General features: G+C 64.9%; 60 protein-coding genes (1 of these 60 only partly in view). 35 read left to right on the top strand and 25 right to left on the bottom strand.

All coding sequences use genetic code 11. From position 1 onward, the window contains the following. Nucleotides 1–81: 81 nt before the first annotated feature. Entirely contained in the window at nt 82–291 is a 210-nt protein-coding gene (locus AB1281_RS11665; RefSeq protein WP_430345989.1) for a hypothetical protein, read from the top strand. 38 nt (nt 292–329) lie between these two features. On the opposite strand, the gene AB1281_RS11660 is transcribed toward AB1281_RS11665, so the two are convergent. Further along, on the bottom strand, nt 330–650 hold the full coding sequence (locus AB1281_RS11660; RefSeq protein WP_049444348.1) for a hypothetical protein: 321 nt from the start codon (nt 648–650) through the stop codon (nt 330–332). Between the two features lie 168 nt (nt 651–818). After that, nucleotides 819–1,808, bottom strand: coding sequence for an MDR family oxidoreductase (locus AB1281_RS11655; protein ID WP_430345988.1), 990 nt, complete (start codon nt 1,806–1,808; stop codon nt 819–821). Nucleotides 1,809–1,909: 101 nt separating this feature from the next. Here AB1281_RS11655 and AB1281_RS11650 point away from each other — a divergent pair, with 101 nt between their 5' ends. The 5 genes from AB1281_RS11650 to AB1281_RS11630 all read left to right on the top strand — a co-directional run bounded on the left by AB1281_RS11650 (nt 1,910) and on the right by AB1281_RS11630 (nt 5,991). Next, nucleotides 1,910–2,257 carry a winged helix-turn-helix transcriptional regulator gene (locus AB1281_RS11650; protein WP_014037677.1) on the top strand — a complete coding sequence of 116 codons (348 nt, stop codon included), beginning with the start codon at nt 1,910–1,912 and terminating at the stop codon, nt 2,255–2,257. A gap of 486 nt (nt 2,258–2,743) precedes the next feature. Beyond that, the gene (locus AB1281_RS11645) at nt 2,744–3,151 is read left to right on the top strand and encodes a hypothetical protein (RefSeq protein ID WP_430345987.1); all 408 of its coding nucleotides are present in this window, start codon (nt 2,744–2,746) and stop codon (nt 3,149–3,151) included. Between the two features lie 76 nt (nt 3,152–3,227). Beyond that, entirely contained in the window at nt 3,228–4,091 is an 864-nt protein-coding gene (locus AB1281_RS11640) for a Smlt3025 familytype IV secretion system inhibitor (protein WP_430345986.1), read from the top strand. A 22-nt stretch (nt 4,092–4,113) separates the two neighbouring features. After that, entirely contained in the window at nt 4,114–5,439 is a 1,326-nt protein-coding gene (locus tag AB1281_RS11635) for a Smlt3024 family type IV secretion system effector (protein WP_430345985.1), read from the top strand. Between the two features lie 96 nt (nt 5,440–5,535). Beyond that, nucleotides 5,536–5,991 carry a hypothetical protein gene (locus tag AB1281_RS11630; protein WP_075677543.1) on the top strand — a complete coding sequence of 152 codons (456 nt, stop codon included), beginning with the start codon at nt 5,536–5,538 and terminating at the stop codon, nt 5,989–5,991. A 128-nt stretch (nt 5,992–6,119) separates the two neighbouring features. Here AB1281_RS11630 and AB1281_RS11625 read toward each other — a convergent pair whose 3' ends face one another. The 7 genes from AB1281_RS11625 to AB1281_RS11595 form a co-directional block, all read right to left on the bottom strand. Beyond that, nucleotides 6,120–6,497, bottom strand: a complete 378-nt coding sequence (locus AB1281_RS11625) for an EF-hand domain-containing protein (protein ID WP_430345984.1) — start codon at nt 6,495–6,497, stop codon at nt 6,120–6,122. A 30-nt stretch (nt 6,498–6,527) separates the two neighbouring features. Continuing rightward, nucleotides 6,528–6,914, bottom strand: a complete 387-nt coding sequence (locus AB1281_RS11620) for a hypothetical protein (RefSeq protein ID WP_430345983.1) — start codon at nt 6,912–6,914, stop codon at nt 6,528–6,530. A 91-nt stretch (nt 6,915–7,005) separates the two neighbouring features. Next, nucleotides 7,006–8,976, bottom strand: a complete 1,971-nt coding sequence (locus AB1281_RS11615; protein WP_430345982.1) for a MacB family efflux pump subunit — start codon at nt 8,974–8,976, stop codon at nt 7,006–7,008. Next, nucleotides 8,973–10,172, bottom strand: a complete 1,200-nt coding sequence (locus AB1281_RS11610) for an efflux RND transporter periplasmic adaptor subunit (RefSeq protein ID WP_430345981.1) — start codon at nt 10,170–10,172, stop codon at nt 8,973–8,975. The genes AB1281_RS11615 and AB1281_RS11610 overlap by 4 nt, the downstream gene beginning before the upstream one ends. A 135-nt stretch (nt 10,173–10,307) precedes the next feature. Continuing rightward, nucleotides 10,308–10,757 carry a hypothetical protein gene (locus tag AB1281_RS11605; RefSeq protein WP_430345980.1) on the bottom strand — a complete coding sequence of 150 codons (450 nt, stop codon included), beginning with the start codon at nt 10,755–10,757 and terminating at the stop codon, nt 10,308–10,310. A 292-nt stretch (nt 10,758–11,049) separates the two neighbouring features. Further along, entirely contained in the window at nt 11,050–12,399 is a 1,350-nt protein-coding gene (locus AB1281_RS11600; protein ID WP_430345979.1) for a sensor histidine kinase, read from the bottom strand. Next, nucleotides 12,399–13,073, bottom strand: coding sequence for a response regulator transcription factor (locus AB1281_RS11595; RefSeq protein WP_430345978.1), 675 nt, complete (start codon nt 13,071–13,073; stop codon nt 12,399–12,401). Before AB1281_RS11595 ends, AB1281_RS11600 begins: the two co-directional genes overlap by 1 nt. Before the next feature lie 210 nt (nt 13,074–13,283). On the opposite strand from AB1281_RS11595, the gene AB1281_RS11590 reads away from it, so the two are divergent. Beyond that, entirely contained in the window at nt 13,284–13,565 is a 282-nt protein-coding gene (locus AB1281_RS11590; RefSeq protein WP_430345977.1) for a hypothetical protein, read from the top strand. An 83-nt stretch (nt 13,566–13,648) separates the two neighbouring features. On the opposite strand, the gene AB1281_RS11585 is transcribed toward AB1281_RS11590, so the two are convergent. The 4 genes from AB1281_RS11585 to AB1281_RS11570 all read right to left on the bottom strand — a co-directional run bounded on the left by AB1281_RS11585 (nt 13,649) and on the right by AB1281_RS11570 (nt 17,706). After that, entirely contained in the window at nt 13,649–14,119 is a 471-nt protein-coding gene (locus AB1281_RS11585; RefSeq protein WP_430345976.1) for a hypothetical protein, read from the bottom strand. Continuing rightward, nucleotides 14,116–14,682 (bottom strand): UDP-N-acetylglucosamine acyltransferase, encoded by a 567-nt coding sequence (locus AB1281_RS11580; protein ID WP_032957416.1) that lies wholly within the window; start codon nt 14,680–14,682, stop codon nt 14,116–14,118. Before AB1281_RS11580 ends, AB1281_RS11585 begins: the two co-directional genes overlap by 4 nt. A 165-nt stretch (nt 14,683–14,847) precedes the next feature. After that, nucleotides 14,848–16,989, bottom strand: a complete 2,142-nt coding sequence (locus AB1281_RS11575; protein ID WP_430345975.1) for a TonB-dependent siderophore receptor — start codon at nt 16,987–16,989, stop codon at nt 14,848–14,850. A 72-nt stretch (nt 16,990–17,061) separates the two neighbouring features. Further along, nucleotides 17,062–17,706, bottom strand: coding sequence for a TetR/AcrR family transcriptional regulator (locus AB1281_RS11570; RefSeq protein WP_430345974.1), 645 nt, complete (start codon nt 17,704–17,706; stop codon nt 17,062–17,064). An 82-nt stretch (nt 17,707–17,788) separates the two neighbouring features. Here AB1281_RS11570 and AB1281_RS11565 point away from each other — a divergent pair, with 82 nt between their 5' ends. Then, nucleotides 17,789–19,318: an FAD-dependent monooxygenase gene (locus tag AB1281_RS11565; RefSeq protein WP_430345973.1), complete on the top strand. Its 1,530-nt coding sequence runs from the start codon at nt 17,789–17,791 to the stop codon at nt 19,316–19,318. Nucleotides 19,319–19,363: 45 nt separating this feature from the next. On the opposite strand, the gene AB1281_RS11560 is transcribed toward AB1281_RS11565, so the two are convergent. The 4 genes from AB1281_RS11560 to AB1281_RS11545 all read right to left on the bottom strand — a co-directional run bounded on the left by AB1281_RS11560 (nt 19,364) and on the right by AB1281_RS11545 (nt 21,914). Continuing rightward, nucleotides 19,364–19,609: a hypothetical protein gene (locus AB1281_RS11560; RefSeq protein WP_014037662.1), complete on the bottom strand. Its 246-nt coding sequence runs from the start codon at nt 19,607–19,609 to the stop codon at nt 19,364–19,366. Nucleotides 19,610–19,733: 124 nt separating this feature from the next. Further along, a complete protein-coding gene (locus tag AB1281_RS11555; RefSeq protein ID WP_430345972.1) occupies nt 19,734–20,003 on the bottom strand; it encodes a hypothetical protein in 270 nt (89 codons plus the stop codon). Nucleotides 20,004–20,106: 103 nt separating this feature from the next. Then, nucleotides 20,107–20,583: a hypothetical protein gene (locus AB1281_RS11550; RefSeq protein WP_014037660.1), complete on the bottom strand. Its 477-nt coding sequence runs from the start codon at nt 20,581–20,583 to the stop codon at nt 20,107–20,109. A 92-nt stretch (nt 20,584–20,675) separates the two neighbouring features. After that, nucleotides 20,676–21,914 carry an NADH:flavin oxidoreductase/NADH oxidase family protein gene (locus tag AB1281_RS11545; RefSeq protein ID WP_430345971.1) on the bottom strand — a complete coding sequence of 413 codons (1,239 nt, stop codon included), beginning with the start codon at nt 21,912–21,914 and terminating at the stop codon, nt 20,676–20,678. A gap of 89 nt (nt 21,915–22,003) precedes the next feature. Here AB1281_RS11545 and AB1281_RS11540 point away from each other — a divergent pair, with 89 nt between their 5' ends. Then, complete coding sequence (locus AB1281_RS11540) at nt 22,004–22,483, top strand: MerR family transcriptional regulator (RefSeq protein ID WP_075677563.1); 480 nt, start codon at nt 22,004–22,006, stop codon at nt 22,481–22,483. A gap of 16 nt (nt 22,484–22,499) precedes the next feature. Here the strand turns inward: AB1281_RS11540 and AB1281_RS11535 are convergent, their stop codons facing one another. Next, entirely contained in the window at nt 22,500–23,711 is a 1,212-nt protein-coding gene (locus AB1281_RS11535; protein WP_075677565.1) for an MFS transporter, read from the bottom strand. Nucleotides 23,712–23,932: 221 nt separating this feature from the next. Here AB1281_RS11535 and AB1281_RS11530 point away from each other — a divergent pair, with 221 nt between their 5' ends. The 20 genes from AB1281_RS11530 to AB1281_RS11435 all read left to right on the top strand — a co-directional run bounded on the left by AB1281_RS11530 (nt 23,933) and on the right by AB1281_RS11435 (nt 44,056). Further along, nucleotides 23,933–24,190, top strand: coding sequence for a hypothetical protein (locus AB1281_RS11530; RefSeq protein ID WP_014037656.1), 258 nt, complete (start codon nt 23,933–23,935; stop codon nt 24,188–24,190). Between the two features lie 35 nt (nt 24,191–24,225). Continuing rightward, entirely contained in the window at nt 24,226–25,905 is a 1,680-nt protein-coding gene (locus AB1281_RS11525) for a type IV secretory system conjugative DNA transfer family protein (RefSeq protein WP_430345970.1), read from the top strand. 431 nt (nt 25,906–26,336) lie between these two features. Beyond that, on the top strand, nt 26,337–26,783 hold the full coding sequence (locus AB1281_RS11520) for a hypothetical protein (RefSeq protein WP_430346998.1): 447 nt from the start codon (nt 26,337–26,339) through the stop codon (nt 26,781–26,783). A gap of 89 nt (nt 26,784–26,872) precedes the next feature. Then, nucleotides 26,873–27,943 carry a VirB8/TrbF family protein gene (locus AB1281_RS11515; protein WP_430345969.1) on the top strand — a complete coding sequence of 357 codons (1,071 nt, stop codon included), beginning with the start codon at nt 26,873–26,875 and terminating at the stop codon, nt 27,941–27,943. Then, nucleotides 27,940–28,719 carry a TrbG/VirB9 family P-type conjugative transfer protein gene (locus tag AB1281_RS11510; RefSeq protein WP_014037652.1) on the top strand — a complete coding sequence of 260 codons (780 nt, stop codon included), beginning with the start codon at nt 27,940–27,942 and terminating at the stop codon, nt 28,717–28,719. The genes AB1281_RS11515 and AB1281_RS11510 overlap by 4 nt, the downstream gene beginning before the upstream one ends. After that, the gene (locus AB1281_RS11505) at nt 28,716–29,987 is read left to right on the top strand and encodes a TrbI/VirB10 family protein (protein WP_369352821.1); all 1,272 of its coding nucleotides are present in this window, start codon (nt 28,716–28,718) and stop codon (nt 29,985–29,987) included. The genes AB1281_RS11510 and AB1281_RS11505 overlap by 4 nt, the downstream gene beginning before the upstream one ends. A 14-nt stretch (nt 29,988–30,001) precedes the next feature. Then, on the top strand, nt 30,002–31,045 hold the full coding sequence (gene virB11 / locus AB1281_RS11500) for a P-type DNA transfer ATPase VirB11 (RefSeq protein WP_014037650.1): 1,044 nt from the start codon (nt 30,002–30,004) through the stop codon (nt 31,043–31,045). Nucleotides 31,046–31,048: 3 nt separating this feature from the next. Continuing rightward, nucleotides 31,049–32,032, top strand: coding sequence for a transglycosylase SLT domain-containing protein (locus AB1281_RS11495; RefSeq protein ID WP_430345968.1), 984 nt, complete (start codon nt 31,049–31,051; stop codon nt 32,030–32,032). 72 nt (nt 32,033–32,104) lie between these two features. Further along, on the top strand, nt 32,105–32,515 hold the full coding sequence (locus tag AB1281_RS11490) for a TrbC/VirB2 family protein (protein WP_075677575.1): 411 nt from the start codon (nt 32,105–32,107) through the stop codon (nt 32,513–32,515). After that, entirely contained in the window at nt 32,508–32,816 is a 309-nt protein-coding gene (locus AB1281_RS11485) for a type IV secretion system protein VirB3 (protein ID WP_014037647.1), read from the top strand. The genes AB1281_RS11490 and AB1281_RS11485 overlap by 8 nt, the downstream gene beginning before the upstream one ends. Nucleotides 32,817–32,897: 81 nt before the next feature. Continuing rightward, nucleotides 32,898–35,345, top strand: coding sequence for a VirB4 family type IV secretion/conjugal transfer ATPase (locus AB1281_RS11480; RefSeq protein ID WP_430345967.1), 2,448 nt, complete (start codon nt 32,898–32,900; stop codon nt 35,343–35,345). Between the two features lie 52 nt (nt 35,346–35,397). Continuing rightward, nucleotides 35,398–36,213, top strand: a complete 816-nt coding sequence (locus AB1281_RS11475; RefSeq protein ID WP_313413253.1) for a hypothetical protein — start codon at nt 35,398–35,400, stop codon at nt 36,211–36,213. Nucleotides 36,214–36,296: 83 nt separating this feature from the next. Then, nucleotides 36,297–37,439 (top strand): type IV secretion system protein, encoded by a 1,143-nt coding sequence (locus AB1281_RS11470; RefSeq protein WP_430345966.1) that lies wholly within the window; start codon nt 36,297–36,299, stop codon nt 37,437–37,439. Nucleotides 37,440–37,484: 45 nt separating this feature from the next. Beyond that, entirely contained in the window at nt 37,485–38,027 is a 543-nt protein-coding gene (locus tag AB1281_RS11465) for a DUF4189 domain-containing protein (RefSeq protein WP_308307016.1), read from the top strand. 111 nt (nt 38,028–38,138) lie between these two features. Beyond that, nucleotides 38,139–39,218, top strand: coding sequence for a type IV secretion system protein (locus tag AB1281_RS11460; RefSeq protein WP_430346997.1), 1,080 nt, complete (start codon nt 38,139–38,141; stop codon nt 39,216–39,218). Between the two features lie 9 nt (nt 39,219–39,227). After that, nucleotides 39,228–39,761 carry a DUF4189 domain-containing protein gene (locus tag AB1281_RS11455; protein ID WP_430345965.1) on the top strand — a complete coding sequence of 178 codons (534 nt, stop codon included), beginning with the start codon at nt 39,228–39,230 and terminating at the stop codon, nt 39,759–39,761. Nucleotides 39,762–39,769: 8 nt separating this feature from the next. Continuing rightward, nucleotides 39,770–40,627: a hypothetical protein gene (locus AB1281_RS11450; protein ID WP_430345964.1), complete on the top strand. Its 858-nt coding sequence runs from the start codon at nt 39,770–39,772 to the stop codon at nt 40,625–40,627. Between the two features lie 460 nt (nt 40,628–41,087). Next, nucleotides 41,088–41,624: a hypothetical protein gene (locus AB1281_RS11445; RefSeq protein WP_430346996.1), complete on the top strand. Its 537-nt coding sequence runs from the start codon at nt 41,088–41,090 to the stop codon at nt 41,622–41,624. A gap of 57 nt (nt 41,625–41,681) precedes the next feature. Continuing rightward, nucleotides 41,682–42,689: an XVIPCD domain-containing protein gene (locus tag AB1281_RS11440; RefSeq protein ID WP_430345963.1), complete on the top strand. Its 1,008-nt coding sequence runs from the start codon at nt 41,682–41,684 to the stop codon at nt 42,687–42,689. Between the two features lie 98 nt (nt 42,690–42,787). Beyond that, entirely contained in the window at nt 42,788–44,056 is a 1,269-nt protein-coding gene (locus AB1281_RS11435; RefSeq protein WP_430345962.1) for a hypothetical protein, read from the top strand. A gap of 54 nt (nt 44,057–44,110) precedes the next feature. Here the strand turns inward: AB1281_RS11435 and AB1281_RS11430 are convergent, their stop codons facing one another. From AB1281_RS11430 to AB1281_RS11420, 3 genes are read right to left on the bottom strand one after another with little or no spacing between them, the layout of a single operon-like run. Further along, nucleotides 44,111–45,439, bottom strand: a complete 1,329-nt coding sequence (locus AB1281_RS11430; protein ID WP_430345961.1) for an XVIPCD domain-containing protein — start codon at nt 45,437–45,439, stop codon at nt 44,111–44,113. Beyond that, a complete protein-coding gene (locus AB1281_RS11425) occupies nt 45,436–46,089 on the bottom strand; it encodes a hypothetical protein (protein ID WP_430345960.1) in 654 nt (217 codons plus the stop codon). The genes AB1281_RS11430 and AB1281_RS11425 overlap by 4 nt, the downstream gene beginning before the upstream one ends. A gap of 43 nt (nt 46,090–46,132) precedes the next feature. Further along, a complete protein-coding gene (locus AB1281_RS11420; RefSeq protein ID WP_430345959.1) occupies nt 46,133–46,789 on the bottom strand; it encodes a hypothetical protein in 657 nt (218 codons plus the stop codon). Between the two features lie 261 nt (nt 46,790–47,050). Here AB1281_RS11420 and AB1281_RS11415 point away from each other — a divergent pair, with 261 nt between their 5' ends. Next, on the top strand, nt 47,051–47,557 hold the full coding sequence (locus AB1281_RS11415; RefSeq protein ID WP_430346995.1) for a GNAT family N-acetyltransferase: 507 nt from the start codon (nt 47,051–47,053) through the stop codon (nt 47,555–47,557). A 126-nt stretch (nt 47,558–47,683) separates the two neighbouring features. Here AB1281_RS11415 and AB1281_RS11410 read toward each other — a convergent pair whose 3' ends face one another. After that, complete coding sequence (locus AB1281_RS11410) at nt 47,684–48,121, bottom strand: acetyltransferase (RefSeq protein WP_430345958.1); 438 nt, start codon at nt 48,119–48,121, stop codon at nt 47,684–47,686. Nucleotides 48,122–48,189: 68 nt separating this feature from the next. Beyond that, entirely contained in the window at nt 48,190–48,957 is a 768-nt protein-coding gene (locus AB1281_RS11405) for an NAD(P)H-dependent oxidoreductase (protein ID WP_430345957.1), read from the bottom strand. Nucleotides 48,958–49,035: 78 nt separating this feature from the next. Here AB1281_RS11405 and AB1281_RS11400 point away from each other — a divergent pair, with 78 nt between their 5' ends. From AB1281_RS11400 to AB1281_RS11380, 5 genes are all read left to right on the top strand, one after another. Beyond that, complete coding sequence (locus tag AB1281_RS11400) at nt 49,036–49,395, top strand: winged helix-turn-helix transcriptional regulator (protein ID WP_075677599.1); 360 nt, start codon at nt 49,036–49,038, stop codon at nt 49,393–49,395. A 75-nt stretch (nt 49,396–49,470) separates the two neighbouring features. After that, the gene (gene tadA, locus AB1281_RS11395) at nt 49,471–49,995 is read left to right on the top strand and encodes a tRNA adenosine(34) deaminase TadA (protein WP_430345956.1); all 525 of its coding nucleotides are present in this window, start codon (nt 49,471–49,473) and stop codon (nt 49,993–49,995) included. A 74-nt stretch (nt 49,996–50,069) separates the two neighbouring features. Next, the gene (gene orn / locus AB1281_RS11390; protein ID WP_049444269.1) at nt 50,070–50,642 is read left to right on the top strand and encodes an oligoribonuclease; all 573 of its coding nucleotides are present in this window, start codon (nt 50,070–50,072) and stop codon (nt 50,640–50,642) included. Nucleotides 50,643–50,803: 161 nt separating this feature from the next. Beyond that, complete coding sequence (locus tag AB1281_RS11385; protein WP_430345955.1) at nt 50,804–51,676, top strand: EcsC family protein; 873 nt, start codon at nt 50,804–50,806, stop codon at nt 51,674–51,676. Nucleotides 51,677–51,882: 206 nt separating this feature from the next. Then, entirely contained in the window at nt 51,883–52,998 is a 1,116-nt protein-coding gene (locus AB1281_RS11380) for an alkene reductase (protein ID WP_430345954.1), read from the top strand. Between the two features lie 109 nt (nt 52,999–53,107). On the opposite strand, the gene AB1281_RS11375 is transcribed toward AB1281_RS11380, so the two are convergent. Together AB1281_RS11375 and ppsA are read right to left on the bottom strand one after the other, a co-directional pair. Further along, nucleotides 53,108–54,001 carry a mechanosensitive ion channel family protein gene (locus tag AB1281_RS11375; RefSeq protein ID WP_110712725.1) on the bottom strand — a complete coding sequence of 298 codons (894 nt, stop codon included), beginning with the start codon at nt 53,999–54,001 and terminating at the stop codon, nt 53,108–53,110. A 144-nt stretch (nt 54,002–54,145) separates the two neighbouring features. Next, nucleotides 54,146–55,304: the end of a phosphoenolpyruvate synthase gene (gene ppsA, locus AB1281_RS11370; RefSeq protein WP_049444262.1), read on the bottom strand. The gene runs 1,220 nt beyond the window's last position; 1,159 of the gene's 2,379 nt are visible here — the last part of the coding sequence; its start codon lies off the right edge, out of view; its stop codon occupies nt 54,146–54,148.

Raw genomic sequence — 55,304 nt, 5'->3', positions numbered from 1 at the left:
TGCGTCCGGGAGCCGTCCATCGCGGCCCACCCAATTGCCTGGCGCATGGCATCATGACGCGCCTGGATCCAGGAGCAGGTAATGCAAATCGACTGGGACCGCGTGGGAACCTTGAAGCACGTCGGTGGTGGCTACGATATCCGGACGGATCCATTGAGGATCCTGGTGACCACCGCAAAGCAAGGGCACGAGGGCGAAGTCTCCGACCTGCTGATCGTGATGGACGATGGCACCGTCATTCCGCCAGATGGGATCCTGCGTTTGGCACGGGCGCCGGATCGGATCCCTTAGGCGTTTGGGACCCTGCAACGTCCGCGGCAGTTGCTGGATCACTCGTAGGCACGGTCCCGCTTTGCAGGGGGTACTTCAACCGCGTCGCCACGCCGGATCAGCTCATCCAGATCCACCGCCGATGCCGCCAGTGCATCCTGTGCGTCGAAATCCCACCTGTTCCTGTAGTCCCGCGCCAGCAGGTCGCAGACTGCTTTTGCGCGCTGGTAGGCGTCGTCCTTTCCCTCGGCCTGCTGCAACTCATCGCGATGGATCTGGCACAGCATGAGCTGGTGCGCGTCCTCGGCGCGCTGGCGCTCCCAGTCGATGTCAGGCAGGCCCGAAAGTGCGGCGGCAAGCGCGAATGCGGTCATTGGCATGTCGAGGATCCAGCGGCGGTGGGAGCCTGAGCGTATGCGACCGGCGATGGCCGAAGGTCACTGCCGCACCGTGTGTTTCACGGCAGGTTCACCATTCGCTGCAGCATGGAGGGCGCGTTGCAGCCCTCCATCTACACGCATCCATCGAGCCCCGTTGCGGTCATCCGCTCAGGCATTTACATCCACGACAATCCGGCCACGCACTTTGCCCGGAATGATCTGCTCGTAGACCTCCAGCACGTCGGCAAGCCCGATCAGCTGCACCGTGCTTTCCAGCTTCTGCGGGTCCAGGTCGGTAGCGAGGCGATCCCACGCGCGCTGGCGAACGTCCTGCGGCGCGTTCACCGAATCCACGCCCGCAAGGGTCACGTTGCGCAGGATGAACGGCAGCACCGAGCCGTGCAGCGCGTCGCTCTGCGCCAGGCCGCACGCGGCTACGGCACCGCGGTACTTGGTCTCGGCGATCGCGTTGACCAGGGTAGGGCCGCCGACCACATCCACCACGCCGGCCCAGCGTTCGGCGCTCACCGGCCGGTCGCGCGGTTCCGAAAGCTGCGCGCGGTCGATGATTTCGCTCGCACCCAGGTTGTGCAGATACTCGGCATGCTCCGGGCGCCCGGTAGCGGCCACCACGCGATAGCCCAGCTTTGAAAGGATCGCCACCGCGATCGAGCCGACACCGCCGTTGGCGCCGGTCACCAGCACATCGCCCTTGTCGGGCGTCACGCCGGCATGTTCCAGGGCCAGTACGCACAGCATGGCGGTGTAGCCAGCGGTGCCGATGGCCATGGCGTCGCGGGTGCTCAGGTTGCCGGGAATCCGGTTGAGCCATTCACCCCGCACGCGGGCGCGCTGTGCCAGGCCGCCGTGGTGGCTCATGCTCAGGTCCCAGCCATTGAGCACAACGCGGTCGCCTGGCTTGAAGTCGGCCCTGCTGGATTCCAGCACCACGCCTGCCAGATCGATGCCGGGAATGAGCGGGAACGTCCGGATGACCGGACTCTTGCCGGTGAGGGCAAGCGCATCCTTGTAGTTGAGCGTGGAGTACTCGACCTGCACCAGGACGTCACCGTCCATCAGGTCGGCCTCATCGAAATCGACCAGTTCGGTCGAAACCTGGTTGTTCGTCTTGCGGGCGAGCAGTGCTTTGAACGTCATGGAGGGGCTCACATTCACCGGATGAGGCCATGCTAGGCTCGCCCCTCTATCGCAACAAGAACGATGATTTTCCGTAGGTACTATGGTTTTCCGGAGTATGCATGCGTAGCAAGCGTTGGGATGGCAAGAGCGGTTGTGCCGTGGAAGTCACGCTGTCGGTGATCGGCGGCGTGTGGAAGCCGATCATTCTTTTTCACCTGATGACGGGCAAGCGGCGTTTCATGGAACTGACGCGGCGGGTGCCCAATGCCACCCAGTCCATGCTGACCAGCCAGCTGCGTGAGCTGGAAGCCGACGGCGTGGTGATCCGCCACGTGTACCCGGAAGTACCGCCGAAGGTGGAATACGAGCTGTCCGAGTTCGGGCGCACGCTGGTGCCGGTGCTGCTGGCCATGCGCGAGTGGGGTGAAACCTACCGCGGCTATCAGAGTACCCAGGGCGATAGCTGAAGGCTGAGCGGCGTTGCACATGCCGCATGCCGGTTTCGCGAACGCTCACTTCCACCGATGGGTCTTTGGCGGCGGCGTGCATGTCGTATACGGCGGGATAGGGCGCCCGGGCAGTGCACGCTGGCGGGAGTCGTCTGCCGGGCGAAGCGCGTCAGCCGATGGACAACTCGACATCCGCTGACGCAACCAACGTAACAGCGCGATCGCTCGGGATTTTCCTGCTTTTCATCGCCGGTTCGGGGCGGCAACCATGGCCGCGCCAAGGCATTCGCCGTGGCCGGGATTGGCGTCCCGAACGTACATGATGCGCGGCGTCACGGTTGCAGCCAGAGTTGCAACCGTGACAATGCATCGCCTGCCAGTTCATGGCGGACGGTGCGTGGGGATTTCTTGATCCGCCGGCTTCTTGCATCATGTATCCGGTACGCCAACCCGCACCGTCCGCCACCTTGCATCTGCAGGTGGCCACATCGTGAGGTTGCCGTCATGCCCGAACGTCTTCCCGACCATCCCCGTCTGCACGCGCTGCTCGGTGCCGCCGTGCGCGATCTTCCCGCTGCCCTGGCCGAGACGCTGGAGGACGCGCTCCGCGAGTCCGCCGAGCCCGTCACGCCATCGGCATTCTTTGCACACCTGAAAGGCCACGGCAGGAACCTGCGCGCCGATGGTGAGGCCTGGAGTGAAATGTGCCTGAGCCCCGGCCGCGCCTTCGACATGGCCCTGGCGACCCGCAGCGCGTCGGGCATCACGGCGCTGACCGCGGTGCTGCACGCCGCGCATGTGGCACGGGAGAATGACGATCCTGCCTGCTGCCCCTCCGCAGCCGTGGTCGAGGGCCTGTTCAACGCCTGCCAGGTGCTGTCGCTGCAGGTGGAACGCTGCCTGGTGCCGTGAAGGGCTGCGATGCGGTTCCTGTTCCGTTGACGCCCAGTTGCCTATAGTGGCGCCGGAACCCTGCAATGGAATGCCCATGCGCGTGATGTCCCCCGGCCGTTGCCTGACGCTCGCACTTGCCGTTGCAGCGAGTGCCGGCGCGTGCGCACGGCCACCGTCCACCGAACACGAAAGGAATCCCGCCATGTCCGGCGCAACCCAGACCGGCCGCACGATCAACGGTCACACCTATACCGATGCCCCCGTGGACGTGAAGCTGGGGCCGAACACCTTCCGCATTCCGGCCAACTACCTGGACAGCCAGATCGCACCGTGGCCCGGCGAGGGCGTGACGCTGGTCATCGAGTGGCCGGACATGACGCCGACGGCCCCGGGTGCCCGGGCGAATCCGCGTACGAATGATTTCCGCAAGGAGATTGCCGTGGCGATCGATTACATCGATCGCGCGCCAATCGAAACATCATTGGAGCGATTGTCCTCCAACCAGGCATCCACTGAAGAGGGGTCGGTGGAGCGGAGGGATCCTCGGGATCGGCTCGATCTGCGGATTGCGCGGCCTGACGTCCTGGGCCTGACGCCCTACGCTATCGACGAAACAAAGATGGTCATTTTCTCGAAGGAATACCAGGCGCGATATGGAAAGCCGCCCACCCGCAATCCTGCCTTTGAAGATGATTGGTACATCGCGCGCGCTCCCAACGGCAGCCTGACCACATTCATCAAATGCGAAAGCACGGCGTTCCGGGGGGATGGTGTTCGCCTGCAGGGCGATCAGGTCATCAGTGAGCAAGGGCAAGCTGCGGCAGGTTGCTTCCACTACTTCTCGGATGTGGAGAACAGGCTTTCCATCTCGCTGAACTACAAGCGGGCCTTCCTGGGTGACTGGAAGCGGATGGAAGATGCGGTGCGGGATGTCCTCGCGCGCTCCCGAGTCCGGTAATGAGTGCATTCAGGAGCAGGCAATGGGCGGATTGACGCAAGAGAATCTCAAGATTCTGGCCAGCTATGCCAAGGCCGGAAACCGCGAGTTGTACTGGAACTATCTGTCGCAGCTGCCGGATGCGGATGGCTACGGGACGCTTGCGCTGGGTGTTGTTCGCAATGACAGCCTGCCAGGCCGCGTTGCAAACAGCTACGCACAGGACTATGCCCGGCACCAGGAGGGCAAGGGCTCCGGCTTTCCCGACGCGCAGCTGAGCGAGCGCCAATGGGAGATGTTTGGGCAGACGCTTCTGCGCCAGGACCTGGAACGACGCTTGTACTGGATGGAGCAGGGGCGTCCCAACCTGGCACTGAATCTTCCCGGCAAGGATGTGATGCTGGCCCATGACCGGGCATTTGAACGGCATGAGCTTGATCCCAACTGCTGGACGCCGCGCGTGCTGCTGGAGGCGGCCGAGCAGAAGAGCGGCCCCGAGAAGTTGGAACAGATCTGGACCAACATGCTCAACAATGACTACGCCGGGGGGCCGCGCGTAGGCAACACCAGCGTCGATGCCATCAGCCAGATGGGATGGGCGAAGGGCGGGCAGTACCTGACCCGGTTGAGCGTGCTGGAAGCCACCCAGGCACTGGAGGGCCGCTCGGCGGTCGATCCGAACGTCATCGGTGGCAGCAGCTATTACGCGATGTACTTCGAAGCGGACAGGAAGTGGGCCAGTGTCAGTGCAGGCGGCGGTCACATGTCGCTGCGCGAGATCACTGATCCTGCCCGTATCGCCGAACTCAACGACGCCCGCGAGGTTCGTCTGGAGCGGCAGGAGAAGCGGACCCAGTTCCACCCGGACGACCCGTACCGGACCATTACCCGCAGCCCGCTTACCGCAGCGGTGGATGCCGTGCCGGATCCCGCACAGGCACCGACCCGTCTGGCCGACATTGGTCCCGGCCATCGCGAGTACGCATTGATGCAGCAGGTGCGCGAAGGCGTGGCCGCGATCGATGCCAGCGCAGGACGTACCCACGATGAGAACAGCGAGCGCCTCGTGGCGAGCGTCATGGCATTGGCGCGCCACAACCAGCTCGAACGTGCCGACCATGTGCTGCTGAGCGCCCAGACCGCCGATCACCCGGCCGGCCGCAATGTGTTCGTGGTGCAGGGCGAGTTGAATGATCCGGCGCATCTGCGGGCCTCCATGCCCACGGACCGGGCGGTGCAGACACCGGTCGAGCAGTCACTGCAGGCGCTGCAGGCCGTCGGTGCGGATCGTGAACAGGCACATGCGCAGCGCCATCAGCAGGAAATCGATGTGCAGGCACGCGACACCCCGGCCATGCGCATGGGCTAGGGTCCCGGCCTGCCGTAGCCCCTGCCTCACGCGGTCTTTGCAACTCTGTGCGCCGGCATTGCTAAGTTCGCTTGGCATCCATCACAGGAACCTGCAATGACCCGGACGTCCCCGCTTGTCCTGCTGGGCCTCTGCCTGGCCCCGGCCCTGGCCTTCGCCCAATCCGACCGGCAGGTGGCCGAAGACATGGTCACCCGCGCCGCCAACGTCTGCCCAGGCCACAGCACCGAGCGCACGGCGCCTACGGTGAAGAAGGTACCGGTGGGCGCGCTGCGCGTCATGCTCGACCGTGGCCTGGTGATGTGCCCGGACCGCCGCCTGGATGCCTCTGCACCCGCGGTGTTCTACGGCCGCGTGGGCGTATTTGGCTGGAATCCGGAGGTGCCCGCTGCTGCGACGGTGGTTGTCGCCAAGATCGACCAGATGACCCGCAAGGATGAGTACCCGGTGGAAACGCTGGTGTGGGATGCCAAGGGCACGGCCCTCACCCAGCAGACGGTTCCGGCGTTCGAGCCGCGCCCGGGTGCGGCGGTGCTGTACAAGGTGCGCTGAGCCCCGCGCGCTGGCGGGTACATGCCCACCTTGGTGGGCATCCTGGCCCTCGCGCGCGCTGACGGAGCCGTGCCCACCAGGGTGGGCACCTGCCAAAGCGATGCGACGTGGCATCCAGTACCGGGGTGCTACTTCGCCGGGGCATCCGCAGTCTGCGCGGCCACCATGGCCTGCTGCATCTCCTTCAGCGACAGATAGCCATCGCCATCAGTATCCAGCCCCGCGAAATACTTCGCGATTTCCGGCACCACCGCGGCTTCCTTCCTGCTGATCTTCCCGTCTTTGTCGGCATCCATTTCCTTGAACGCGGCGTCGATGGAATCGGCCTGCCTGCTGAAGCGTGCCTGCTGGTACTTCGCGTACTCGGCCTTGTCGATGTGGCCATCGCCGTTGCTGTCCATGACGGCGAAGCTGGAGTCGATATAGGCCTGCTTCGGGTCGCCGCTGGCGGCGTGGCCGATCAGCGGTGCGGCGCACAGCGCGATGATGAGCAGCGTCTTGTTCATGCGGTTGGTTCCTTTGGAATGCAGGGCAGGTCAGCGGCAGGGATGGCTGTAGCCATCCGAACCGCGGTAGGTGTCGTTGCGGCGGTCGTAGTTGCCGTAGCGGTTCATGCAGTAGTCGGCGCGCTCGCGGGTCTCGCGCTCGCGCTTGGCCGCGGCGGCGATCACGCCAGCCACCATCGCTGCGCCGACCACGCCCACCACCACGCGCTTGGCCTTGGCATCGTCGCGCCGGTCGCGCTCACGTTCGCGTTCGCGGCGCTCCCATTCGTCACGCTGGCGGTCCTGGTAGCCCTGGTCCCAGCCGGAGCGGTAACCATCGCGGTACTGTGCGTGAGCCTGGCCCGCGTAGGGCAGCAGCACCAGCAGTTGCAGTGCGGCACCCAGCAGCAACGCTGTACGTCCTGTCTTCTGAAACATCGTTCCGCTCCTGTGCGGCTGTGTCGGTCGTGCCAGTACAGCGTGCGGACATTGCGCGAACCTGTAGTCGTCTGCGCTGGCCGCCTGTCGTTCAGCGCACCAGCGCCTCTACCGGGTCCAGCTGCGCCGCACGGCGCGCCGGCAGGAAACCAAAGCCGATGCCGATCAGGCTGCTGCAGGCGAACGCGGCCAGGATCGAGGTTGTCGAGAACACCAGCGAGAAGCCGATGTCGGCCAGTGCCAGCACTGCCCCCAGCGCCAGCGCCACGCCGATGCCGAGCACGCCACCGAGCAGGCAGACCAGTACCGACTCGATCAGGAACTGCTGCAGGATGTCGCTGCGGCGCGCGCCGACGGCCATGCGCACGCCGATCTCGCGGGTGCGCTCGGTCACCGACACCAGCATGATGTTCATCACCCCGATGCCGCCCACCACCAGCGCGATGGCGGCAATGGAACTGATCATCAGCGTCAGGATGCGGGTGGTCTGCTCGATCGACGTGCGGATCTGCGCGTTGTTGCTCATGTAGAAGTCGCGCCGCCCATGCCGGCGCTCCAGCAGCCGGTCGATGGCGGCCTCCGCGGCCTGCATGCCCACGGTGTCGGACACCCGCACGGTGATGCTGGACACATGGCTCTGCCCCAGCATGCGCGCCATGGCGGTGGTGTAGGGCACCCAGACCTGCAGCAGCGAGGCATCGCCCACGGCGCCGGCTTCCTTCTTCACCACGCCCACCACCCGCACCGGGACATTGCCCAGCAGCAGGGTCTGGCCGATCGGGTCTTCCTGCGCGGCGAAGAACCGTGCACGCGTGTTGGCATCGATCACCACCACCTGCTGGTAGCCAGCGACGGCGGGCTGGCCAAAGAAGCGGCCTTGCCCAAGCTTCAGGCCGTGCACGCGGAAGTACTGCTCACTCACGCCCTGCATCTGCACGTTGGCCGAGCGGTTGCCACGCTGGGCGGTGCCGCTGCTGGCGACGCCGGGCGTGGCGCTGTCCACGAACGGTTGTCCGGCCAGCGCCGCGCTGTCGCCGGGCGTCAAGGTCTCGACCTGTGCAGCGTGCACATCGCCGAAGCCGGAGCCCGGATAGACCTCGATGGTGGTGGTGCCCAGCGAAGCGATGTTGGACAGGATGGCCTGGCGTGCGCCAGTGCCCAGGGCGACCACCGACACCACCGAGGCAATGCCGATGATGATGCCGAGCATGGTCAGGAAGGTGCGCATGCGGTGCGCGTTCATCGCGCGCAGGGCCATGCGGAAGGCTTCGCCGAAGCGATCACGCATGGCCTGCCAGCCGGTGCCTTCGCTGCGTGCCTGCAGGGTGGCCGCGATGCTGCGGGCGACGCCTGTGGCGGCAGCGGTGGGGCGATCGTCGACGATGCGCCCATCGCGGATCTCGATGATGCGCTGCGCGTGTTCGGCCACGGCCATGTCATGGGTGACCAGCACCACCGTATGGCCTTCGGCGTGCAGTTCGCCCAGGATCTTCATCACCTCCTTGCCGGACTGGGTGTCCAACGCACCGGTGGGTTCATCGGCGAAGATCACCGCACCGCCGTTCATCAGCGCGCGCGCGATCGACACGCGCTGCTGTTGCCCGCCGGACAGCTCGCCGGGCAGATGCAGCATGCGTTCGCCCAGGCCCAATCGCTGAAGCAGGGCCTGGGCGCGGGCATGGCGTTCGGCGCTGGGTTGGCCGGCGTAGATGGCCGGCACTTCCACGTTGCCCAGCGCGGTCAGGTCGGTCAGCAGGTGGTAGCGCTGGAAGATGAAGCCGAAGTGCTCGCGGCGCAGCTCGGCCAGCTCGTCCGGCGACATCTGCGCGGTCTCGCGACCGGCGATCTGATACGCGCCGGACGAGGGCCGGTCCAGGCAGCCGAGGATGTTCATCAGGGTGGACTTGCCCGAGCCGGACTGGCCGACGATGGCCACCAGCTCACCGGCGCGGATATCCAGGTCGATGCCATCGAGCACGACCAGGGTCTGTTCGCCCGCTGCGAATTCGCGACGGATGCCGCGCACACGCAGCAGCGGCGTGTCCTTCTCTGTGTCCATCATGGCTGTGCGGCGGCTGCGGCGGCTGCGGCGACAGCGTCGCCGGTCTGGGCCAGTACCACCTGCTCGCCTTCCTGCAGGCCACTGCGTACCTCCACGTTGATCTGGTCGTCCAGCCCGGTGGTGATGCGTCGCGGGGCAGGGTGGCCATCCGCGCCGCGCACCTGCACGCTGTAGCTGCCGTCGGCGGCACGCGCACCCAGCGCGGCCGAGGGAATGGTCAGCACGCCCCTGGCACGCCCCAGCACGATGCGTACCTGCGCGGTCATGTAGCTGCGCAGGCGGCCATCGGCGTTGTCCACGTCGAACTGGCCGTTGTAGTACATGGCCGTACGGCTGGCGCCCGCCGAAGCGCTGGCGGACGCGAAGCCGGAGGTGTCTTCGTTGGTGATCGACTCCGGTGCCGGTGCGATGTCGCGCAGCGTGCTGCTGTAACGTCGGTCACTGTCACCCAGGATGGTGAAGAACGCCTCCTGTCCCAGTGCGGTGTGGACCACGTCGGCCTCGGAGATCTCAGCGTAGACGGTCATCACGTCCTGGTTGCCGAGCATCACGATGGTCGGTGCGCTCTGTACCGCGTTGACGGTCTGGCCTTGGCGCGCGACCACCGCCAGCACGGTGCCGTCGGTGGGCGCGGTGATGCGGGTGTAGCCCAGGTTGGTCTGCGCCACATCCACATCGGTCTGCCGCTGCACCACCTCGCCATCGAGCGCGGCGATCTGTTCACGGGTGGCATCGACCTTGGCCTTGGCCGCATCGTAGTCTGCGCGCGCGACCAGTTGCCTTGAAACCAGTGCCTGCTGGCGTTGCAGGGTCAGCTGGTACTGGCGCAGGTCGGTGGCCAGCGCGTCGCGGTTGGCGCGCGCGGTGCGCTGTGCCGCCTGCGCACTCAACAACGCGTTGCGCTGGGTGCGCGAATCGATATCGGCAATTGGATCGCCCGCCTTTACCTTGTCCCCCAACTTCACATGCAGGGTTTCGATGCGGCCGGAGACCTGCGCGCCCACGCTTACCAACCGCGAGGGTTTCAGTGTTCCGGTGGCTTCCACGACCTGTTCGATGTTGCCGCGGGTGACCGGTGCCAACTGCAGTTGCGGTGGCGGTGCGGGTCGGAGCCACGCGAAGAGCGCCAACAGGGTGAAGAGGACTGCAGTAGCAATGATCAGCACGCGGCGGCGGTGGCGCGGTGCGGTGCTCATCGGCACAGCATCCAGGAAAGACAGGGCATCGTGAGTCCTCGCGACAGATGGGATTGCACGCCGGCAGGGCAGGCGTGGATGGCCGTCGAGTCTCAGTGCGCCAGATTGCGTGAACCTTGCGGAGGTGCGGGCGTGTCAGTAGGCGGCGCCCTGCGTGAGCAGTGCCATCGCGATGAACTGGAGCATGCTGCCGAGCGCCAGCAGCACGTGGCGGAGGCGTTGCGTTGCCGTGGGCAGAGTCGAAAGCTGGCACAACGCGCCGACCAGCAGCACGGCGCAGACCGCAACCGGCAGCGTTGCGGTGGCGGCGATGATCGCGATGATCATCAACGTGGCAGCAAGCATCACGGCGGCTGCATGCGTATCCAGGGTCCGCAGCAGCGGGGGAACGGGGCGCGGTGCAGCCCCCCGCCACACTGCCAGCATGTGCAGTGCGGCATGCACGGCGACGAACACCACCACGGCGGTGGCCGTTGCGTGCGCGTGCCGATACGCGGAAGCCACCAGCGCAAGGCCTGGGAGCAGCAGGAACAGCGCGGCGAACAGGCGGATCAGCACGCTTGCCCGCTCGCGTTCGGGAATCATCCGCAGCCAGTGCGGCCAGTGTTCCAGCCCACGCGCGCGGCCTGCGTGCGCGCGGCAGTTCCACGCTGCGGCGGTCAGGCTGGGCGCATTCCGAGGAGGCTGGGTGGGTGTGGAAGAGGGCGTTGGCGAAGCTCCCTGTGTCACATGCAGGCTTCCTGTCAGATCCGGACGCAGCACCTTCAGCGGTGCTGCTCACCTGGATGCTGGGCAGCGAACATTGCCGCAACCTTGCGCATCAATCGCGATCGCTGTGCGTGGACAGCCGGGAGTCATCCACGTGGAAGGGAGGCGCTCAGTTCGCCGGCACTGACGTGCTGGTGACGCCGGGATGCAGGGGGAACTCGACGCGGATCAGGGCGCCGCCACCCGGCGCATCCAGAATCGTGACGTGGCCGCCGTGGCGGTCGATCACCTGCCGCACCAGGTTCAAGCCCAATCCGGCGCCGGTCTGCCGGGGGCGCAGGCGCTGGAAGGGTTCGAACACGCGTTCGCGCTGGTCGACCGGAATGCCGGGGCCATCGTCTTCCACCTCAAGGCAGCTGCCCTGCACGCGCACGATGATGTGGCGTCCACCGTGCTCGGCAGCATTCAGCACCAGGTTGGAGAGCACCCGTTCGATGGCGCCGGACTCGCCCAGCACCGGGAAGTTCGGTTCCACCGCCACGGCGACCGTCTTGTCGGACTGGATCAGCAGGGGGGCCAGATCGGCGACGACCCGCTTGGCCACGCGGGCCAGGTTGAGGGAGTCCTTGGGTCCATCTGCTTCCATGCGGTGCAGGTCCAGCAGCTGCTCGGCCAGCGTTGCCAGCCGAGCGACTTCCACGGCCAGGCTGCGCGAGGTGGAATCGTCGGTGGCATCGATCTTCACCCGCAGGATGGCGATGGGCGTACGCAGCTCGTGGGCGGCGGCGGCAATGAAGCGGCGCTGCCGTTCGTGCCCTTCGTCCAGGCGGTCCAGCGCTTCGTTCACCGCGGTCACCAGGGGGGCGATCTCTACCGGTACGGCGGTCTCTGTCAGGCGGATGCCGCGACGGCTGGCAGAGATGTTGCGGGCTTCCTGCGCGATGCGTTCCACGCCGGCCAGGGCGCGGCGCACGATGATCGGGGTCAGGATGATGGTGGCCAGGCCCAGCAGCAGGAAGATCGGCAGGGTGATGATGTGCGCGGCCAGCGCCATCTGCCAGGTCAGCGAATCGGTTTCGCCATGCGCCATGATCGTCAGCTTGCCGGCCGGGCCGCTGTGCTGGCGTATCACCACGGCCAGGCCATCGTTGCGGCCGCGTCCGCGCAGGTCGCCATAGGGAATCCCGTCGAGGGCGCCGACCAGCGATGCGTAGGCGGGCGGAACGTGGCCGAACGTCACGTGGTGACCCTGCTCATCTTCGGCGATGAACCACGCGTCGGGGACGATCTTCAGCAGCTCGGCCAGCTCCGGCGTGTGTTGTACATACAGTTCGCCCTTGCTGTCGCGGTGAACGGCCTCTGCCGCCACCGGGGCGAAGGTCTGGATGGTGTAGTAGCCGCCGCTGTCGACACGCACCAGCACCATCAGCAATGCGAAGAACGCCACCAGCAGTGCGAGCAGCTGGTAGATAAGCGTTTTGACGATCAGCGGGCGCTTCAGTGAGGGACGACGCGCCATTACTTCGTTTCCCGCATCAGATAGCCGACACCCCGGATGGCATGGATTTCCACCCCCGCATCGGCGTCGGCCAGCTTGCGCCGCAGGCGTGAGACATGCGAGTCCAGCGTATTGGAATGGATGCCGTCGTCGAAGCCGTACACCGCCATTTCAATGGACTCGCGCAGCACGGTGCGGCCCAGCCGGCGCGCGAGGGCGGCCAACACGCGGATCTCGCGGCGCGGAAGCTCCAGCCGCTGTCCACCCACGCTGGCCTCGCCCGAGGTGGGGTCGAACAGCAGCCGGCCGATGCTCACCGGCTCCACCTGCATGCCACCCGGCCGGCGCCCGGCTGCACGGATCCGCGCGAACAGTTCCTCCAACGCGAAGGGCTTGGCCAGGTAGTCGTCGGCGCCCTCATCCAGGCCGGCGATGCGGTCCGGCAACTGTCCCAATGCGCTGAGCACGATGATCGGGACCCCCGGATTGCGCCCGCGAAGCACGGGAATCAGGCCCAGCCCGTCACCATCGGGCAGGGTGCGGTCCAGCAGCACCAGATCGTGCGACCCGGAGAGGGCAGCCTCGCGGGCCTGGGCCAGGGTGCTGGCCACGTCCACCACGTAGCGCTCGCGCTGCAGGGCAGACTTCAAGGTGGCGGCCAGTTCGGCTTCGTCTTCGATCAGCAGGATGTGCATCGGCGGGAATCGGGCGGGAAGGGGGCACAGGGGGCGTCTGCACGCGCCGGCACCGTATTACAGGAACATTGCGTGAACATGGCGTGCCTTCGGGGCCTGCCGGTGACGCCGCAACACCGCTGCGGCGCGGGCCGCCTGGCGCAAGGTTCGCGCAATCCGGGCACTCCAGCCTTGGCGCCCTCTTGCCGATCCCCAATCCCTGGAGTACCCATGAAGTTGTTCGTTCCGTTGTTGTTCGTGGCCGCGCTGAGTGGCTGCACCACCGCCAGGATGACCGTCACCCCCGATGGACGCCGTGGCGTTTCCATCGACTGCAGCGGCTCCAGCTCCTGGAGTGGCTGCTACGAGAAGGCCGGGCAGATGTGCCCAAGCGGCTATGTGGTCTTCAGCAAGGATGGCGACGACGGCAATGCCATCGCCGTGGGGAACAAGGACGGGTTCACCTCCACCCAGATGGCCACCCGCTCGATGCTGGTGTCCTGCTCGCACTGATGACCTGGGCAGGGGAGGTGGGTTGCCACCTCCCCCTCGATATCCAATACAACGATGCCCCTCGAAAGGGGCATTGTTGGGGGTTACGGCGCTGTCTTCGCTTGTCGCGGATCGGCAATGATGCGTGAGGGCGATCCATACAGCACCAGGACCCGCATGCCGGTGGTGAACACCGGATCGGGGCCCTGCACAACTGTCATCAGGTTGCCGTTCTCCGTCTGCACAACATATTCCAGGCCCTTGGCCTGCGAGAGTGCGCGTTCGGAGGCTGCACCGGCAATAGCTCCGACCACGAGGCCGCCAATGGCACCGATGGCCGCCGCCTGGTCGCTGCCGCCGATGGTGGAGCCGGCCACACCGCCAGCCGCAGCGCCGGCAACGGCACCACCGCCCTGTGAGCCGTCAATACTGACCGCACGGACGCTGATGACCGTACCGCCGACAGTTCGATTGACCTGTCCCACTGAACCGATGGAATAACTGTCCGTACGCACATTTGGCGCGCAGGCCGTCAGCATCGCAGCAACGGATGCAGCCACCAGCAGGCGCTTCATGGCGCTTCCTGCTTGTTCGGGAACATCGGCTTGGTAATGTCCACGGTTTCCAGCGCCTGCAGGAACTGGGCGATGTTGTTCTGTGCCGAGCGGCTGATCGACTCGCGGGCACGGATTACGCCTGCAAAGGCATAGTTGAACGGAACTTCGCCGGATGCGCTGACATCCTGGGTGTAGACGATGCTGCCGGTTGCACGATCGATCAGCTCGTAGCGGGCGATCGTCTTGGTGGTCATCGATGCACCGAAGCTGGGAATGTCGATCGCCAGGATCTTCACCGACAGGCTCAACTTCACCGGTGCGTCGTCGCGGAACACCGCCATCTTATTGAGCGCTTCGGTCAGCGCGTTCTGCCACATCTGCGGCACTTCGTGCTGGGCCTGCGCGGGAATCTTGCCCTTGGCTTCATCCGGACGTGCCAGCGTGACCGTCAGCGACTTCAGTTCGCCATCAATCTTCTTGCTGCTGACCCCGACGTTCGGGACCGAGAAATTGAGCGGCGGATTGGTGGTACAACCCGCCAGCGACACGGCGATGATCGCCGCGAACAGGAACTTCTTCATCCATTTTCCCCTGTGACTACGTTGAAACATCCATGGTGAATCGTGTGTTCGTCGGCAACGTCGATGCTGCACCGCAGCGGTCGCATGAAGGCGCGGCTGACTGCGCGCAAGGATACCTGAATTGGGGTGGTCTACCGTCCGGGCAGGCGACGTAGGTGGCTTCGCTCAGAAGTTGTACGCCGCCTGCACATACACCCGCCGCGGCTCGCCCGGGAAATGCCCGTTGCGTTCGATGAAGCCGCTGGCCGCATACACCTTGTCGAACAGGTTCTTGACGTTGGCCTGGAACTGCCACTGCTTCCACGTGGTCTTCCAGCTCATGTCGAACACCGTGTAGGCCTTCACCGCCTGCCCATCCAGGCTGACACGCTCGCCCACATGGTCGGCGCCGAAGCCGATGGCCGAGTTGATCGATGGCAGGTCGTAGCGCGTCCACAGGCCGAGCTTGTTGCGTGGCGCATTTGCGAAGCGGTCGCCGGAGGCATTGGTGATGCCGTTCGGTCCGGCATCCTTCACCCGTGCGTCGTTGTAGGCGTATGTCAGGTTCACCACCCAGCGTTCGGTGACGTCGGCCAGCAGGTCCAGTTCCATGCCCGTACTGCGTACAAGGCCCAGCGCGGCCAGCTGGTTCACGCCATTCCGTACTTCACCGGTGGCCTGCACGATGTTGCTGCGGTCGATGCGGTAGGCCGCCATGTTCAAGGTGACGCGGTCTGCGAGCAGGGACTTCAGCCCGACTTCCCACTGCCTGCTGCGCTCGGCGTCGAACGGCCCGCCGGCCGCGGGGTTCTGGTTGGCGGCACTCTGCGGCACGAAGCCGCTGGCGACGTTGGCATACAGGTTCAGGCCGTCCCGCACGGTAAAGGTGGTGCCCAGGCGCCAGCTGAGATCGTTGCCGTCCACGCTGCTGCCACCCATGCGGTCCTCATCCTTGAAGCCGTCCCAGCGCAGTCCGGCCAGCACGTGCCAGCGCGTGCCCAGGGCCAGCTCATCCTGCAGATAGCCGCCGTAGCGCTTGCTGCGGGTGGAGGTGCTGCGCCAGGGCAGCGTCGCCAGGTTGTAGTCGTTCCAAGTGCTTGCGCCATAGACCGGGTTGAACAGATCGATGCCGCGTACCGGGCCGGCGCCGCGTGCCAGGTCGGCGCTGTTGGCGGTCTGCGCGGTGAAGTCGGCGTCGAGCTGATACACGTCGGCACCGAACAGCACCTTGTGTTCGATACGGCCGGTGTTGATCCGCCATACGGCATTGCCGCTGGCGGTGAAGGCCTCGTTGTCACGGATCTGGTTGCGCAGCTGGCGCGTCATCCATTCGGCCACGCCGTCGCGGTCACGATCAATCAGCCCCATCGGCTCGTGGTACATCTGGTGCTCGTTGTTGCTGAACCAGCGCGCGGCAAGGTCCACGTCCAGGTTGTCGCGCGGTGCGAAGCGGTACTGCGCCAGTGCCACCCTGGCGCGCATGTCGAGGAAGTCACTGGCCTCGTTGTGGTTCCAGCGGCGGTCGGTCAGGAAGCTGCCGTCGTCGTTCACCGGCACGCCGCGCAGGCGGTTGCCGCCCAGGTTCTGGGTGATGTCGGTGAACTGCAGCACCAGCTCGCCGGTCTGGCCAACGTCGAAGGCCAGCGATGCATCGCCGATCACGCTTTCGCTGTCGGCATTCCAGCGCAGGCCCTGCTCGCCGTCGGCATACAGGCCGGCGCGATAGCGAATGCTGCCGGTGGCATTCAAGGGGCCTGTGCCTTCGATCGATCCGGCGCGGAAGTCCTTGTCGCCCACCTGGAACTCGATGCGGCGTTCGGCGGTGGCCTTGGGTTTACGCGTCACGTAGTTGATGACACCGCCGGCATCACCACCGCCATACAGCGCACCGGCTGGCCCCTTCAGCACTTCCACGCGTTCGATGTTGAACAGCTGCGGCACCGAGAAGCCTGCATAGGGATCACCGCGCAGACCGTCGTAGAGCACGTTCTCCTGGCGGAAACCGCGCAGGGTGACGCCGGCATAGCTGAAGAAGCTGATGCCGCTGATGCTGCGGTACAGATCGGTGACCTGGCGCGCAGCCTGGTCGTCGATCAGCTCGCGCGGCACGACCTGGATCGACTGCGGTACCAGTTCCAGCGGGGTATCGGTGCGGGTGCCGACGGCCGCATCGTTGGCGCGGTACAAGGTCTGTGCGCGGCCCCGGACTTCGACCTTGTCCAGATCCTTCGGGGCGTCAGCGGGGAGCTCGGAAGACAGTGCAGGCGGAGCCAGGGAAAGGGACAGCGCCAGGCAGAGCGCGGGCTTCAGAGGGGGAGGAAGGGGCATGAGCGGTCAGGGTTGGCTGCAAATGAGAAAGATTACCATTTGCAATACTTCGTGACCTATCCCCCGAATGCGCTATGGACGCAGGCCCGGGTCGGTATAGGGGGTTCCCGCCAAAGCCACCAGCACACCGGTGCCACCCCGCACGATCAGCTGCAGCATGGCCTCGCGTGGATCCTCGCCCTGCCGCTGGCTGGCCAGCCCTTTCTCATAGGCGGCCACCATCGACGCCAGCAGCATGGCTGCGCCCAGGCGTGCCTCCGCGTCGTGCGCCGGCCGGCCGACGGCGTCTGCCATCAGCTGCGCCAGGTCGTCGGCCAGTTGCGCCTGCAGCCGTCGTGCGTGCGCCACCAGCACCGGGCTGTCGGCCACCGTTGACCAGAAGGCCGCCGCGCCGGCATTGATCCGCAGCAGGGGATGGCCGCTGCCGAGCAGCTCCCGCACCAGCGATTGAAACGCGGCCAGCGGGGCCATGCCGCGGCGCGCCGTCATGCCCTCGCGGAGCAGGGTGCGGGCCTCCTCATCGCGATCGAACACCAGGTCTTCCTTGCTGGCGAAGTAATTGAAGACCGTCTTGCGCGAGACCCCGGCCGCATCGGCGATCTCGGACATGGACACCGATTCGAAGCCACGACGGATGATCAGCTCGGTGGCGACGTCCGAAATGGTCTGTCGGGTCTCGGTCTTGCGCTGCTCGCGGCGGCCCGGCGGCGGGGTCATGGGTGGTTCACTTGTGGAAACGTACACCGAGTGTAACATTGGTGCCGCCAGAGTGCCGACCCGGTGCTCACAGGGAATCCTCATGCTGTACGACGTCGTCATTGCCGGGGCCGGCCCGGTAGGTCTGTTCCTGTCCTGCGAGCTGGCCCAGGCCGGCTGTTCGGTCATGGTGCTGGAGCAGGCAGCATCCCCTGAGACTCCGTTGAAGCGCCTGCCCTTTGGCCTGCGCGGCTTGAACGCACCCACCCTGGAGGCACTGGATCGACGCGGCCTGCTGGACGCGGTGGCCGCGCTCCAGGTGCTGAAGCCGGACAAGGGCGCACCGCCGCCGGGCACTGCCCATTGGCTGGCGCAACCGCGACCGTTGGGCGGTCACTTCGCCGGCATTCCTTTCGCCCTGGACTACGTGGACAGTGCACGCTGGCGCCACCGCCTGCCGACGCCGGTGCCCACCCAGATGGCGGTGGAACTGCAGGCGCTGGAAGCCGTGTTGGTCGAGCGTGCGATCGCACTGGGTGTGCGCATCGAGCGCGGCTGTGCGGTACAGGCGGTCCACCCCGGTGAAACGGAGGTGGCCGTCGAGACCGCGGGAGCAACGGTTCGAGGACGCTGGCTGGTGGGCTGCGACGGCGGCCGCAGCACCGTGCGCAAGCAGTGCGGTTTCAGCTTCGTCGGCACTGCCCCTGAATTCACCGGGCACTCGTTGTTGGTCGAGCTGGACGATCCGACGATGCTGACGCCAGGTCGGCAATACACCGATCAAGGCATGTGCAATTTCAATCCACCGGGCGTGGTGGCACTGGCCGACTTCGACGGTGGCGCGGGCCATCGCACGGCACTCGACCAGGAGGCCGCACAGGCGCTGTTGCGGCGCGTCTCTGGTCGCGACGTAGCGATCACTTCGCTGCAGCTGTCGAGCACCTGGACCGATGGTGCGCGCCAGGCGGAGACCTATCGCATCGGCCGCGTGCTGCTGGCCGGTGATGCGGCGCATGTGCACTCGCCGCTGGGCGGCCAGGGACTCAATCTTGGCATCGGCGATGCGATGAATCTTGGCTGGAAACTGGCGGCGGTGGTGCACGGTACCGCCGATGATGGACTGCTTGACAGCTACACGGCCGAGCGGCACCCGATCGGTGCGAAAGTGCTGGACTGGTCGCGTGCGCAGGTTGCGTTGATGCGGCCGGGCGCCGGCTCGCGCGCATTGGCGGCGGTGATCGCCGACCTGGCCGAAACGCCCGACGGCGCCACGTATCTGGCCGAGCGGGTCTGGGGCGTTGTGCAGCATGTGGACCTGGGCGGTGTCCATCCACTGGTCGGGCGCAGCACGCCCGAGGTCCGGCTGGCCGATGGTCGTCGCGTGGGTGAAGCACTGCGGACGGGGCAGGGCGTGTTGCTGCAGTTCGGCCCGGCCGCTTCCTCGGGTGCCGTCACCGAAGGTTGGCGACGGTGCGTTGCCAGCGTAATGGCGGCCGAAGACAATCCGTTGGGCCTGGCTGCAATGCTGGTGCGCCCGGATGGCATCGTTGCCTGGGCCTGCAATGCCGGTGACACCGAGGCTGGGTTGCGTGAGGCCCTGCAGCGATGGTTCGGTCCGGCGGCCGCGGCTTGACCCGTGTGACAGCGGCGCAGCCGACGCTGGCTGCGCCGATCCCGCTTACAGATCCTTCTTCTTGCCGCTCAGGTCGATCGGCTTGTCACTGCCCTTGCGCTCGCTCGACCACACTTCCATGCCTTTGTTGCAGCGGCTCTCGCGGGCAGCGACCTCACGCGGCAGATCCTTCAGCTGGGGCGACTCCTGGCAGGCCTGGTGCATGTTGCTGTCGTCATAGGTGGCGCAGGCGCTGAGCGACGCCAGGGCGATGGCAATGAGGGTGGCGCGGAGCGGGAGCTGCAGGTTCATGGGGTGGTCTCGGGTGATGCCGGGATGGCCATGGAATTCAAATCCGCGACACCGGGCACGCACAATCGGACCAACTGCACTTGTTATTTTGTAACATTTGCGCGATAGTCCGGCCCCTGCCAGATCAGGCGATGCAGATCATCAGTACCGTGCACAGCACCAGCATCAGCACGAACACGCGTCGGCTCAGTGCCAGGCAGGCCAGATAGGCTGCGAGCGCCCACGCCGCCAGCAGCGCGCAGGCTGCCATCCATAGCCCGATGCCCATCATCGAACCGGCTGCCAACGCAGACAATGCGATGGCCTTGAACAACGCCACGCCCAACACGCTGCCCAGCATGCCGGCCTGCAGGGCGATGGCATCATGGCGGGCAGGTGCGTGGTGTTGGTGCATTGCGGGTCCGGTGCGGGCCGAGAGCGCGGCGTCGGCTGCACTGTGCCGAAATGCACATCCACGAAATGTGTTCATCGCGCGCGAAGACCGCGATGAAGCCCGTTCAGTCGAACTCACCCTCGGCCGATTCCAGACGCTGCCGGTACGCCGCGCGATGCTGGTACAGGCGCTGGCATTCGGCCGACCTGTGGATGCGGCTGCCGGGTTCGTTGGCCACCGAGTCGCACATCCGCGCGATGTGGTTGTTTTCCGCCAGTTCGGTGACGAAGAACACGGCGGTGATGCCGGTGCCAAGCAGCACGACATACAGCAGGCGGCTGAGCCAGCGCGACAGCTTCCGCTCGAAGTGCTGCTGGATGGTCAGGTCGAAGCGGATGATGCTGAGCACGATCCAGACGATGGCGACCAGGAAGCAGAGCGTGGGCAGCAGGCCGCGCCAGATTCCTGCCTCGTATACCGACTCGCTGTAGTGGACCGCGGCCCCGGCACCTGCGATGGCGATGGCCAGCGCCCAGTTGCGGCCCAGCGAGAGCAGGTCATCGAGCAGCTTTTCGCGGTTCCTGGTTGGTCCTGCTGCCACGAGGGTTCCTTCTGCCTGTTGCGACCAGCGACGGGCTGCCGCCGATCATGCAGATGGTGGAGCATCGCTTCAGCGATGAGAAGCCTGCCCGCTCAGTATCCGCCTGCGCGTGCACCGATCCAGCGCCGGTAGCGGCGGGTCCGGCATTTTCCGGCGGCCTGTGCCAACAGCAGCGCCCACACCGGTGAGACACCCGGCGCGGTGGGGCGGCGCTGGCTCAACCGCCCCAGCTGGTACTTCACCGCTGCCATGTGTGCGCTGGCGGCCAACGGCTTGCTGCGCCAGTCGATGGTGCGCAGTGTCGGCACCGGATCGCGTCCCTGCTGCCAGTGTTGCGGCAGATCCGGCTCGATCGCCAGCGCGGTGGCGATGCCGACCATGGACACACCGCTGTCCCGTACCTGCTCGGCCACGGCGCGATGGCGGATACCGCCGGTGACCATCAGCGGCATCGTCGCCACCGTAGCGATCTCACGCGCGAACTCCAGGAAGTAGGCCTCGCGGGCCAGGCTGCGTTCGTCACGTGCGGCACCGGTCATGGCCGGTGCTTCGTAGCTTCCACCGGACAGCTCGACCAGGTCCACGCCGAGGGGCGCCAGCATTTCCACCACTTCGCGCGCATCCTCGGGCGAGAAGCCGCCGCGCTGGAAGTCGGCGGAGTTGAGCTTCACGGCCACCGCAAACGTGGGTGACACGGTCGCGCGCACTCCCTGCACGATCTCCAGCAGCAGGCGCGCACGGTTGTGCAGGCTGCCACCCCAGCGGTCGTCGCGGCGGTTCGACAGTGGCGACAGGAACTGGCTGAGCAGGTAGCCGTGCGCGGCATGGATCTCCACGCCACTGAAGCCGGCGCGCTCGGCCAGTTCGGCGCTGCGGATGAAGCGGGCGATCACCTCTTCGATGTCCGCCTCGGTCATCGCCCGCGGCGGTGCGAACTGCCTGGACAGCGCGCCCATCTCCAGGGCGACGGCTGACGGCGCGAGTGTGGGTTGGCCGAGTGCGGCCGGCATCTGCCGCCCGGGATGGTTGATCTGCATCCACATCTGCGCGCCCCGCGAGCGTACCGTTTCGGCCCAGGCGATGAAGCGGTCAAGGTGGCGATCATCTTCCAGCACCACGCCGCCGGGACCGGTCATGGCGCGGCCATCGACCATCACGTTGCCGGTGATGACCAGCCCTGCGCCGCCGTCTGCCCAACGCTGGTACAGCTGCAGCAGCGCAGCGGAAGGCGCGTGGTCGGCGTCGGCCATGTTTTCCTCCATCGCCGCCTTGGCGATGCGGTTGCGGATGACGGCACCGGAGGGCAGTGCCAGGGGCGAGAACAGCGACATCGGACAGCTCCAGGACAGGGGAATGGCGCTACGCTAACCTTCAAGTTTGATTGAAGGTCAACGGGTTCCCATGTCGAGGATTCAGGCAGATGAAGATCGGTGAGCTGGCCCGCCTCACGGGCCTCGCGGCGTCGCGCATCCGCTTCTATGAAGACGCGGGGCTGCTGGTGGTGCAGCGCCAGGCCAATGGTTACCGCGACTACCCGGAACAGGCGGTGCTGCTGCTGGAGCTGATCACGGGCGCGCAGCGTGCAGGCTTCAGCCTGGAAGAGATCCGCGCCCTGCTGCCGCCGGATATGGGCCAGTGGCAGCACGATGCGTTGATCACGATGCTGCAGCAGAAGGTGGCCGACATCGAGGCGTTGCAGCGGCGGTTGGCAGAGAGCCGGGCGCACCTGCTGGCCCTGATCGAGGACATCCAGGCGCGACCGGACGGCATCGACTGTGCAGCTAATTCGCGGCGGGTGCTGGACCGCGTGAAGCGCGGCGAGCTGGCGCGGCCGACCCTGGCGGCCGGCGATACGGCGTTGCTGCGACCGGATCGTCGCCGCCGCACGGGCAGCGACTGACGATCCGGCGCGGTGTTCAGTGGCTGCCGGCGACGGCGGTCTTGCGCTTCTTGTCCAGCATCACCGCCACGCACCACAGCAGCAGGCCGCCGATCGCGGTAGCCGCACCGACATAGCCGGTGCTGGCCGGGCTGAAGCCGGCGCTGATCGCCATGCCGCCCAGCCACGGGCCGAGTGCATTGGCGGTATTGAACGCGGCGTGGTTGGAGGCCGCTGCCAGCGTCTGCGCTTCACCGGCCACGTCCATCAGGCGGGTCTGCAGCACCGCCGCCAGCGCGCCCATGGTGCCGACGGTGATGATCATCGGGCCGATGGTCCACACCGACTGCGCGGCCAGCGGGTACAGCAGCAACATCACGATCGACCATAGCAGCACCACGGCGGCGGCCTTGAAGTGGAACTTGTCCACCAGCCAGCCACCGGCGATGTTGCCGATGATCGCGCCGATGCCGAACACGCCCACCGCCAGCGGCATCCACGATTCGGCCACGCCGGTGACCTGCACCAGGGTGGGTGCCAGGTAGGTGAACACACAGAACATGCCGGCGAAACCGACCGCACCGATCGCCAGCGCCAGCCACACCTGGGTGGTGTTGAAGGCGCGCAGCTCGCGCATCGGCGAGGTACGCACTTCATCCGGGTCCGGCAGCAGGAAGCGCGCGATCATCGCCACGGTGGCGATGGCCAGCACGCTGACCAGGGCAAAGGCGGTGCGCCAGCTCAGCTGCTGGCCCAGCCAGGTGGTCAGCGGGTTGCCGACCAGGATCGCGATCGACAGGCCCAGCAGCACGCGCGACATCGCCTGGCCGCGCTGGCCGGCGGGACTGATCGCCGCGGCCACCAGCATCGCCACGCCGAAGTAGGCGCCATGCGGCAGGCCGGCAACGAAGCGTGCCACCAGCATCGTGCCGTAGTTCGGCGCCAGCGCGCTGGCCAGGTTGCCAATGGCATAGAAGCCCATCAGCGCCAGCAGCAGCTTGCGGCGTGGGAAGCTGGCGCCGACGAAGGCGAGGATCGGGGCGCCGACCACCACGCCGATGGCGTAGGCGCTGATCAGATGGCCGACCTGGGTTTCGGAGATCGACAGGCCACGGCTGATCTCCAGCATCAGGCCCATGCTGGCGAACTCGCTGGTACCGATGGCGAAGCCGCCCAGCGACAGGGCGAGGATGATCAGGGTGCGCTGACGGGGCGTCAGCCGCGCAGCCAGGGAAGAGTTGGGGCTCATGCGGGGGCGCGATGGGGGCGGGGAGCCAGACATTGTACTGCTGCACCGCAGCAGGAGCAGCCGCGCTGGGGGTAAATCAGTGTTTGATCGGTGGTAATGCCGCGTCCGCTGCGGGAGGGGCCGCCGATCCGTGCAGCCGGTGTGCATGTGCAGATGACATGCCAGCGGGCATGATGGCGGTGCAGGGGACTGTGGCGTTGCTCAAACAAGGAGGCGGATCGATGCAGGAGTTCAAGCACGTGCTGGAGTCGCGCGGGCGCTATCAGCTGGTAGCGGTGTCCTACGCGCCGGTGTACGCTCCGGGCGATGTGGTCGGCCATGCGGTCGTCGCCGACGATGGGGATCGTCTGACCGACCTGATATCACTGGCCGAAGCGCGCCAACGCTTGTTGCAACTGGTGCGTGAGGAGGGCGAGGAGCCCGGGCTGGAGAACGAGAACCACCTGCGGAAGAAGGCGTCGCGCTGGCGCCACCGCTAGGCCGTCGCGCCGCGTGCGCATCATGGAGGATTCGGGTGTTGCCCAGTAAGAAGTATCTGCTCATCGCCATCATCACGCTGGCGACCCTGCTGCTTGGTTTCGTGTTTTCCGGTTACCTGACCCTGCTGTTCCTGGGGCTGGACACCCAGCTGTTCACCTGGAACACCTACTACCAGTACGTCCACGCCATCGGCCAACCGCAGGTTGCGCCCTTCGTGGGCAAGATCAAATGGGCCGGCTACGTGGGCTTCGGCCTGCCCCTGCTGGTGCTGCTGGTGACCGGCCTGGTGCTGCTGCTGAAGAAGGACAAGCGCTCGCTGCACGGCGACGCGCGCTTCGCCACCGGTGCCGACCTGGCCAAGCACGGCATGTTCAAGAAGACCGGCCAGAGCATCGTGGTCGGCAGCCATGGCGGCAAGCTGGTGCGCCTGGACGGCCAGCAGTTCGTGATCCTGGCCGCGCCGACCCGCTCGGGCAAGGGCGTGGGCGTGGTCATCCCGAACCTGCTGGAGTACGGCGAATCGCTGGTGGTGCTGGACATCAAGCAGGAGAACTTCGACCTGACCAGCGGCTGGCGCGCCAGCCAGGGCCAGGAGATCTACCTGTTCAATCCCTTCGCCGAGGATCGGCGCACGCACCGCTGGAACCCGCTCAGCTACGTCTCCGACGATCCGGCCTTCCGCGTCTCGGACCTGATGAGCATCGCTGCGATGCTGTATCCGGACGGGGCCGAGGACCAGAAATTCTGGGTCAGCCAGGCACGCAACGCGTTCATGGCCTTCACCCTGTACCTGTTCGAGAACTGGGACGACGAGCGCAGCAGCGGTTTCCCGGGCGGCTCGGGCACGCCCACGCTGGGCGCGGTGTACCGGTTGTCCTCCGGTGACGGCACCGAACTGAAGAAGTACCTCAAGACCCTGTCGGAGCGGCCATTCCTCAGTGCCAACGCCCGTTCGGCGTTCGCCAACATGCTGTCGCAGGCCGATGAGACCTTCGCTTCGATCCTGGGCACCTTCAAGGAGCCGCTGAACCCCTGGATCAATCCGGTGCTGGACAAGGCCACCAGCTGCAACGACTTCCTGCTGACCGATGTCCGCAAGAAGAAGATGACCATCTACATCGGCATCCAGCCGAACAAGCTGGCCGAGAGCCGGCTGATCATCAACCTGTTCTTCAGCCAGCTGATCAACCTCAACACCAAGGAACTGCCCAAGTCCAACCCGGACCTGAAGTACCAGTGCCTGCTGTTGATGGACGAATTCACCTCGATCGGCAAAGTGGAGATCATCGCCTCGGCGGTCTCCTACATGGCCGGCTACAACATCCGCCTGCTGCCGATCATCCAGAGCATGTCCCAGCTTGATGCCACCTACGGCCGGGAAGTCTCGCGCACGATCATCACCAACCACGCGCTGCAGATCCTGTACGCGCCGCGCGAACAGCAGGATGCCAACGACTACTCGGACATGCTGGGCTACACCACGGTGCGCAAGAAGAACGTCACCCATGCCCGCGAGAAGACCCACAACTTCACCGAGGAACGGCGCGCGCTGATGCTGCCGCAGGAGCTGAAGGCGATGGGGCCGGACATGGAGGTGTTCCTGTACGAGGGCATACCCCATCCGGTGAAGTGCGACAAGATCCGGTACTACAAGGACCGGTACTTCACTTCGAGACTGCTGCCGAAGGTGGACGTTCCGATGCTCAAGGTCTGAATTCACAGATGTAAAAATGTGAACTGCGTTCGCATTCAGTTACGTGAATTGGTGAGCTTCGTCAAAAAAATAGCACGGAGAGATAGATTTTCAGGTTTTCCTGACATGGAATTGACGCGTGGTTGTGCGACCCTATGTTTGAGGTCCGGAAATATGTGCCGGGTGTCAAAGTTTCAGCAGTAGGGTGGCCAGGAGTTTGTGCCATGGAAACAAGGATGGTTTCGACGTTGGTAAGGGTGTGCAGGTGCGTGGCGGCTGAAGTCCGTCGCTCGGCCTGCAACCTGGTTGGCAGCCGCAAGGCTGCAGGGGAGCCGGGGCAGGTGTGCTGCAATCCAGCGCGTCTCCCCGTTTCCGGCGTGCGCCATGCAGCGCCGGACGACCAGGGATCCAACGCTCGGAACTGCTTTTTCGTACGTCAAAGTGAAGCCCGTATGAATCAGGCGTTTATCGCAAAAATGTCCATCGCCGCAGTGGCGGCGTTGATGGTGGCAGGTTGTGCCACCAAGTCCGCTCCCGATTTCGGAGGCCGTTGGAAGCCGGTCAACCGCTTTGCTGCGGCAACGACCGAAATCCCGCTGTACTCCAGCTACGTCTACCAGGCCTCGCCGATGGATGGCACGCTCAAAGCCATGCTCGAGCGCTGGGCCAAGGATTCCGGACGCACGCTGGACTACCGCCTCAGCTCGGACTTCACCCTGTTCGGCGCGGTCTCGAACATCGACACCACCAATGCACAGCAGGCCGTGATCGATCTGACCGCAGCCTATGCAGCGCAGGGCATCTCCGTCTCCATCGTTGGCAACCAGATCGTTGTGCAGAGCGCAGGCTCGACGCCGACCGCGTCGGCGCAGAGCGCTGAGTCCAGCAGCGGCACCTGAGTCCACCTCGAAATCATCGAACGTGCCGCTCCCCGCGCCTGTCGCAGGGGTGCCACGCCCATTGATGTTTCAGCAGTACGGAAGAATCCATGTTCCGCAAGAAGGATCCCGGCAATAGTCCCAAGGTCGAGCAGTCGGTCGCCAAGGCGGTCAGCTACGAGATCACCGTGGCCGACATGGCACGCCGCAGCGAGCGACGTGCGTGGTGGGTGGCCACAGGCTCATTGCTGATGTCGCTCGCGCTCGCGGGTGGCTACTACTACATGCTGCCGCTGAAGGAGAAGGTGCCGTTCCTGGTGATGGCCGATGCCTACACCGGCACCGCGACCGTTGCGCGCCTGAGTGGCACCTTCCAGGGCGAGACGATCACCACCAACGAAGCGATCAATCGCAGCAACGTCGCCCAGTACGTGCTCGCGCGCGAATCGTACGACTCGGCGGTGATGGGCCTGCGCGACTGGGAACTGGTGTTCGTGATGTCCACCGATCCGGTGGCGCAGTCCATGCGCGTCCGCTATGCCGGCAACAACCCGCAGAACCCGTTCGTGATGTATGGCCGCGAGCGCGCCATCCGGGTCAAGATCCTCAGCATCACGCCGCTGGGCGCCGAACCGAACGGCAGCTTCCGCGGCGCTTCGGTGCGCATCCAGCGCAGCCTGCTGGACAAGCGCACTGGCGTCGCCACCTACCTGGACAACCAGCTGGTGACGATGCGCTTCGGCTACAACCAGAACCTGGCGCTGTCCGAACAGGATCGCATCCTCAACCCGCTGGCGTTCCAGGTCACCGAATACCGCGTCGACAACGATTACTCGCGTGGCGTGCCGGTGCCGGATGACGGCGCCATGCAGGCGCAGGCGCAGCAGGCCGCGCAGGCCGCGCAGCAGGCGCAGGGTGTCTACGATCCCAACAATCCGGCCGCGGCCACGATGATCGACCCGGCTACCGGCCAGCCGGTCGCGGTTCCGGCCAACAGCCAGGTGCCGGGCCAGCCTGTACAGGGTCAACCCATGCCGGGCCAGCCTGTACAGGGTCAACCCATGCCGGGTCAGCCGGTGCAGGGGCAAGCAATGCCGGGGCAGGCCGTGCCCGGACAGCCGGCCATGAGGCCGGCGCAGAACAATTCCACCGGAACTGCTGATGGAGCAAGCAACCGATGAGTAGTCGAAATATCAGGGGAAGCGCGCTGGCGCTGCTGTCGATGTTGTCGTTGCTGTTCTCAGCAGCGGCGATGGCGCAGGCGGTTGACCACTACGAGTACGAGAAGGACCGCATCTATCCGGTTCGCACCGGCCTGGGCCTGACCACCCAGATCGAGTTGAGCCCGAACGAGAAGATCCTCGACTACAGCACCGGCTTCAGCAGCGGCTGGGAACTGACCCGTCGCGAGAACGTGTTCTATCTCAAGCCGAAGAACGTCGACGTCGACACCAACATGATGGTGCGCACCGAGACCCATTCCTACATCTTCGAGCTGAAGGTGGTGGCCACCGACTGGCGCCAGCTGGAACAGGCCCGTCGCGCAGGCGTGCAGTACAAGATCGCCTTCGTCTATCCGAACGACACCGTGTTCGGCGTCGCCCAGGAGGCGGTCGAGGAAGAGGCCAAGCCGTTGTTGAGCTCTGAACTGGCCAAGGACCGCCAGTACAACTTCAACTACTCCTATTCGACCAGCAAGGCGAAGAAGATGGGGTGGCTGATCCCGGTCAACGCCTATGACGATGGTCGTTTCACCTACCTGAAACTGCCGAATTCGCCGGAGTACAAGACCGGCATCTTCCCGGCGGTGTTCGGTCGCGAAACGGAATACGGTGAAGACTTCGTGGTCAACACCACGGTTGAAGGCAATACGCTGATCGTGCACGGGACGCACCCGTACCTGGTCATCCGCCACGGCGACTTCGTCGTCGGCCTGCGAAGGAACGTGAAGAAATGAGCCAGCAGAACACTCCCGGAAACGACCCGAACAACGGACGCGACGAGAGCCAGAGCCCGTACGGCGCACAGGGTGCCCCGGACGCGCAGTCGAACCCGTACTTCGGCACGACCCAGGCCGAGCCTGCGCCGGATCTGGATGCGGCCGCGCCGCAGCTGCGCTCGGCCGAAGAACAGCGGCTGAACCGCAAGGCGCTGCTGTTCCTTGGCGGCATCGTGCTGCTGCTGATGGCGATGGGCTTCCTGCTGTTCCGCAAGGGCCAGGATGACAAGGACGCTGTGCAGAAGGTGCCGGATGTCGCGCGCGCCACCACGCCGACCCTGCCGGACGCCGTGCAGACGAGTCCGGTGCCCTCCCAGGCGATGCAACCGGCTGATCCGATTCCGATGATGCCGCCGCTACCGCCGCCGCCGCTGGATTCCACCCCGCTGTTCGTTCCCCAGTCCGATTCGGCACGCGAGATGGACCGTGGCCCGACTTTGCTGGACCGCCGCATCGGCTCCGGGAGCGGGGTGGGTGGTGGTGATGGACAGGATGGCAACGGGGGCAATGGCGGCCGCGGCATGGATGAGTACACCCGTACCATGCTGGCCCAGCTGCCCAACAATCAGGCGGCGCCGGCAAAGGTCCGTCGTGGGCCGGACGTGGAAGACGTCTCCAGTGCCACCTACATCCAGAGCCCCGATGCGCTGCTGGTGCGTGGCACCTACCTGCGTTGCGTGCTGGAAACCCGCATCATCACCGATCTCGCCGGCTATACCTCGTGCCTGCTGACCGAGCCGGTGTACTCAATCAATGGTCGCAGCCTGCTGCTGCCGAAGGGTTCCAAGATCTATGGTGCCTATGGCGGTGGACCTACCGGCAAGCGTGTGGAAGTGATCTGGGATCGCATCACCACGCCGAACGGCATTGATGTCGCGATGTCCAGCCCGGGCGTGGATCAGCTGGGCGGCGCCGGTCATCCCGGGCAGTACAGCGCGCATTGGGGCAGCCGTATCGCCTCGGCGCTGATGATCAGCCTGATTTCCGATGCCTTCAAGTACGCGGCCGCCGAGCACGGTCCGGAGACGACCACCATCGCCAACAACGGCATGACGGTGCAGTCGCCCTATGAGAGTGCTACCGCGCGCACGATGGAGCGCCTGGCGAACGAGGCACTCAGCAGCAACCGTCGTCCGCCGACCGTCACCATCAACCAGGGCACGATCGTGAACGTCTACGTTGCCAAGGACGTCGACTTCACCAACGTGCTGCACCCCCGCCGGTAACCCAACGAACGATCATGGACGCTGAAGTGTCACCCCTCGCCCTCGTCTCCAGCGATTTCCTGCGCTATCAGTACGAAGTGCTGGGCATCGCCGAGTACATGACTTCCCCGGAAGTGACGGAAATCTGCATCAACCGTCCCGGTGAGCTGTACCTGGAAACGCGGGCCGGGTGGCAGCGGGTGGACGTGCCGAGCCTGACCTTCGAGCGGGCCCGGCAGTTCTGCACGGCGGTGGTGAACGAGAGCAACACCGGCCAGCGCATCACCGATGCCGATCCGGTCGTGTCGCTCACGTTCCCCACCGGCCAGCGTGCGCAGTTCGTGATTCCGCCGGCATGTGATGCAGGCAAGGTGTCGATCACCATCCGTCTGCCGTCCAAGCACACCAAGTCGCTCAGCCAGTATCACGAAGATGGCTTCTTCAACCAGATCCTGGAGAGTGATGGCAGCATCAGCGAGCAGGATCGCGAGCTGCTGGAGCTGCGCCATTCGCGCGAGTACGCCGAGTTCTTCCGGCGTGCGGTGATGTACCGCAAGAACATCGTGGTGTCCGGCGCGACCGGTAGTGGCAAGACCACCTTCATGAAGGCGCTGGTCAACCATATCCCGGACAACGAGCGCCTGGTCACGATCGAGGACGCGCGCGAGCTGTTCCTGACCCAGCCCAACGTCGTGCACCTGCTGTATTCCAAGGGTGGGCAAAGCACCAGCAATGTCAGCGCCAAGAGCTGCATGGAAGCCTGCCTGCGCATGAAGCCCGAACGCATCATCCTGGCCGAGCTGCGCGGTGACGAGGCGTTCTACTTCATCCGCAACTGCGCGTCCGGTCACCCGGGCTCGATCACCAGCTGCCACGCTGGCAGCCCGGAGCAGACCTGGGACCAGCTGGCCCTGATGGTGAAGGCCTCGACCGAAGGTTCGGGCCTGGAATTCAATGTGATCAAGCGACTGTTGATGATGACGATCGACATCGTCGTGCATATCAAGGCGCATGCCGGCTCGCGCTACATCACCGGCATCGACTTCAATCCTGGGCGTGCCCAGGGGCAGGAGGGCTGAAGGATGCTGCCAGGACTGGAAATGATGGCGTGCCCGGAGATGGCCGTATCGATGGATGTGATGCAGCACGTCATCAACGTTGAATCGTCGCGCAATCCCTACGCCATCGGCGTGGTCGGCGGTGCACTGGTGCGCCAGCCCAAGGCCTTGGACGAAGCACTGGCGACGGTGCGCATGCTGGAAGAGAAGGGCTACAACTTCTCGATCGGGCTGGCCCAGGTCAATCGCTACAACCTGGGCAAGTACGGCCTGGATTCCTACGAGAAGGCTTTCCAGCAGTGCCCGAACCTGCAGGCGGGTTCGCGCATCCTCGCCGAATGCTACAAGCGCTCAGGTGGTGACTGGGGCAAGTCGTTCAGCTGCTACTACTCGGGCAATTTCGAGACCGGCTTCCGACACGGCTACGTGCAGAAGGTCTATGACTCGATGCGCCGCGGGCAGATGCTTGCCAGCAATGGTGTTGCACCGATCGACGTGGTCAGCCGTGGCGAGCGCCGCAGCGTGAAGGTCGAACATCATCCGCAGCTGGCCTCTCCGGCACAGGCGCGCATCGTTGCGCAGTCCAATGGCCCGGTGTACGTGCCGTCGGAAGACCCGGCGCGTGCGTATGTCGTGTACCCCTCCACCGGGGCGATGGCGCGGGGCAGCCTGCTGAACATCGCCGACCAGGCGCTGTCCAAGGTGGTACTGGGCTCGGTGGATCGGATGATGCAGCCGCAGGCGCAGCCGGCCCAGGCGGGCACCTATCCGCAGCAGCAGGCCGCTGGCATGCCGCAGCAGCTGCCACAGCAGGGCCCCGCACAGGCGATGGCCATGCCGCAGCAGTTGCCGAGTGCTACGGGCGCCGGCAATGAGGGCCCTGTGATGCTGCGGCCCTGGAATGAGCGCAACCAGCCAGTGGCCGGTAGCAGCAATGTGTACAACGCACCGACGCAGGCCGCGCCGGTGCAGCAGATTCCCGCAGGGGATGCGGCCTTCGTGTTCTGACGAAGTCGTGGTTCGGTCCGGCATCTGCCAGGCCATTCAGTTGTGTTAGTCCATCAACAAGGAAATCAATCCATGAAGCGATCCAATCTCGACCTCGTCCAGGCCCAGCGCACGCTGAAGACCCTGCTGATGGCCACGATCTTTGTCGGCGCACTGTTCGCCCCGCAGGTCTTCGCCAACGGCGCTACCGACTTCGGTGGTACCGACAAGAAGGTCTGCGGCTTCTTCAACAACATCAACGGCCTGCTGAACATCGCCTCGATCGCCGTGGTCACCATCGCGGTGATCTTCGCCGGTTACCAGATCGCCTTCGCCCACAAGCGCATCGCTGACGTCGCCCCGATCCTGATCGGTGGCGTGCTGATCGGCGCCGCCGGCCAGATCGCGCGCATGCTGCTGGGGGATGGCAGCGACGGCAAGTGCGGCGGTGGCACCAGCACCTCCTACCTGATCAACCACGTGATCCAGTACTACAGTGCATAAGAACGTCGTGTTCCGCGGCTGCACGCGTCCAGCGATGTTCCTGGGCGTCCCCTACCTGCCATTTTTCATGGTGGCAGGTGGGTTGCTGCTGCTCAGCATGTACACGAACTTCTGGTTCCTGCTCACCATTCCGGTGGCGGTCTTCATCATGCGGCAGATGGCCAAGCGTGACGAAATGATCTTCCGGCTGCTGGGCCTGCGCCTGATGTTCAAGCTGAAGGTGCGCAACGTGCCGGAACACGATGGCATGTGGGTGTTCAACCCCAACCATTATCGCGACAAGCCGGCCCGAATGGATTGAGGTCCGGATCCGGCCTGGCGGGCGCCCGCGCCCGCCGGGTCTCTTGAAATTCCTTGGCAGTACCTCTTTGGAAGCAGTCGTATGTTCAGCCCTGACACCTCCATCAGTGAGTTCATCCCGTTGTCGTCGCATGTCGCCCCGAACGTGGTCAAGACCACGGGCGGCGACTACCTGCTGACCTGGCATCTGGAAGGGCTGCCGTTCGTCGGCCGCGAGGAGTGGGAGCTCGAGCATCGCCACAACACGTTCAACCGCCTGCTGCAGACGCTGCGCGCGCCGGATTTCGTCAACGTCGCCTTCTGGGTGCACGACATCCGTCGGCGCCGCACGCTGAAGGGCAAGAGCAACTACAGGCAGCGCTTCAACCAGGACGTGTCCGACCAGTACATGGGCATGCTGTCCTCGCAGCGCATCATGCAGAACGAGCTGTACCTGACCATGATCTACCGCCCGGTGGTGGCGGGTAAGCGCTTTGTCGAAAAATCGGCGAACGTGGACAAGCTGCGCGCCGAGCAGGAGCAGGCGGTCGAGAAGCTGATGGAACTGGCCGGCAACGTCGAGGCCGTGATCCGCGACTACGCGCCGTATCGCCTGGGCATGTACGAAGCCAAGAACGGTGTAGTGTTCTCGGAAACGCTGGAGCTGTTCGGCTACCTGATCAATCGCATCGACGAGCCGGTGCCGGTGCTGTCGGCGCCGATCAAGGATTACCTGCCTGTCAGCCGCCACATGTTCTCGGCGAAGACCGGCGATTTCGCGATCAATACCCCCAATGGTGCCAATCACTACGGCGCCATCCTGAACATCAAGGAGTATGCCGAGGGGACTTACCCGGGCATCCTCAACGGTCTGAAGTACCTGGACTACGAATACGTCATCACCCATTCGTTCAGCCCGATGGGGCGCCAGGACGCGCTGAAGGTGCTCGACCGCACCAAGGGCATGATGATCTCCTCCGGCGACAAGGCGGTCAGCCAGATCGTCGAGCTCGACCAGGCCATGGATCAGCTGTCGTCGGGCAACTTCGTGCTGGGTGAGTACCACTTCATCATGGCGGTCTACGGCGACACCCAGGCCAAGCTTTCGCAGAATGTCGCCTCGACCCGTGCCGAGCTGTCCAACGCCGGTTTCGTGTCGACCAAGGAAGACCTGGCGGTTACCTCGTCCTTCTATTCGCAGCTGCCGGGCAACTGGCGCTATCGCACCCGCCTGGCCAATGTCAGCTCGCTGAATTTCCTGGGCCTGTCGCCGCTGCACAACTTCGCCACCGGCAAGCAGCACAACAATCCGTGGGGCGACTGCGTCACCACGCTGCAGACCACCAACGGCCAGCCGTACTACTTCAATTTCCACGCGACCCACCCGTCGGAAAATTCGCTGGGTGAGAAGGCGATCGCCAACACCATGGTGATCGGCAAGTCCGGTACCGGTAAGACCGCGCTGATCAACTTCCTGCTCAGCCAGGTGCAGAAGTACGAGCCGTCGCCGACCATCTTCTTCTTCGACAAGGATCGCGGTGCGGAGATCTTCGTGCGCGCCTGCGGTGGCAACTATCTGGCCCTGGAGAACGGCGCGCCGACCGGCTTCAACCCGTTCCAGTGCGAGAACAACGAAGCCAACGTGCAGTTCCTGGCCGACCTGATCAAGGTGCTGGCCGGCAAGCGTGAGTACAGCGCCCGCGAGGAAGAGGACATCTATCGCGCGGTGGAGAGCATGCTCGACACGCCGATGCACCTGCGGAGCATGACCAACTTCCAGAAGAGCCTGCCCAACATGGGCGACGATGGCCTCTACGCGCGTATGCGCCGCTGGACCTCGGGGAACTCGCTGGGCTGGGTGTTCGACAATCCCGTGGATACCGTTGACCTGAGCAAGGCCAACATCATCGGCTTCGACTACACCGACATCATCGACAATCCTGAAGTGCGCGTGCCGGTCATCAACTACCTGCTGCACCGCCTGGAGTCGCTGATCGATGGTCGTCCGCTGATCTACGTGATGGACGAATTCTGGAAGATCCTGGACGGCGAGGGTGGCCTGAAGGAATTCGCGAAGAACAAGCAGAAGACCATCCGTAAGCAGAACGGTCTGGGCATCTTCGCGACGCAGAGCCCGGAGGACGCGCTGAAGAGCGATATCTCCGCCGCGCTGATCGAACAGACCGCCACGCTGATCCTGCTGCCGAACCCGAATGCCAGCAAGAGCGATTACATGGACGGCCTGAAGCTGACCGAGGCCGAGTTCAAGGTGGTTACCGCCCTGGACGAGCGCTCGCGCTGCTTCCTGGTCAAGCAGGGTCACGCGTCCAGCGTGTGCCAGCTCAACCTGCGCGGCATGGATGACATTCTGTCGGTGATCTCGGCGTCCACTGACAACATCGACATCATGCATCGGGTATTGCAGACAGCTGCGGTACGCGCACGGGTGACGGTGGATGAGCTGACGCCGGAACAGTGGCTTGAAGATTTCTACAAGAATCGAAAGGGCTCGGGCAAGGCGGCTGTCGAAGCGCGCGACACTGTTACCTGATCCGCAAGACGGCCTGCCCGAAGACTACGAGTTCCGATCAATGGAGACTGATATGAACAATACCAAGCAAACTTCCTTGCCCCGCCGCCGCGCGCCCCGTCTTGCAGCGATGACCGTGGCAGCCATGATGGCGCTCGGCACCGGCAATGTCAGCGCCTGGATTCCCGTGCAGGAGACCGGTACCAGCCTCATCCAGCACCTGCTCAATCAGATCAATACCTACAAGACTGAGGCGACCGCCTACGCGGCCAAAGCGCAGGACGCGGCCGAGTACGTCGAGCAGAACACCCGCTGGATCCGCACGCTGGAGCAGTATCGCCAGGCGCTGATCCAGGTGCAGGCGGCGGTGAACAGCTTCGGCATGCCCGACAGCGCGCCGCTGGTGCCGGTGGCACCGAACTATCTGGTTGCCGAAACCTGCGGCAAGGCGCTGGACTTCAGCCTGGAGTCCGCCTTCAAGGTGTTCGTGTTCAATCCGCAGGCGGATGTGAAGGAGCAGCAGATGCAGATCTGCGTCAACATCCGGATGATGCAGAACCGCAAGTACAACGACGCGATCGATTTCCTGACCCAGACCGTTCCGCGCATCAACAACTCCTTGACCCGCATCCTCAAGATCCGCCTGACCAACAACGATCAGGGCACCGTGCAGGGTGCCGACAGCGAATCGCTCCGCACCGCCAATGACATTGCCGCACTTGCCCAGAGCTGGGAAGCACGGATGAAGTCCTATGATGCCTATATCGAGGTCATGGAGGCCAACCAGAAGGTGGTGGCGCAGGCCGCATTGAAGGGGGACCCGACCAAGCAGCTGATCAGCGACATGGTCAAGACCACCGCACTGAAGGCCGCGCTCAGCGTCAAGTGATTGCAGGCCGCTAACACGTAGACATGCGCTGCAAAGCAATGCGGCATTTCATGCAGTAACGGAATTACCAAGGGATTGTGGAAATGACGATCAGGTGGCTGGCCAACTTTGATTTCTCAGGCGGATTGCAGGATCTGCTGGGCTACGCTGTGCGTGTCCAGTCGATCGGCGATTTCGTCTTCTTCAAGCTGATCATGGATTACCTGCGCGACAGGATCAGTGACTACGGCATCGACCTGATGGGGCGCATGATGTCCTGGGTCGGTGGCATGGCTCTGGTGCTGATGACGCTGTGGGTACTGATCCAGGGCTTCCGGATCGTCACCGGCCGCAGCCGCGACTCCATGATGGTGCTGGTGACCAATATGGCGCGCGCGGCGTTGATTGTGAGCGTTGCCACCAGCATGGCGATGTTCGGCAGCAACCTGCAGAAATTCCTCAACGAGGACGTCAAAGGCCTGATCACCCACGTGGTGACCGGCAAGGACCAGCAGCCGGAAGACCAGATCGACAAGAGCTTGGCCTGGATGCAGGTGGCGCTGTCGAGCATTGATGGCATCAAGATCCTGAATGATCCGGGGTTGCAGGCGGACAAGACGCGGGCGCTGTGGTTCATCGGCATGGGCACGGGCGGTCCGGCCGTCACCGCTGGTGCGATGTTGCTGCTCTACGAGGTCGCGCTGGCGCTGTTCATCGGCCTGGGTCCCTTGTTCATTCTGTGTCTGCTGTTCGACCAGACCAAGCAGCTGTTCCAGCGATGGCTGTTCTACGGCATCGGCACGATGTTCTCGATGGCGGTACTGGCAGCGATGGTATCGATCGCGCTGGACATGGTGATCCGTGTCTCGACCGCGTTCTGGTCCACCGCCCTGGTCAACAAGTTCCTGCTCGAAGGCGCCTCCAGCGACGGCATGACCAGCCAGGCGATGCAGCAGGGCGGCATGGGCCTGATTCTCACGACCCTGATCCTGACCGCTCCCCCAATGGCGGCGATGTTCTTCCAGGGCACCTTGGGTAGCTTCATGGCATATTCGCAGATAGGTGGCAGCCCGGTTGCTGCTGCGCCGGGACCTAATGGACAGCCGCCGGGTAGTTACAAGCCTACTGATCCCACGAGTACCGAGAGGCGCGCAGAGAGCAGTCAGTTGACGATGCCGAAGGTGGCGCCAAGTCATGATGCGCCGAGCCACACTCCCGGAGCGCTTGGAAATGCGCCCACTCGTTGACTGAAAGCGGAAGCGTTTCCGCAGAAATTGGAGAGTCGTCATATCATGCGCATGTATCCGTTCATTTTGTTGGCATCGTTTGGTGTTCTTGGCGCCTTTCTTCCAAATCTTGGTCGTGCAGAGGGCGGAAGTTGCCCTCCGGGCTTCTACCCAATTGGGGGGCAGGGCGCGAGCGGCTGCGCTCCAATTCCTGGCGGCGCTGCTGGATCAGGTGACCAGATACCCTTGCCGCCTCGGCCCACAGGCGAATGGATCAGCACTTGGGGAGCGATAGCGACCTCTCTTGCTACTTCCGAGGTGGGAATGGTCTCAGATATGCGATCTGCAGAGCTTGCTGCTTCTGAAGCCATGCGGCGGTGCGCTGGTGGTGGAGCACGGGATTGCAAGGTTACGGTATCCTACTCAAACCAATGCGTGGCATGGTTAGTTCCATCTGCTGATTTACCTGGAGCCCAATCTGCGGTTGGCCGTGCTCCAAAAAAGAGGATTGCGATTGCAGAAGCGCAGAGAAAGTGCGTGGATCCGAGTGGCAAAAAGTGCACCGTTTTTTACGCTGATTGCTCCGAGCCAGTTTTTCGAAAATTTTGAAAGTTGAGTTGACTCAATTGAAGTCTGTTCAACGGCGCCACGTTCGTGATCAGGCTCAATGCATGTGCGTTGGCTGGATGCTTATCTCAAAACGCCATGTGGGTCTGATCGATCGGGGACTTCGTGTTCTTCCGGTCGATCCTGTCGTATCCGCGCAAGAGGATTGACGAGTTCGGCATCGAATTGCTCGGCAACATCATGGCGTGGGTCGATAGCATCGCCCTGATACTGATGACCCTGTGGGTACTGATCCAGGGCTTCCGGATCGTCACCGGCCGCAGTCGCGACTCCATGATGGTGCTGGTGACCAACATGGCGCGCGCGGCGTTGATTGTGAGTGTTGCCACCAGCATGGCGATGTTCGGCAGCAACCTGCAGAAATTCCTCAACGAGGACGTCAAAGGCCTGATCACCCACGTGGTGACCGGCAAGGACCAGCAGCCGGAAGACCAGATCGACAAGAGCCTGGCGTGGATGCAGGTGGCGCTGTCGAGCATTGATGGCATCAAGATCCTGAATGATCCGGGGTTGCAGGCGGACAAGACGCGGGCGCTGTGGTTCATCGGCATGGGCACGGGCGGTCCGGCCGTCACCGCTGGTGCGATGTTGCTGCTCTACGAGGTCGCGCTGGCGCTGTTCATCGGCCTGGGTCCCTTGTTCATTCTGTGTCTGCTGTTCGACCAGACCAAGCAGCTGTTCCAGCGATGGCTGTTCTACGGCATCGGCACGATGTTCTCGATGGCGGTACTGGCAGCGTTGGTATCGATCGCGCTGGACATGGTGATCCGTGTCTCGACCGCGTTCTGGTCCACCGCCCTGGTCAACAAGTTCCTACTCGAAGGCGCCTCCAGCGACGGCATGACCAGCCAGGCGATGCAGCAGGGCGGCATGGGCCTGATTCTCACGACCCTGATCCTGACCGCTCCCCCAATGGCAGCGATGTTCTTCCAGGGCACGCTGGGTAGCTTCATGGCATATTCGCAGATAGGTGGCAGTCCGGTGGCACAGGCGCCGGGGCCGAGTGGGCAGCCGCCGGGTAGTTACTACACGCCGGATAAGCCTTCGACGAGCGGTGGCAGTCAATCGGGCGGTTCGACTTCAGTTGGGAGTAATGTCGTAGTCACGGGCAGTAACTCCACAGTCGGGTCAGGAAATTCTGATACTGGCCGTAAAGGCTTAGCTTCACATTAGGAGCCGGAAATGAAGTCAATTCGTGTCTATTCAGTTGCAGTACTCCTTCTGGGTATGGGAGTCATTGCCAGCCTGCCACAGACGGCCAGTGCGGAAGGAAGATGTCCTCCCGGTCAGTATCCAATTGGCGGTCAGGGAGTGGGTGGCTGCGCCCCCATTCCGGGAGGTAACACTGGAACGGTACCGGCGGCGCCAGTTGCAACGGGGCGCTGGATCAAAACTTGGGGCGCCATCGCTTTGGCCAAGGGCGGGGACGTAGGAGTAGCTCTTGGTAAACGAAAGAAGGGAGACGCAGCTTCTGAGTCGCTTGCTAATTGTGGACAGCGTGGGGCAACGGATTGCAAGGTTGTGTTGGCGTTCAATAATCAATGCGCTGCATTCGTATCACCCAGTGACTCAAGGTTTGGTGGCTCTACGTTTGCGCGTGCGGCTTCTGTCGATGCTGCGAGCAAAATGGCTGTGGACGCCTGCGTGAGGCAGGGAAGTAACGGTTGCAAGGTCATTTATTCTGGGTGCACCGAGCCAGAGTTTGAGAATTTCTGATTTAGGTTTTGGTTGGTTTCCTGCAGCGTGCCACGCCGGCAGAGCAGAACGCGTACCTGAAGCAGTTGCGCCGCAGAAAGCCACCAAAACCCGGTGAGCCCGTTGCTGGTCCGGAACCGGTGTGCGAGATCCAGGTCAATACCGTCTACGAGAACGCGACGAAACCGAATTGCCTGATCAGAAAGTACTGGGTGAACTGCTCACAGAACACCGTGGCCATCAGGACGAGTCTGATCCAGTGGCGCGACCGGCCAATGGAGACGGTCCCACCGGAAAAATTCGAACCGCAAGCCGAGGCGATTGCTCCCTGGCAGGTGCAACTGGTGCGGTTTGCCTGCCTCGTTGGGCCTGATCCCAAGGCCAAGGTGCCGGCGGAAATGATGAAGCACGGCTTCCTTTCCATCGGTGACTTCGGGCAATCACCTGTAGATGTCATCTGGGGCGACCTATGGAAGGACGGCAAGCGTCCAGCATTCACCTATCGGCCGACCGACGCTGAAATGGACCGCACTGTGCGTAGCCTTGAAGCGACTGTGGCGCGTGGCCAGAATGAAACCAGCAGGGCTTTGGATGAGTCGCGTCGAGCTGCCAACCGCGTGGGTCGCAACAATCTCATGGACATGTGGATCGGCAAGACAGAGCAGGAATTCGTGCGGACGTGGGGTCCACCGGATCGTGTGGAGAATGGGGCCGATGGTTCGCGCACGTTGTATCTGCATCGTGGCGAGCGTGTGCAGGGGTTGAATGCTTATGGGCATGTCGTCAGTGACGTGAATAGTCGATGCGATATCACGGTGCTGACGATGGACGGCTACGTCCGTGACTACGCCATGCAGGGGGCCGCATGCGCGCAGCAGTTGCGCTGATCGCGATTGCTGGCCGCGACGCGAGGCGACAAAGCGTGTGCAGGCTTTCCGTGCAACATCGCCCCGGCCGGACCAGGCCGTGTGTGGGGTCGCGGCGCATCCCCCGCGGCGCCATCCAACGCGGATCTGTTTGTCGGATAAGCCACCATTCACGTTAACCGCGCTTTTTCTGTGATCAAGTGCGCTTTTCATCCCAGGCCCCCTTCGACGAGCCCCGCCTCCTCGAAGTAAGCTGCGTGCGCGTCAAAATCCCGACGCATCGGTGCCATCGAACGCAGGAGCTTTTCCGTCCATGAGGACCCTGATCACCCGCGTTGCGGATGACGCTTGCCACCGTCGCGGTCGCCGTGGGCTCGGGGCTATCATCCGGCATGGCGGACGCTGGGCGCGCGTGGTGCATGGCACCGGTTCCGGCCTCCGCTCGGATACTGGCAGGACGGGATTGAAGGAGTTGCAGGGGATGGAGAAGGGGAGTGGCACGCACATGGACAATGCCCTGGCGTTCGTTCCGTCCGGCGCGAACCTGCTGGAAGCCGTACGCGGCGATCTGACCGGCAATGGTTTCCAGGACCAGCTCCTGGTGATCGACCAACCTCCTCCGGAGGGCTTGCTGCCCGGCGAGCACGGACCGAACCGGGTCCTGTTGTTGCTGCTGGGCGATGCCACGGGCCGCTGGCAGCTGGCGGCACGCAACGACAAGCTGGTGCCGTGCTCAACGCGCGGTGGCATTGCCGGTGATCCCTTCGCCTACGTGACGATTGAAGACGGCGCGTTCAGCGTGATCACCAACGGCGGCAGTCGCGAACGCTGGAGCAGCATCTACACCTTCCGCTATGCACCCGCTGAGCAGGCCTGCTGGGTACATGGGGTGCAGCGCAGGGTGGTCGACACCGAGACCGAAGCCACCCATACGCGTGACTTCTCGGCGGCCGAGCTTGGCCGGGTGCGGTTCGAGGATTTCGACCCGTCCGTCGTCGCCGACGTGAGCTTGCCCTGAGTGCCATGCCTGTGAGGAGGCGGGAGTACCCAACGATGATCGAGCAGGAGTTTCACCGTGTCACAGGATAGAGAGTCGCAGCTGTTGCGGCAGGCCACGGAGGCCGGCATGACCTCGTCCCGGGAACTGGCCAACTTCATGGCGCAGGCCGGGCATGAGTCCCGTGGCCTGAGCCGGCTCAATGAAAGTTTCAACTTCACCCGGGGCATCTCGCAGATCCCGGTGGAAGCGGCGTGGCGCAATGGCAATGGTGCGCTTGAGAGCGCCCGCCAGGAGGCGCTGCGGGGGCGGCCGGAGAATCTGGCCGAACTGATGTATGGCGGGCGCATGGGCAATGACGCGCCCGGTGATGCACTGAAGTATCACGGCCGTGGCTATCTGCCGCTGGTCGGCAAGGAGAATTACGAACGTGCCGGCAAGGCGCTGGACCTGGACCTGGTGAATCAGCCGGAACTCGCTGCGCAGCCCGAGCACGCAGGCCGTATTGCGGTCTGGCAGTGGCAGACGCGGGTACCCGAGGCGGCGCGCGAGGATGTGCGCGAAGCGACGCGTGCGATCAATGGCGGCCTGAACGGGATCGAGGCCCGCCAGCAGCGGTTCGATGTGTGGCAGCAGAAGCTGACGCCGGATGTGATGGCGCGGCTGGAGCGGGGCGAAGTCGGGGCGCCGGCCCAGCAGGCCACCATGCGCGACATGTCGCAGCCGGGTGAGCCGGGAAACGGCCTGTTCCAGGGGGCGCGCCAGCGCCTGCAGCAGATGGGGCCGCAGAGCGGATTGCGCAGTGGGCAGGAGCTGGACAATGCCGCCGGCGCACTGGCGTTGAGCGCGCAGAAGGCGGGGATGTTGCGCATCGATCATCTGCTGGTCGGCAATGATGGCCGCACGCTGTTTGCGGTGCAGGGCGCGCTGGGCGATCCGGCCATGTTGCGCGCATCGGTCGATCGCGAACAGGCGGCGCAGCAGCCGCTGGCGCAGAGCAGCCAGCAGCTTGCCGCCAGCGTTGCCCAGCAGGACCCGGCGGCTGCGCTTGCCCGCGAGCAGGAGCAGCGTTCGCGATCCCTGTAGCACCTGACGCCGGCGGGCGGGCTGCCCGCTGGCGATCTACGTACGACGCGTGGCGCCCCCGTGGCGCCGACATGGAAACCCACTTGTAAGGACACCACATGCGAATCGTTCACTCGAATGCCCGGCACGCCGCTACCCGCTGCAATGCATCTGTGCGCCGCCTGCCGCCGCTCTGGCTGCTGTCACTTGGACTTGCCGCAGCGTCGGCACAGGCTCAGGATGCAGCGGCACCCGCCGTGGAGACGCCCCCAGCTGCAGAGGCAACCGTTGACGCGCCTGCAGGGGCGGCGCCCGCTGCAGCACCCATGGCGGCCGAGGCTGTTGTCGCGGCACCGGCTCTCGATGTACCCGCTGTCGCGCCATCCCCTGCAACACCCGTGGTGGACGCGCAGCCGGAGCCCGCTGCAAACCCGACGCCCTCGCCCGCGACGGCTGCAGGGACGACCCCTGTAGCTGCACCGCCAGCCGCCGCCGAGCCAGCCGCTCCGGCGGTAGCGCCGGCACCGCCCGCATTGGTCATCGTGCCGTTGCCGCCCGAGCAGGCGACCGAGCGTGCGCTTGGCGCCCGCTGCCCGGTGGATCTGGCCGGGCGGCTGGCGACCCAGGGCGACCTGCTGATCGGCGCCTGCCAGGGCACGATGCCGGCGCATCTGGCCGCGCTGCTGGTTGCACTGCCCGAGCAGGACATCCACCTGCCGCGCAGCTGGCGCGAGCGAGAGGTACAGCAGAAGGCCTGGTTCAAGGCCGTGCCGGGCTACGGACAGCGCCCGGACTTCATCGTGCGGATGGGCGACATCTGGGTGCGTTCGCTGGAAGGGCGCGACGCCGACAGCACGTTCTATCTGGTGTCAGCGCCGTTCACCTGCAGTGACCAGGTCGCCAACCCCGATGAGTACGGCGCGGAGCCGGTACGTGTGCCAGCGGGTGGCTGCCGCGAGGCCTATGTGGGCCAGCGTGTGTACCAGGTGCGCGGGGACGCCGCGCCGAGGGATGTGACCGCCGATGCCATGCCGGCCATGCCCCAGATGACGGAGGCCGATCATGCGCGCCAGCTGTCGCGCGAGGGTCGGATCAATCTGGACCATAGCAAGTTGCAGTACGGTCCGGCCATGCGCTGGTTCGTGCAGTACCCGGAGTCGGCGCAGAAGGGCGGTCCGCGCGCCTACAGTGACTGGAGCCGCGAGCACATCGCATTCGTGGTCTGGACCGGTGATCGCTTCGAGCTGCGCGAGAAGGTGGCGCGTGCGCAGTGGCCCTGCGATCCGGTGGCACCGGGCGATCGCGCCTGTGGCGGATTCCCGGATTCCGGGCCGGATCTGTTCGTGACTGCCAATGGGTCTGGAGCGGTCGCGGCCTCCAGCCCCTGAGGTGCGCTGTAGAGGTGAAGCGGGAGCCGGAATGACCGGCTCCCGTGCTGTCCATCAGGCCTGCAGGCTGCGGGTCTGATGCTGCTGCTGTTCCAGCTGTTGGTCGCGCTCCAGTGCAAGGCGCTGGCCTGCGGCCTGCTGGTCGATGCGCTGGCTGCTCTGTTCCAGCGGTGTGTTCATCGCCACCGCCGTATCCACCGACACGCGAAGGTGGGCGGGGTCACCGCCCTGGCCCTGCACGGCGAAGCTGCGCGAAGCATCGGCATTCATCACCACGTCGTCGATGCGCTTGCCGCCTGCCGCGTGCATTTCGGCAGCAAGGCTGCCTGCCAGCTGCGTGCTCATCACGTCCGGCACGCGTCCGACGCGCACGTCCTGTGCGTGCACGCCGCGGATCGCATCGTTGAACAAGGGATTGCCAAGATGGTTGGCGTCGTCCATGCGCAGCATGCTGGTGTGATGACCGTTCTTTTCCGCTTCGCGACGTGCGGGCTCACCGGGCTGCAGCGGGCCGCGGATATGGTCGTACAGATCGACGGCGCCGCCCGGAATGCCGCGCGCCGCGCGGGTGACACCACGACGCAGTGATTCGACGTCGTCGCGGTACTCCTCGATCATCTTGGCGTTGTCTTTTGCCAGCTTCTGCGTTTCCGGGTGTTGCAGCACCGAGCCGTCGCCGAGGAAGTTGCCCAGCTTGTGCGCGCCGAACGAGCTGCCTGCTGCGACGAGCGGGCTGTCCGGGATGAGGGCGCGCATCGGGTGATTGCTGAAGCCGTTTGCGGCGAGTGTCTTGATCTCATCCGGCTTGGCATAGATGCGCACCTGGCCGAAGTGCGGCGAGGCCGAGCTGACCGGATCGGAGGCCATGACGTGGTTGATCATGGTGTTGCCGCCTTCCGGGATGCGGTAGCTGAGGCTGACCGCGCCATAGGCGTTGAAGGTCTCGCCCTTGACGTTGAAGTGGTGCGAGGTGATCTGAGCCAGGGCGCCGCCGAGGGAGTGGCCGGTGACGGTGACTTCGGGGGGGCGCTGTCCGAGATCCTGCCCCTCCTTCTTGGCGTAGGCGAGGGCGCGTTGGGTCAGCGCGATGGCATCCGGTGCCTGGACGTTGGTGCGGGCGACAACCATGCCACCATCGGTCAGGATCGCATCGCGGGCGATCTGTTCGGTGCCGCGATGTGCGACGACAATCTCGTTGGTATCGACTCGCTGGTAGATCGTTCCCTGATAACCGTTCAGTCGATTGTCGACGTGCTCGAGGATCTTGTACTCATGCCCGTTGATCGCTACGAGCTCTTCTTTGCCGGGAGCGCGTCGACCGACCGCACGGTCCTTGTACACGTCGTCGGAAATGCCCGCGTAGTCTTGGCTGCTGAGGCTCATTGGCGGACCTCATTGGCTTCAAGTGAAGCCGAGAACAGCGCATTCTGCAGTTCAGGGCGGAACTTGGTGGGGTCTTCCTGGCCGCTTGCGCCGTAGTCAGGAATCTCGTTCACGCGCGGATAGTCCGAACGAGGATAGTGGCGAGTTTCGGTCTCGCCTTTGACGAAGGGCGCTGCTTCAATGAATGAAAGGAAGCGCGTCTCGCCTTCGGCACCCGTCGCTTTCAGCATCGCGCCGGCACCGGTGAACTCCCACTTGCAGACACCGCGACCGTAGTAGTCCTCGTCCAGCATGCGATCGATGTACACGGTGCCGCGGTATTCGCCATCAGCGACCTTGCGCAGCTCCACTGGTTCCTGGCTGGTGATGCGTGCAGCCGTGCCTGTGGCCGGCTCGATGTGGCCGCACTGGTCTTCGTTGGTGACGTCGTACTGTGCGACACCTTCGACCACCGCGAAATCGCCGGGGGCGTCCTTCAGGCGCAGCACCAGTTCATAGGCCTTGCGCGGGCTGGGGTTGAGCTTTGCGAGCCCGCGCCCACCCTGGGCGACATCGGCTTCAGCAGCGGCACGTTCCTGGTTCATGGCGGTCTCCGGGTGGCAGGCGGTCAACAGAAGCAGAGCAAGGCACGGAATCATCGTGTGGCGCAATGTCGGCCTCCTTGGGGGTAGAGGTAAATGTGACACTGGCAGTTCATGGCGCGAGCTTCTGCACAGTGGTGGTGGTTGAGAACAGCGCGTCGCGCAGATCGGCGCTGTACCCCGACGGATCTTCCTCGCCACTGGCGCCAAAGTTGGCGACATTGTCGGCGCGCGGATAGATAAGGTTCGGGTAATAAAGCGTCAGAGGGGAGTCGTTCTCCATGCGTTTGTTGTCGACGAACGTCAGGAATCGCGTATCCGCCCTGCCATTCGTGGCGCGCAACATCGCACCGACACCCGTCAGCGTCCAATGGCAGGCGCCGCGCCCGTAGTAGTCCTCATCCAGCCTGCGGTCCAGGTAAAACGTACCGCGGTACTCGTTCTCGCCGATCTTGCGCAGCGTGATGGACTCTTGGCTGGTGATGCGGCCCGCAGTGCCTGTCGCGGGTAAGATCCGCCCACAATCTGCGTAGTTGCTGGCGTCATACTGGGCCACGCCCTCAACAATCGCGAACGGGCCCGGCGCGTCCTTCAGCGTCAGCACCAGTTCATAGGCCTGCTTCGGGGCCGGGTTGAGCTTGGCCAGGCCGCGTCCACCCGCGTCGACGTCACGCTCGGCATCGGCGTACGGCGAGCACGCCGCCAGCGGGAGGAGGGCGAGCAATGCCAGCAACGGCCGTCCCCTGTGTGCGCGGTGTGCTACACCCATGGCCCGATCCTGCATCGTGCGTCCATGTCCATATATCCTTCCTGGGTGGCAGGTTTCTCGATTATGGAACGTGCCGGGAGCCCTGTGCCACCCCTCGAGACGGATTTTTGACGCGCCCAGGGCGCGCCGCGTCGGCAGATCGCTTGCTGCACAGGGCATCCCATCGTCGCGTTGGCTCTGCTGCCGGACGCAGGCTCGTAGCTGAATCCGTTACGGAAATCGATCATTCACATGTCCATCACTTCACCAGAGGCGTTCTCCTTGAACTGCTCGATCCGCCCCGAAACCCGCGAAGACCACGCGGTCATCCACGCACTCACCGCGGCGGCCTTCCGTGAAGCCCCGCACAGCAGCCACACCGAGCAGTTCATCGTCGACGCGCTGCGTGCACGCGGAGAGCTGAGCATTTCGCTGGTCGCCGAGCGGCAAGGGCAGGTGGTCGGCCACATCGCCCTGTCGCCGGTGACGATCAGCGATGGCAGTACGGGCTGGTTTGGCCTGGGGCCCATCTCGGTGCTGCCCGGGTGGCAAGGGCAGGGCATCGGCGCGGCGCTGATGCACGCGGCGCTCGACGCATTGCGTGGGCAGGACGCGCACGGCTGTGTATTGCTGGGGGAGCCGGCGTATTACGGGCGGTTCGGATTCCGCGTGGAGCCGGGCCTGGTACTTCCCGGTGTTCCGCCGGAGTACTTCCAGGCGCTGTGCCTGCGGCCGCCGATGGCGCAGGGCGAGGTGAGCTATTCCACGGCCTTTGAAGCCACCGCCTGAGCGCGCGGGAGGTCAGGGCGCACGCCAGACGGTGGGCTCGGGTTGCGGCTTGGGAATGCGGTAGCCGCCGATGTGTTCAAGTGAACTGACGGCGTCACGCCAGCACACGGCTGCTACCGAAGGATGTCAGCCGTTGTACCGGAGATGGATCAGCGGATACGGGCGCCCCTGCGAATCGAGCGGTGAGCGGCCGGTTTCGACGAAGCCCATGCGCAGGTAGAAGCCAACGGCCTGCGCGTTCTGTTCGTTGACGTCGGTACTCAGCTGCGGATGCAGGGCCAGCGCGTGCTGCAGAAGTTGCCGGCCGATTCCAGTGCCGCGCACGTCCGGATCGATGAACAGTGCTTCCATGTGCGCACCGTCGATCAGCATGAAGCCTACGGGCCGATCCTGCGCATCGACGGCAACGGTCATCGGCGCCTGTGGCAGGAAAGCGGCCACTTCGGCATCGATGGCCTGGCGGTCTTCGGCGCTGAGGAAGTCGTGGGTGGCGTCGACGGCGCGACGCCAGAGGTCGACGAGGGCGGTGCCGTCGTCGGCGCGCGAGGGGCGCAGGGTGGTCATGGGTTCACCAAGGTGCTTGACTGGAATGCGCAGTATGAAGTTTTCCGGCCGCGCCTGCAGAAGCGGATTCATCCGGTGTGGCGATGGCGGATGAAGGGGCTGTAGGCTGTGGCCTCCGCGCGCAGCACCACGCCGTCCTCGAAGTCCTCGCTGTCATTGAAAGGCACGATCGGCCACTGCGTCCACTGAGCAAGTCGTTGCCGGTAGTTGCTTGCAGCCATGGTGAGCGCCTCGTCGTGCGCCTGCACGCGCTCCGGTGCCAGCCCGGAACGCACGCCGTGCACTACATGCGGTTCCATCACGTCGAAGCCGACGTAGCGCAGGCTGTACATCAACGGCCACAGCAACAACCGGGTATCACCCTCGCGGCCGTCGACGGCGCAGGCCCGTGCCGATGAGCCGGTGGTGACGCTCAGCAACGCGCGCTTGCCGCGCATCACGCCGTGCTCGTGGCGCTGGCGGCTGTTGTACATCGGCCCGTAGACCAGCACGCGGTCCAGCCAGCCCTTGAGGATGGCCGGTGCCGCGAACCACCACAGCGGGAACTGCAGGATCAGCATGTCAGTGGCCTGCAGCAGCTTCAGGTGGCGGCGCACGTCGGTGGGCAGAAAATCATGCTCGGCGCTGTGGCGTTGTTCGCGCTGGGCATCGAAGCGTTCGCGCTGCAGGCGCTGAGGATGATGGTATGCGGCTTCCAATGGATCGAAGCCTTCCGCATACAGATCGATTGCCTCCACCTGCACACCGTCACGCCGCAGCTGCTCGGCGGCCTGCGTGGCCAGATGGGCGTTGAACGAGCGGGGTTCCGGATGGGCAAGCAGGATCAGGGCGCGCATGGGGCGAGGTGTTGGTGGAGTGTGCGACCATCCTCGCGATGCCGGAGTGCCCCGGCAATTACGCACCTTGAGGTAACCATGGCCTATCCGGGCGATGTCTATGCCGCCGATTGCTCGGCACGCGATGCGCTGGCGCTGATCTCCGGCAAGTGGGTGATGCTGCTGTTGCCAGCGTTGGCGCAGGGCCCGCAACGCAACGGCGCGCTGCTGCGGAAGATCGAAGGGATCTCGCAGAAGGTGTTGACCCAGACCCTGCGGCAGCTGGAGCGCAACGGCCTGGTCGAGCGTTGCGATCTGGGCAGCAAGCCGCTGCATGTCGAGTACCGGTTGACCGAGGTTGCGCGCAGCCTGGTAGACACCCTGGCCGCGCTGGACCGCTGGGCCGAGCACAATTTCCCGGCGCTGGACGCCGCCCGCGAGCGCTTCGACGCGCGTTAGCGGCGCCTGCACGGCCCCGGGCGTACAATGCGGCCCCGGCGGCCATCCTGGCCCTGTAGACACGCGAGAACCGCCATGACCGATGCCCTGGGTGTACCGGTGCACGACGCCGATGAACACTGGATGCGCCATGCGCTGGCGCTGGCCGAGCGTGCGCAGCGCGAGTTCGACGAGATCCCGGTCGGTGCGGTACTGGTGAGCGCCGATGGCCAGCTGCTGGGCGAGGGCTGGAACCTCAACATCGCCTCGCACGACCCCAGTGCGCATGCCGAGATCGTGGCCATGCGCGCCGGTGGCACGCTGCTGGCCAACCACCGGCTGCTGGGCAGTACTTTGTACGTGACCCTGGAACCGTGCGCGATGTGCGCGATGGCGATCGTGCATGCACGCGTTGCCCGTCTGGTCTACGGCGCCAGCGACCCCAAGACCGGGGCCTGCGGCAGCGTGTTCGACCTGCTCGGCGATACCCGCCACAACCACCGCGTCGAGATCCACGGCGGGGTGCTGGCCAAGGAGGCCAGCATGCGCCTGACCAACTATTTCCGTGCCAAGCGTGGCAAGCCGCCGCTGCTGCTGGAAGACCATGCCGGCGAGGCCTGAGGGGCGAACGGGTATGATGGGCGCCTCTTTCCTTCACCGGTAGGCCGCGCGCCTGCCCAGCAACGAGGCGACACATGGCGGACAACGGCGCGGCCAACGAACGACTGATCTGGATCGACCTGGAAATGACCGGGCTGGATACCGACAACGATTCGATCATCGAGATCGCCACCGTGGTCACCGATGCCCAGCTGAACGTGTTGGCCGAAGGCCCGGAGTTCGCCATCCACCACCCGCTGGAAACGCTGGAAGCGATGGATGAGTGGAACCGCAACCAGCATCGCCGTTCAGGCCTGTGGCAGCGCGTGGTGGACAGCACCACCACCCTCGGCCAGGCCGAGGCACAGACGGTGAACTTCCTGGCGCAGTGGATCCCGGCCGGCCTGTCGCCGATGTGCGGCAACTCCATCTGCCAGGACCGCCGCTTCCTGCACCGCCAGATGCCGCGCCTGGAGAAGTACTTCCACTACCGCAACCTGGACGTGTCCACGGTGAAGGAACTGGCCAAGCGCTGGGCTCCGAACGTGGCCGCTGGCGTGGGCAAGAACAGCAACCACACCGCGCTGAGCGACGTGCACGATTCGATCGCCGAGCTGCGCCACTACCGCCAGTTCATGGGCGCGCTGTCGGGCCTGCCGGCTGCCTGAACAACGACGCCGGGCATGGCCCGGCGCTACTACCGGGTGGCATGCGAACTGGTAGTGCCGGCCGCTGGCAGGCAATCCCACGGGGTCGGCCCCTTTTCCAGCGGAAAGGGCCCTGGCCCCCGCGACGAACCGTTCAACTATCCGGCGCTAAGATCGGCGCCATGAACGAGCCCATCCTGCTTCCCCGCGACATTGCCCACGACGCCCGCGACTGGTCCGACCTGCAGCGGGCGGTGACCCTGCTGGAAGCCCCGACCCTGACTGCGCGCATGGCCAACCTGGTCGGCACGCCGCTGGAGTTCGCGGTGAAGGCGCTGCCCAAGGCGGTCTCCGGCCGCATCCACGGGGCGGTGCAGGCGGCGCTGTCCAAGTCGGCGCAGGCGGCGCTGTGGAGCATGGACAACACGCCCGGCAAGGGGGCGTCGACCCGCTGGCACAAGGTGGCCGCCGCGACCTCGGGCGCGGTGGGCGGGGCCTTCGGCTTCGCGGCCTTGTTCATCGAGCTGCCGGTGTCGACCACCATCATGATGCGTGCGGTGGCCGACGTGGCCCGCAGCGAGGGCTTCGACTTGTCCGAGTTCAGCACTCGCCAGGCCTGCCTGGAGGTGTTCGCGCTGGGCGGCAACTCGCCGCGCGATGATGCCAGCGAGACCGGCTACTACCTGGCCCGCGGCTTCACCACCGATGTGATGCGCCACCTGTCGGCCGAGTTGGCCGGGCGGGTGGTGACCGGCCGCGACCTGACCCTGGGCGTGGCGCCGAAGGAAGCCGGCAAGCTGCTGGCGAAGATGGTGGAAAAGGTGGCGGCGCGCTTTGGCGTGGTGGTGACCGAGAAATTCGCCGCGCAGGCAGTGCCGATCGTCGGTGCGGCCGCGGGTGCAACGCTGAATACCATGTTCACCGATTACTACCAAGACATGGCGCGCGGTCACTTCATCGTGCGTCGGCTGGAGTTGAAGTACGGGGAAGACGTGGTGCGCAGCTGCTATGACCGCGTGGCGCATGGCGGGGCGTTGATCGAGCCCATGCTGTAACCGGCTTCGGGGTCAGAGCCCTTTGCGTTGCAACGGGATGCGACCCCGGTTGCGCGCGGGGTCGGATCCCGTTCCGCAGGAAGGAGTTCTGACCCCCGGCCGGCCATCCTTGCCTCGGGGGAACAATTGTTTTGCCCGCGCATGCCTGTTGCGTGGCAGCAGGCATCCCCATCCTTTACGGCACTCCCCCGCAAGAGATTGCCGCCATGTTGTTCACTCCCCACCGCCTGGGCGCCTTGACCCTGCCCAACCGCATCGTGATGCCGCCGATGACCCGGTCGCGTTCTGCCGACGGCAACGTCGCCACCGCGGACATGGCTGCGTACTACGCGCAGCGTGCGAGTGCCGGCCTGATCGTCAGCGAAGGCACCCAGATCAGCCCGCAGGGCCAGGGCTATGCCTGGACCCCGGGCATCCACAGCCCGGAGCAGGTGCAGGGCTGGCGACAGGTGACCGACGCCGTGCACGCTGCTGGTGGCCGCATCTACGCCCAGCTGTGGCATGTGGGTCGGGTCTCGCACGTCGCGCTGCAGCCCGGTGGTGCCGCGCCGGTGTCGTCGTCGGCGCTGCTGGCCGAAGGTGTGAAGGTGTTTATCGACCCTGCCGGCGCTGGCCCGGAAGCGGGCGTGGGCGAGATGATCCAGCACTCGATGCCGCGCGCGCTGGCCGAGGACGAGATTCCGGGCATCATCGCCGACTATGCACAGGCCGCCCGCAATGCACTGGCCGCCGGCTTCGATGGCGTCGAGCTGCACGGGGCCAATGGCTACCTGATCAACCAGTTCATCGACTCGCAGGCCAACCAGCGCACCGACGGCTATGGCGGCTCGCTGCAGAACCGGCTGCGTTTCCTGCGCGAGGTCGTGCAGGCGGTGACGGCAGTAGCCGGTGGTGACCGCGTCGGTGTTCGTCTGGCGCCGCTGACGACGTTGCAGGGCGCGGTGGACGATACGCCGCAGGCCACCTATCTGGCCGCGGCGCACCTGCTGGGTGAGCTGGGCGTGGGTTACCTGCATATCGCCGAAGCCGACTGGGACGATGCACCGCTGATGCCGGTGGCGTTCAAGCAGGCGCTGCGCATGGTCTACCCGGGCACCCTGATCTACGCCGGCAAGTACACCGCCGAGCGCGCCGAACAGGCACTGGCTGAAGGCTGGGCCGACCTGATCGGCTTCGGTCGCCCGTTCATCGCCAACCCGGACCTGCCGGAGCGCCTGCGTCTGGGTGTGGAATTGAACCCGCCGGATCGGGCGACGTTCTTCGGCGGTGGTGCGGTCGGGTTCACCGATTACGCGACGCGGGAAGAGAGCGTCGCGGCTTGATCCTGGAGGCTGCCGGCCAGCGGCCGGCACTACCGGTGCATGGGCCATCGGTCGGCATTACCGGCGTATGGAGATGGGGTGGGTGCCGACCGTTGGTCGGCACTCCCGGTCAGGGCTTGTCGCGCACCAGTGCGTCGGCCTCGACCACGCCGCCATCCTTGCCATGCAGGTACAGGTGCATGTCCTGCTGCGGATACGGGATGTTGATGCCGGCCTTGTCGAAGCCAAGCTTGAGCTGTTCCAGCAGCGTGACCTTGGTACCGAACCAGTCGGCCGACTTCACGTAGCAGCGGATGCCAAGATTGATCGCGTGCGCGCCCAACTCATACACCACCACGTCCGGTGCCGGTGTCTGCAGCACGCGCGGGTCGGCCTTCATCAACGCCAGCGCGGTGTCGCGCGCCAGCTGGATGTTGTCTTCATAGCCGATGCCCACCACCAGTTCGACGCGGCGGGTTGGCTCGGCGGTGAGGTTGATGATCGGCGCAGCGGTGATCAGCGTGTTCGGAATGGTGGTGTGCTGGTTGTCGGCACCGGTGATGACGGTCTGGAAGATGCGTACTTCGCGCACCGTGCCGGTCTGTCCGGCCACTGTCACCACATCACCAACGCGGAAAGGACGCAGTGTCACCAGCATCACGCCCGAGGCGATGTTGGACAGCGAATCCTTCAGCGCCAGGCCCACCGCCAGGCCGGCGGTGCCGAGCACGGCCAGCAGCGGGGTGATCTGCACCCCCAGCGTGCCGATTGCCAGCACCACCACGATCACCAACGACGCGGCGTACACCACGTTGCGCAGGAAATTGCCCAGCATCGGGTCCACGCCCATGCGCGCGGTGGCGCGTGGCATCGCATTGGACAGGCGTCGTGCCACCCACATGCCGACCAGCAGCACCACGATCGCGGCCAGCAACGGTACGCCGTAGGTTTCCAGCAGGCGCTCCCAGTCGAGCGAATGGAACCAGGGCGTTGCGGCGGGGGCGGGTGCGGCGGCGGCGATCATGCGGAAATCCTTTGCTGCGGGAGAAGTCTGCGCGGGGCAGGGCGTACGTGGACGCCAGAAACACGAAGCCCCGCAGAGGCGGGGCTTGCGTGCAGCAGCAGTATGGGCCGACGCCGATGAACACGACGTCAGCCCATCACGGCATCAGCCGTTGGCCTTCAGCTTGGCCAGACGCAGCCAGGTGTCGACCACGGTGTCCGGGTTCAGCGACACCGACTCGATGCCTTCCTGCATCAGCCACTCGGCCAGATCCGGATGATCGGACGGGCCCTGGCCGCAGATGCCGACGTACTTGCCCTTGGCACGTGCCGACTTGATCGCCATCGACAGCAGCTTCTTCACTGCCGGGTTACGTTCGTCGAACAGGTGCGCCACGATCGACGAATCGCGGTCCAGGCCCAGGCTGAGCTGGGTCAGGTCGTTGGAGCCGATCGAGAAGCCGTCGAAGATCTCCAGGAACTCATCGGCGAGCAGTGCGTTGGACGGCACTTCGCACATCATGATGATCTTCAGGCCGTTCTCGCCCTGCTTCAGGCCGTTCTGTTCCAGCACCTCGATGACCTTGCGGCCTTCTTCCAGGGTACGCACGAACGGAATCATGACCCACAGGTTGTCCAGGCCCATTTCGTTGCGCACGCGCAGCACGGCCTTGCATTCCAGCGCGAAGGCGGCCGAGAAGCTCGGGTCGACGTAACGGCTGGCGCCGCGGAAGCCGATCATCGGGTTCTCTTCGTGCGGCTCGTAGTTGCTGCCGCCGATCAGGTTGGCGTACTCGTTGGACTTGAAGTCCGACAGGCGCACGATCACGGCGTTCGGGGCGACCGAGGCGGTGAGGGTGGCGATGCCTTCGGCCAGGCGGTCCACGTAGAAGCTGACCGGATCACCATAGCCGGCGATCTTCTCGTCGATCTTCTTCTTCGTCGCTGCGTCCTGGCGGTCGTATTCCAGCAGCGCATTCGGGTGGATGCCGATGTGGCTGGCGATGATCATTTCCAGGCGGGCCAGGCCGATGCCGGCGTTCGGCAGCTGGCCGAAGTCGAAGGCACGTTCCGGGTTGGCCACGTTCATCATGATCTTCAGCGGTGCCGGCGGCATGTTGCCCAGATCGGTGGTGGTGCGCTCGAAGCCGAGCTTGCCTTCGTAGATGAAGCCGGTATCGCCTTCAGCGCAGCTGACGGTGACCAGCTGGCCATCTTCGATGACCTTGGTGGCGTTGCCCGAACCGACCACGGCCGGCACGCCCAGCTCGCGCGCGATGATCGCGGCGTGGCAGGTGCGGCCGCCACGGTTGGTGACGATGGCC

It is taken from the genome of Stenotrophomonas sp. NRRL B-14846, from assembly GCF_050473585.1.
Lineage (GTDB): Bacteria > Pseudomonadota > Gammaproteobacteria > Xanthomonadales > Xanthomonadaceae > Stenotrophomonas.
Note: the sequence above shows the minus strand (reverse complement) of the source record. Positions and strands in the feature narration are given on the sequence as shown.

Bases quoted from the DNA above. Each gene is read 5' to 3' on its own strand.
- AB1281_RS11665 (WP_430345989.1), top strand. From the start codon at position 82: ATGCAAATCGACTGGGACCGCGTGGGAACCTTGAAGCACGTCGGTGGT.
- AB1281_RS11660 (WP_049444348.1), bottom strand. From the start codon at position 650: ATGCCAATGACCGCATTCGCGCTTGCCGCCGCACTTTCGGGCCTGCCT.
- AB1281_RS11655 (WP_430345988.1), bottom strand. From the start codon at position 1,808: ATGACGTTCAAAGCACTGCTCGCCCGCAAGACGAACAACCAGGTTTCG.
- AB1281_RS11650 (WP_014037677.1), top strand. From the start codon at position 1,910: ATGCGTAGCAAGCGTTGGGATGGCAAGAGCGGTTGTGCCGTGGAAGTC.
- AB1281_RS11645 (WP_430345987.1), top strand. From the start codon at position 2,744: ATGCCCGAACGTCTTCCCGACCATCCCCGTCTGCACGCGCTGCTCGGT.
- AB1281_RS11640 (WP_430345986.1), top strand. From the start codon at position 3,228: ATGCGCGTGATGTCCCCCGGCCGTTGCCTGACGCTCGCACTTGCCGTT.
- AB1281_RS11635 (WP_430345985.1), top strand. From the start codon at position 4,114: ATGGGCGGATTGACGCAAGAGAATCTCAAGATTCTGGCCAGCTATGCC.
- AB1281_RS11630 (WP_075677543.1), top strand. From the start codon at position 5,536: ATGACCCGGACGTCCCCGCTTGTCCTGCTGGGCCTCTGCCTGGCCCCG.
- AB1281_RS11625 (WP_430345984.1), bottom strand. From the start codon at position 6,497: ATGAACAAGACGCTGCTCATCATCGCGCTGTGCGCCGCACCGCTGATC.
- AB1281_RS11620 (WP_430345983.1), bottom strand. From the start codon at position 6,914: ATGTTTCAGAAGACAGGACGTACAGCGTTGCTGCTGGGTGCCGCACTG.
- AB1281_RS11615 (WP_430345982.1), bottom strand. From the start codon at position 8,976: ATGATGGACACAGAGAAGGACACGCCGCTGCTGCGTGTGCGCGGCATC.
- AB1281_RS11610 (WP_430345981.1), bottom strand. From the start codon at position 10,172: ATGAGCACCGCACCGCGCCACCGCCGCCGCGTGCTGATCATTGCTACT.
- AB1281_RS11605 (WP_430345980.1), bottom strand. From the start codon at position 10,757: ATGATTCCCGAACGCGAGCGGGCAAGCGTGCTGATCCGCCTGTTCGCC.
- AB1281_RS11600 (WP_430345979.1), bottom strand. From the start codon at position 12,399: ATGGCGCGTCGTCCCTCACTGAAGCGCCCGCTGATCGTCAAAACGCTT.
- AB1281_RS11595 (WP_430345978.1), bottom strand. From the start codon at position 13,073: ATGCACATCCTGCTGATCGAAGACGAAGCCGAACTGGCCGCCACCTTG.
- AB1281_RS11590 (WP_430345977.1), top strand. From the start codon at position 13,284: ATGAAGTTGTTCGTTCCGTTGTTGTTCGTGGCCGCGCTGAGTGGCTGC.
- AB1281_RS11585 (WP_430345976.1), bottom strand. From the start codon at position 14,119: ATGAAGCGCCTGCTGGTGGCTGCATCCGTTGCTGCGATGCTGACGGCC.
- AB1281_RS11580 (WP_032957416.1), bottom strand. From the start codon at position 14,682: ATGAAGAAGTTCCTGTTCGCGGCGATCATCGCCGTGTCGCTGGCGGGT.
- AB1281_RS11575 (WP_430345975.1), bottom strand. From the start codon at position 16,989: ATGCCCCTTCCTCCCCCTCTGAAGCCCGCGCTCTGCCTGGCGCTGTCC.
- AB1281_RS11570 (WP_430345974.1), bottom strand. From the start codon at position 17,706: ATGACCCCGCCGCCGGGCCGCCGCGAGCAGCGCAAGACCGAGACCCGA.
- AB1281_RS11565 (WP_430345973.1), top strand. From the start codon at position 17,789: ATGCTGTACGACGTCGTCATTGCCGGGGCCGGCCCGGTAGGTCTGTTC.
- AB1281_RS11560 (WP_014037662.1), bottom strand. From the start codon at position 19,609: ATGAACCTGCAGCTCCCGCTCCGCGCCACCCTCATTGCCATCGCCCTG.
- AB1281_RS11555 (WP_430345972.1), bottom strand. From the start codon at position 20,003: ATGCACCAACACCACGCACCTGCCCGCCATGATGCCATCGCCCTGCAG.
- AB1281_RS11545 (WP_430345971.1), bottom strand. From the start codon at position 21,914: ATGTCGCTGTTCTCGCCCCTGGCACTGCCCTCCGGTGCCGTCATCCGC.
- AB1281_RS11540 (WP_075677563.1), top strand. From the start codon at position 22,004: ATGAAGATCGGTGAGCTGGCCCGCCTCACGGGCCTCGCGGCGTCGCGC.
- AB1281_RS11535 (WP_075677565.1), bottom strand. From the start codon at position 23,711: ATGAGCCCCAACTCTTCCCTGGCTGCGCGGCTGACGCCCCGTCAGCGC.
- AB1281_RS11530 (WP_014037656.1), top strand. From the start codon at position 23,933: ATGCAGGAGTTCAAGCACGTGCTGGAGTCGCGCGGGCGCTATCAGCTG.
- AB1281_RS11520 (WP_430346998.1), top strand. From the start codon at position 26,337: ATGAATCAGGCGTTTATCGCAAAAATGTCCATCGCCGCAGTGGCGGCG.
- AB1281_RS11515 (WP_430345969.1), top strand. From the start codon at position 26,873: ATGTTCCGCAAGAAGGATCCCGGCAATAGTCCCAAGGTCGAGCAGTCG.
- AB1281_RS11510 (WP_014037652.1), top strand. From the start codon at position 27,940: ATGAGTAGTCGAAATATCAGGGGAAGCGCGCTGGCGCTGCTGTCGATG.
- AB1281_RS11505 (WP_369352821.1), top strand. From the start codon at position 28,716: ATGAGCCAGCAGAACACTCCCGGAAACGACCCGAACAACGGACGCGAC.
- virB11 (WP_014037650.1), top strand. From the start codon at position 30,002: ATGGACGCTGAAGTGTCACCCCTCGCCCTCGTCTCCAGCGATTTCCTG.
- AB1281_RS11495 (WP_430345968.1), top strand. From the start codon at position 31,049: ATGCTGCCAGGACTGGAAATGATGGCGTGCCCGGAGATGGCCGTATCG.
- AB1281_RS11490 (WP_075677575.1), top strand. From the start codon at position 32,105: ATGAAGCGATCCAATCTCGACCTCGTCCAGGCCCAGCGCACGCTGAAG.
- AB1281_RS11480 (WP_430345967.1), top strand. From the start codon at position 32,898: ATGTTCAGCCCTGACACCTCCATCAGTGAGTTCATCCCGTTGTCGTCG.
- AB1281_RS11475 (WP_313413253.1), top strand. From the start codon at position 35,398: ATGAACAATACCAAGCAAACTTCCTTGCCCCGCCGCCGCGCGCCCCGT.
- AB1281_RS11470 (WP_430345966.1), top strand. From the start codon at position 36,297: ATGACGATCAGGTGGCTGGCCAACTTTGATTTCTCAGGCGGATTGCAG.
- AB1281_RS11465 (WP_308307016.1), top strand. From the start codon at position 37,485: ATGCGCATGTATCCGTTCATTTTGTTGGCATCGTTTGGTGTTCTTGGC.
- AB1281_RS11455 (WP_430345965.1), top strand. From the start codon at position 39,228: ATGAAGTCAATTCGTGTCTATTCAGTTGCAGTACTCCTTCTGGGTATG.
- AB1281_RS11445 (WP_430346996.1), top strand. From the start codon at position 41,088: ATGGAGAAGGGGAGTGGCACGCACATGGACAATGCCCTGGCGTTCGTT.
- AB1281_RS11435 (WP_430345962.1), top strand. From the start codon at position 42,788: ATGCGAATCGTTCACTCGAATGCCCGGCACGCCGCTACCCGCTGCAAT.
- AB1281_RS11430 (WP_430345961.1), bottom strand. From the start codon at position 45,439: ATGAGCCTCAGCAGCCAAGACTACGCGGGCATTTCCGACGACGTGTAC.
- AB1281_RS11420 (WP_430345959.1), bottom strand. From the start codon at position 46,789: ATGGGTGTAGCACACCGCGCACACAGGGGACGGCCGTTGCTGGCATTG.
- AB1281_RS11410 (WP_430345958.1), bottom strand. From the start codon at position 48,121: ATGACCACCCTGCGCCCCTCGCGCGCCGACGACGGCACCGCCCTCGTC.
- AB1281_RS11405 (WP_430345957.1), bottom strand. From the start codon at position 48,957: ATGCGCGCCCTGATCCTGCTTGCCCATCCGGAACCCCGCTCGTTCAAC.
- AB1281_RS11400 (WP_075677599.1), top strand. From the start codon at position 49,036: ATGGCCTATCCGGGCGATGTCTATGCCGCCGATTGCTCGGCACGCGAT.
- tadA (WP_430345956.1), top strand. From the start codon at position 49,471: ATGACCGATGCCCTGGGTGTACCGGTGCACGACGCCGATGAACACTGG.
- orn (WP_049444269.1), top strand. From the start codon at position 50,070: ATGGCGGACAACGGCGCGGCCAACGAACGACTGATCTGGATCGACCTG.
- AB1281_RS11385 (WP_430345955.1), top strand. From the start codon at position 50,804: ATGAACGAGCCCATCCTGCTTCCCCGCGACATTGCCCACGACGCCCGC.
- AB1281_RS11380 (WP_430345954.1), top strand. From the start codon at position 51,883: ATGTTGTTCACTCCCCACCGCCTGGGCGCCTTGACCCTGCCCAACCGC.
- AB1281_RS11375 (WP_110712725.1), bottom strand. From the start codon at position 54,001: ATGATCGCCGCCGCCGCACCCGCCCCCGCCGCAACGCCCTGGTTCCAT.